Raw genomic sequence first — 46,327 nt, forward strand, 5'->3', positions numbered from 1 at the left:
GCCGGCCGGTATCCAGGGCGGTGAGGGTGTGGGGCATTTCGATGACGAGGGCTTTGGCCATGCCCAGCAGCCGGCCGCCGCGGTGCGGTGACTCAGCCCGGGCCAGGGCGATCTGCTCAGCCACACCCAGGCTCTGTTCTTTGGATCGTTTCTTGCCGAGATCCTCGGCCGCCAGGGTGCTGCTGGTGGCCAGCCCGGAAGCGGCCTGCGCCGGACCGTCCACAGTCGCGAATTCGGCTTGTTCCTGCCGCTGCCTGGCCTCAAACTCGACCGCGAGCCGGGCCTGCTGCCCGGTGGCCCAGTGTTTAAATTTCTCCACCTCCGCGGTCTGGTCGATCAGCCCGGGACCGTCGGCCGTGAGATCGGCCCGTAAAAGCGTCTTCACTGCCCCGACCCGGTTGTCGAGACCCAGCCCGGGTGCCCCCGCAGCTGGGGCAGCACCGTCGGAGTTCGAACCGGCCGCAAACAGCTCGTCCCTATAAAGGAGCTCGGGAAACGGATCCTCCGGGAAAACGCCGTCGGGATACTCCCCACCCGGAAAGGGGTCCTCCGGAACCACCGCGTCGAGGTAATCGTCATACACAAACCCGCCAGCCGCGAGTTCATCATCGAACGCAAAGACTTCACCCGTGGACCACCCGCCGGGAACCGCCTCAAAACGGAAAACCGCATCCGGGAAAACCGTGTCCGGAACATCGGCCTCCGGAACCGCGGCAGCAAGCGGAGCATCACCGTTCGGCGACGCTCCTGTCACTGCGGGATTCCCCAGAACCTCCATGACCACAGTCTGCCAACGGGGTACGACAAAATAAGGCGGATCACGGACCAGGCGCGGATAGAATCTAAAAATTTTTTGAGGCGGTCCCGGAACGAAAACCGGGTAGCAGTTCAGGGCGTTCCCAGCCCTGGGAACGCCCTGATCTGCTACCTAGTTGGGTCCGTCGGCCCCGGGCTTCGACGAGCACGGGCTTCGACAAGCCCAGGTCTCACAGGCTCAGCCAGCGGCGGCCTGGGCCACCTTGCGCTGTTCCGCCCGGTACTGCTCGGCGATGGCAGGGCGGAAGTCGGGCTCGGGCGTGCTGTCCAAAGCCAGCTCCCACTGCGGCCGCTCCCCCGTAAGTGCCCATGCGGCCTGGACGGCGGCTCCCCTGGCCACGTACTCGCCGGGACTGGGAACCAGAACTGGCAGGTCGAATACCTGGGCCGCGATCCGCTGGACAGCCGGGTTCTGCACGGCACCGCCGATCAGCAGCAGCCGCTCGGCCGGGTGGCCCAGGGCACGGAGGGCGTCGAGTCCCCCGGCCAGCCCGCAGAGCATCCCTTCCACGGCGGCGCGTGCGATGTTGTTCCGGGTGGTCGACGCGATGCTGAGTCCGGAGAAGCTGGCCGTGGCGTGCGGCAGGTTGGGCGTCCGCTCCCCCTCGAAGTACGGAACCAGCACCACGCCGCCCGCTCCCGGTTCCGCGTCCAGCGCCAGCCGGGACAGCTCGTCGAAGTCCACTCCCAGCAGCCCGGCAATGGAGGTGAGCACACGCGCGGCATTGAGGGTCACGGCAATGGGAAGGAACAGCCCGCTCGCGTCGGCGAAGCCCGCCACGGTGCCGCTCGGGTCGCCGATCGGTGCGTCGGAGACGGCAAAGACGGTCCCGCTGGTGCCCACGGACACGACGACGTCACCTGCCCGGGCACCCAGGCCAAGTGCCGCCGCGGCGTTATCGCCCGCACCGGCACCCAGCCGGACAGACTGCCCCGGCAGGACACCCTCCCCGGCAATCGACGGGTGAACGGAACCCGGTGAAGCACCGGGCTCCAGCACACGCGGCAGGATCACCGCACCGCCGGAGCCAGCTGCACCCGAGGCTTCGACGGCGTCGCGGCCGAAGGCGAGGCGGAACAGTTCCAGGTCGTATTCGCCGGTGGCCGGGTTCCAGTAGCCCGTGCCGCTCACATCGGAGCGGTCCGTGGTGAGCTGCCCCAGGTCAGGCCCCAGAGGGCTGGCCCCTACCGGGCCGTAGCCCCTGAGCCGCCAGGTCAGCCAGTCATGCGGAAGCACGACGGCGGCCACCCGGCTGGCGATGTCAGGCTCGTGATCGCGGACCCACCGGATCTTGGTAACGGTGAAGGAGGCCACCGGAACCAGCCCGGTCCGCTTGGCGTAGTCCGCAGCGCCCACCTCTTCGGTAAGTACCGCGGCGGCTTGAGCCGAGCGGGTGTCGTTCCAGAGCAGCGCGGGCCGCAGCACGTTGCCGTAAGCGTCCAGCAGCACCATGCCGTGCTGCTGGCCTCCCACGGAAACCGCGCTGACCCCGGCGAGCCCGCCGGCGTCGTCGAACGCTGCGGACAGCGCCCGCCACCAGTGGTCCGGGTGGACCTCGGTTCCTTCGGGATGGCCGGCACGGCCCTCCCGGACGAGCGCGCCGGTGTCCGCGTCCAGCACCACCACCTTGCAGCTTTGGGTCGAGGAATCGACCCCGGCAACGAGGTTCAGAGGAGCAGCCGCCATGGGATCAGCGCGCGCCGAGCAGGTGTTCGATGAACAGCTGCTGGAGCTTCACGAAGCCGAAGCCCTTGCCGCCGAAGTAAGCATCGGCGTCGAAATCCTCGTAGGAGGACCTGTCGGCGAGGAGCTGCTCGTAGCCTTCACCCGGGTTCAGGGTGGGAACGTTGATCTCGGAAACCCGCGACGCCTCCAGGGCAGCCTGCACCTCGGGGTCGGCGCGGAAGGCCTTGGCACGCTCCTTGAGCAACAGGTAAGTCTGCATGTTCGCGGCTGCCGAATCCCAGACGCCGTTGATGTCCTCGGTGCGGCTGGGCTTGTAGTCGAAGTGGCGCGGGCCGTCGTAGGCCGGTCCGCCCTGAGGACCGCCGTTCTCCAGCAGGTCGACGAGGGAGAAGGCGTTCTGCAGGTCGCCGTGGCCGAAGACGAGGTCCTGGTCGAACTTGATGCTGCGCTGGCCGTTGAGGTCGATGTGGAACAGCTTGCCCTGGTACAGCGCCTGGGCGATGCCGTGGGTGAAGTTCAGCCCCGCCATCTGCTCGTGGCCGGTTTCCGGGTTGATGCCGAACAGTTCCGGGCGTTCGAGGGTCTCGATGAAGGCCAGGGCGTGGCCCAGGGTGGGCAGCAGGATGTCGCCGCGGGGCTCGTTCGGCTTGGGCTCGATGGCGAAGCGGATGTTGTAGCCCTTGTCCGTCACGTAGTCGCCCAGCAGGTTGACGGCCTCGCGGTAGCGCTCGAGGGCGCCGCGGATGTCCTTGGCGGCGTCGTACTCGCTGCCCTCACGCCCGCCCCACATCACAAAGGTCTCCGCGCCGAGCTCGGCGGCCAGGTCGATGTTCTCCAGGACCTTGCGCAGGGCGAAGCGGCGCACGCCGCGGTCATTGCTCGTGAAGCCGCCGTCCTTGAAGACCGGGTGGCTGAACAGGTTGGTGGTGACCATGGGGACCACCATGCCGGTGGCCTTCAGCGCCCCGGTCAGCCGGTCAATCTCCCGCTGCCGGTCAGCGGCGGAGCAGCCGAACGGGAAAAGGTCGTTGTCGTGGAAGGTGATGCCGTAGGCGCCCAGGTCACTGAGCCGGTTGATGGCCTCCACCGTGTCCAGCGGCGGCCGGGTGGCGGACCCGAACTGGTCCTGCGCCTCCCAGCCGATGGTCCAAAGACCAAAGGAAAACTTGTCTTCACGCGTGGGCTGAATCGCCATTGAATGCTCCCGAATTGGTGTGGAGGACCTGCCCCTGAAGTAAGAAAGCGGGGAAGAGCCGGGGAAATGTTCCACAAACAAACATATTCGAATTCGGGAGACTGTCAACCCTTTGTCTTGAGACTTCACACTGGTCCCCAGTAGGGAAAAAAGCTATCGATAACGCCCCAATCGGTGTTATGTTCTCGGAAACACCAAAACGAAGGGCTGTTCATGGTTAGCGAAGCAGGGACCGAGCTGCACACCGAGCAGTACAACTGGGCGGGCAACCTCAGGTATGGCGCCGCTGAGTTCCGGGAGCCGGCAACAGTTTCCGAACTCCAGGAACTGGTCGCCGGCGCCACCAAGCTCCGCGCCCTCGGTTCCCGGCACTCCTTCAACCGCATCGCAGACACATCCGGCCTCCTGGTTTCACTGGAGCACCTGGCCCCTGCCATCGACGTCGATCCGGACTCCCTGACGGTGACGGTGAGCGGCGGCACCCGCTACGGAACCCTGGCAGCGGAACTGCAGCGGCAGGGCTACGCGCTGCACAACCTGGCATCGCTCCCCCACATCTCTGTGGCAGGCGCCGTCGCCACCGCCACCCACGGCTCCGGCGACCGCAACGGGAACCTGGCCACCGCCGTCGCCGGCCTTGAAATTGTCACGGCCGACGGCGGGATCCTTACCGCCCGCCGCGGCGACGCCGACTTTGACGGCATGGTGGTGAACCTGGGCGCCCTGGGCGTGGTCAGCAGCCTGACGCTGGACATCGAGCCCACGTTCACGGTGGCCCAGACGGTGTTCGAGAACCTGGACTGGGAGCAGGTCCTGGCGAACTTCGACGACGTGACCTCCGCGGCGTACAGCGTCAGCCTGTTTACCGACTGGAGCGGGGACCGCATCGCGCAGGAGTGGCTGAAGTCCCGGACGGCGGCGGATGCAGATGGGGAGCCGCAGGGGGCGGAGTTCTTTGGCGGCAGCCCGGCCACCGAGCCCAGGCACCCCATTGCCGGTGTCCCCGGAACCACCTGCACGCAGCAGCTCGGCGTCCCCGGCCCGTGGTCGGACAGGCTGGCCCATTTCCGGATGGAATTCACTCCCAGCAAGGGCGATGAGCTGCAGAGCGAGTACCTGGTCCCCCGTGAGCACGCGGTGGATGCCATTCGGGCGATGCGCCGGCTGTCCCACCTGGTGACGCCGCTGCTGCTGGTCTCGGAAATCCGCACCATGGCCGCGGACAGTCTCTGGCTGAGCCCGAATTACGGCACCGACGGCATTGGCCTGCACCTGACCTGGCGACAGGACCAGCCCGCCGTCGAGGCCGTGCTCCCGGTGATCGAGGCTGAGCTGGCACCGTTCGGCGCCCGTCCCCACTGGGGCAAACTGTTCGACGGCGATGCCACCCGCCTCGCGCCCCTGTACCCGCGCTTCGCCGACTTTAAGGCCCTCGCGGGCCGCCTCGATCCGGAGGGTAAGTTCCGCAACGGCTTCCTGGACCGGGCAGTTTTTCTGGACCGGGCAGTTTTCGACAGCTGATAGTGTTCCGATGATGTCTTCCCCTCGCCAACGGGCTGCCCCGACCGCGCCGCCCAGCGAGCTCGACCCCTCCCGCCGGAACAACCTGGCCCTGATCACGTCCCTGGTGCACCAGCACCGCGTCCTCAGCAGGGCGCAGCTGACACGGCGAACTGGACTGAACCGGTCAACGGTGGGCACCCTGATCGGCCAGTTGGCTGCGCTTGGCCTGGTGTATGAGACGGCACCAACAGGCGGGGCCCAGGTGGGCCGGCCGAGCCCGGAGGTGCGTCCCAGCCCGTCCATCGCAGCCCTGGCCGTCTACCCGGAGATCGATGCGGTCACTATCGGCCTGGTGAACCTCGGCGGCATCGTGCAGAAAAAAATCCGCTTCGCCACCGAACGGATTCCCAGCGCGCGGGAAGCCGTCAACATCGCCGCGGCCGTGATTGAGGGAATGCGCACCGAGCTGGACCACTCGTACCGGATCGCCGGCATCGGTGTTGCGGTTCCCGGCCTGGTAAACCCTGACGACGGGACGGTCCGGCATGCGCCGCACCTTGGCTGGCGGAACGAGCCGGTGGCACGGATGCTGGGCGAGGCCACAGGCTATGCCTGCCAGGCCGCCAACGATGCCTCCCTCGCCGCGGAAGCGGAGCTGATCTTCGGGGCCGGTGCCGGGCGGGACAACCTTGTGTACCTCAACGGCGGGGCCAGCGGCATCGGCGGAGGGATCATTTCCGACGGCAGGCTGCTGCGCGGCGCCGCCGGCTACGCCGGGGAACTGGGGCACACGCTGGTCCGCACCGATGGTGCGCAGTGCCACTGCGGCGCCACCGGCTGCCTCGAAACGGAAGTGTCGCAGGGGCGGCTCTTCGAACTCCTCGGGCTTCCCGGCGGCGACACGTCCCAGCTGGAACAGGCCCTCCGCGCATCCAGCAGTCCCGCCGTCGCAAAAGAGATGGCCCGGCAGCTTGGCTACCTGGCCATTACGCTGCGGAACACCGTCAACACCTTCAATCCGGAGGTAATCATCCTCGACGGTTTCCTGGGCGTGCTCTACGAACTGGATCCGGCCACACTCGACGAACTCCTGCGGTCGCAGGCCCTGGACGGTCCAGGCGGCCAGGTCAAAGTCCATCCTGCGGCGCTCGGGTCGAACCTGATGATGATCGGCGCGGCGGAACTCGGGTTCGCCCGGTTCCTGGCCGATCCCGTGGGGCTGGCCTCCGCCGGGCCGGGCTCCGCAGGTGCGGGCTTCGCGGGTGCGGGCTTCGCGGGTGCGGGTTCCGCCGCGGAATAGCCGCGGCGGAACCCGGCAGATTACTTGCCGAAGGCGACCTCGTATGTCCGCGTCTGGCTTCCGTCCTCGCTCCTGACGGTAACCGCTGCAGTTCCTGACTGTGTGTCAGCCTGCGTGACCGTGACCGTGGCGTACGGGTCGGCCGCGGTGGCCGTGACCTCCTGTCGACCGCCCTGGGTGCTGGCCCGGTATGTGGTGACTTCCGGGTCGAAGCCGGCCAGTGGCTGGCCGTTGACGGAAATGCCCGCGGCAGCGGCGTCGGAGGACTTGCCCGGAGCCAGTGCCAGGACCTGCACCTCGCTGACCGTCATATGGGTGTTCGGCCGGGCGGTAAGCACCACCCGAACTTCCCTGGTGTCCACGTTGGCAACCGGAACCGTCACCACCGGGGCGGGGCTGCCGCCGGGCACCTGGACTGCGGCGCCCGCGTTCTGCCACGTGCCGTCGGCCGCCTTCGCCTGAACCTGGAGGCTCTGGGCGTAGCTGTCGGTGGATCCGTCGCGGAAGAAGTGGACCTTGACTCCGGCCACGGTCTTCACGTCAGCCAAGGAAACTGACAGCGTGTCCGTGGTGTTCTTGGTGCCGGACTTCCAGTTGGACCATGCCTTGTCCGTCAGGTTTCCGTTGCCCAGACCGGCTGTGCTGTAGCCCGGTTCGGTAAAGCTGGCGCCGAAGACCGCCCCGGGATCATCGGCCACGTTGTCGGGCGTTCCCGCAGTGACCTGCACCCGGACGGTGGCCGGGAGTGTCCTGCCGTCGGCGGCGTCTGCCGTGCCCGCAACGGTGGCTACGCCGGTAGCGGTGAACGGTCCTGCCGTCTCCCAGACAACAGGCCGCTCCACCTTGCTGCCGCCCGTGGTCACCGCGGTCACGGTGGCGGGCAGCACGGGAGTTCCGCCGGCATACGTCTTGGCGCGGGCCGGAAGGGTCGAGACCAGCGTGTCGACCGTGACGTTGGCCGTGACCGGATGGGCAACACCCAGGACGTCGGTCGCTGTTCCGCGCACGGCAACGGTTCCGGGCTTGCTCCACCGGGCGTCCGGCGGCATCGTCCAGGTCACCGGCAGCCCGCCGCGGGAACCGTCACGGTAAACCGGCACTACGGTGTCGGGCAGCTCCGGGGCGGTCCCTGGCACGGTGAATGCCGCAACGTCCTGGAATCCCTGGACAGTCTCGTCGATGACCTTCCAGCGCTGGTTCTCACCGGAGTTCGCCGTCCACAGCGTCACCGGGGAGCCCTCCGCGGTGGCATGCCCGCCCACCTCCAGGAGCCTGCCGGTGGCAGCATTGACGAACGTGTACGTGCCGTCGCCGGTAGTGGACATGGTCCACTGTGAGGCTTCCGCCGGGTCTGCTGCCGCCGGCACCAGGCGGGGCGTTCCGTCGACGACGGCGAGCTGCCGGCCGCCGTCGGGCGTTTCAACCGCGTAGCGGGCACGGTTGCTGTTCTCGCCGCTGAGGCGGCGGAGGTTCCACTGCTGGTCGGCGCCGGCGCCGGAACGGATCACCGCGCCATCAGCGGCCTGGGTGAGGGATTTGCCGCTTTCGATGCCCTGGAGGCGGTAAGTGTGGCCTGACTGCACCAGGGCCGCGTCCTTGGCCACGCCATGCACACCCTTGATGAGGAACGTCGTGACCGATTCCGCCGGTACCGTGAGCAGCGCCGTGCGGTCCTTGCCGACGGCGACCGGCTCACCTTCCGCGAGCGCACCGGATGCGTCGCTGGTCACCGGCGTCACGGTGGCGTTGCCTTGAACGGCCCCAAAGCCGGAAAGGTCCAAGGCGACGGGACGCTCCTGCTTGCTGTCGTTCACGTGCACCACGGTGGCGCCGGAGTCCGTGACTGCGGCCGTGCTGTTGAGGTCGTTCACCTTGACCAGGCGGTCGCCGGGCTTGATGTAGTGCGTGAAGTTCCGCGCTGTGTTGTATTTGGTGTTCGTGTAGATCGGGCAGCTTTCGAGGGTGTCGCCGGCAGCGCAATCGAAGGGTAGCTGGATCTCGCCCCAGTTGGACCCGATGGCACTTTCGCCGCCGGGCTTCATGTTGTTGTAGTCCTCAACGGGCTGCCAGAACACCCAGGCCGAGGGTTCCAGTTCGCGGAGGTCGTTGACCATGTGCTGGGCCAGTCCCAGGCCGGGCTGCATGCTTGTGAAGTTCTGCCCGTCCAGCCAGGAACCGCCGGTTTCGCTCATCCACAGCGGCTTGTCCTCGCCCTTGGCGATATCCCGGACTGAGGTCCGCTGTCCGGTTCCGTAGGTGTGGACGTTGAGCTGGCTGACCTGTGACCTGGCCTCCGCCGAGTAGCTGTTCCAGTTGTTGGCGAACGTCGAGGGGTTGGTTTCGTCCATGGCGCTGATGACTGCGTCCGTGTCAGCTGCGGCCAATGCCTTGGCGAGGGACTGGACCACCTTCTGCTGCAGTTCGGGGCCCATGTGGGCACCTTCCTGCCGGCCGCCGACCGGCTGCCCGTCCGCATTCAGGCTGGTTCCCCAGTAGGGGGTGTTCGGCTCGTTCATGGGATCGAGGGTGTCGATGTTGATGCCGTGGGCTCTTTCCAGCTCCTTGACGGCACCCACCAGGTAGGCGGAGAAGTCGTCAACGCTCTCGCTCCGCAGCTGGTCCTGGGAGGAGTTGAAGCCGCCTGACACATATCCGCTGACGGTCTGGAACCAGGGCGGGGAGTTGCTGAAGGCTTCCCAGTGCGTGATGTCCTTCTTGATCCGGTCCACCCACCAGCGCTGGGTCCGGTCGGCGTCGAGATTCCAGTGGTCGGGGTTCTCCGGATCCCACCAGTCCTTGTCCTCCCGGGTAGTTCCCTCGGGGGCCTTCCACCAGCCTTCCACCGCGCCGCCGGCCCGGAGGTAGTCCTTCACGTCCGGGGCGTTTCCGCCGCCGATGTTGTACCGGGCAATGTTGAGGTTCAGCCCGTCGTCGCCGAAGACCATGTCGGCGAGCTTGTTCCGGATCTCGTCAGGATAGCCGCCGGTGGCGTTCGCGAACCAGACCAGGCTGGTGCCCCAGCCTTCGAAGGCGTCGCCCTGGTAGGAGGGGTCCGGCCGTACGGTCACGGCGCCGGCAGGCACGGGTTCCTGGGTTGCCGGCGCGGCGAGCGCGGGTCCGGCGCTCAGGCCGGCCGCGAAGACCGCCGCGGTGACGCCGGCGGCGGTCACGGCCCAGGGCCGTCTGGATCTGTTCGTCATTGAATTCCCTTCGGTGCGGTGCTGCTGCTTATCTTTGGGGACTGCTGCCTTAGTTAGATTTGTGAAGAACTGCCACGCCGCGGGCGGCCAGCTTGGCAGTGCCGGTCAGGACAGCACCCGGCACTGCCGAGATGTCCACCGCGTGGTCTGTTCTGTTGATCAGGAACCGGAAGCGGCCGTTCTCACCGGTACGGATGGTGAGTTCGACGGCGCCCTGCAGTTCCGCTGGCAGTTCAGACTCGACGCCGGCCAGGCCCGCGAATTCACGCAGGACGGGGACCAGGCCGTCAGGCCCAAGCCGCGTGGCCACATAGCCGGCCGATCCGGCGCCCACACTGCGCCGCGTCACGGCCGGCTCGCCGGCGCGGTCACCGGAGGTGAAACGGCGCAGGACCTTCGCCTCGTCAGAGGTGGTGGCCACAGCGTCTGCCCACAGCGTGCCTGTTGACCCGCCGTCGAGCGTTACTTCTTTCCCCGGCGCCAGCGGGCCGAACTCCTCCACCCGGATCCCCAGGAGATCACTGAGCGCGCCGGGATACCCGCCGAGCCACACGTGGTCGTTCTGGTCCACGACGCCCGAGAAGTAGGTGGTCACCAGGTGCCCGCCGGCTTCAACGAAACCGGTCAACCGCGAGCGCAGCTCCGCCGGCACCACGTGCAGGACGGGTGCAATGACCAGCTGGTAGCCCTTGAGGGCGGACGCCACCGGGAGGACATCAGCGCGGATGCCGTTGGCCAGGAAGGCCGAGTACCAGTCCAGCGCCTCCTGCCGGTACCGGAGGCGGTCTGTGGGATGCGAGTCCAGTTCGCTGGCCCACCAGGAGTCCCAGTCGAAGAGGATCGCGGCCCGGGCCGGTTCACGGCGGCTGCCGGCCAACGGCGAGAGCTGTTCCAGGGTCTGTCCCAGTGCGGTGACATCGCGGAAGAGCCTGCTGTTGCTGCCCGCGTGCGGCACCATCGCGGAATGGTATTTCTCCGCGCCGGCACGCGACTGCCGCCACTGGAAGAAGCAGACGGCGTCGGCACCGTGGGCCACGTGGGTAAGGGAATCCCTGGCCAGTGCCCCGGGCTTTTTGGGGATGTTGACGGGCTGCCAGTTGACGGCGCTGGTGGAGTGTTCCATCAGGAACCAGGGGTTTCCGCCGGCAATGTTGCCGGTCAGGTTGGCAGAGAAGGACAGCTCGTCATGGTCCTGCGGGCCAGGGACCACGTAGTGGTCATTGGAGACGAAGTCGACGTCGGCCGCCCAGGCCGCGTAATCCATCCCCTTCGTCTCCCCCATCACCATGAAGTTGGTGGTGACGGGGATGTCCGGGGTGATGCTGGCGAGGATCTCCCGCTCGGCGCGCAGGTAGTCCCGCAGCGAGTCCGATGAGAAGCGCTTGAAGTCCAGCTGTTGGGTGGGGTTCGGGTAGGACGCGGCCTGGCGCGGCGGGAGGATGTGGTTCCAGTCCGCGTAGTGCTGGGACCAGAAGTCGGTACCCCAGGCGGCGTTCAGCTCCTCAAGGGTGCCGTAGCGGTCCTGGAGCCAGCGGCGGAAGGCGGCTGCGGCGTCGTCGGAATAGTCATAGACGTTGTGGCAGCCGAGCTCGTTGGAAACGTGCCAGGCGCAGATGGCGGGGTGGTTCTTGTAGCGTTCCGCCATGGCCCGCACGAGCACCAAGGCATGTTCGCGGAAAACCGGGGACGTGGGCCGCCAGTGCTGCCGGCCGCCTGGCCAGAGGGTTTCGCCCTTCCGGGTGACCGGGAGGATTTCGGGGTGTTCGGCGGCCAGCCACGGCGGCGGCGAGGCGGTCGCCGTGGCAAGGTCCACGGCAATGCCGTTGGCGTGCAGCAGGTCGATGACGTCGTCGAGCCAAGCGAAGTCCCAGGTGTCCCGTGCAGGCTGGAGGCGTGCCCACGAGAAGATCGCCAGGGAGACGATGTTGACCCCGGCTTCCTTCATGAGCCGCACGTCCTCCGCCCAGACCTCGCGGGGCCACTGCTCGGGGTTGTAATCGGCACCGAAGGCCAGCCGCTTTGTGTCCGGGGACGGCCAGCGCAGCCAGCGGTGGGGCGTGGTGTGGGACATGGATCTCCTCTTTCGGAGGTGTGGTGGGGGGAAGTTACTGCTTGACCGTGAAGCCCTGTTCGGTGCCGTACTTGAGCGAGGCGTCCTGCCAGGCTGTCAGGCCGTCCTTGAGCTTGGTGCCGGAGACGTAGGCCTGTCCGGCGGTGTCGTTGAAGATGCTGTTGGCGTAGACCTGGAAAGGCAGGTATGACCAGCCGGCGGGGACGTTACTGGCGGATTCAGCGAAGATCTGGTTGGCCTTCTGGCCGCCGAAGTACTTGAAGCCGGCGTTCTGGAATTCCTCCGATGCAAGGTCCTTTGCGGTTGCGGGGAATGCGCCGTGGTCGATCCGGGTCTGGATTCCGTCCTCCACGCTGGTGTACTTCAGGAAGCCGTAAGCCAGCGCGGCCTGGCTGCTGGCGGCGGGAATGGCCAGTGAGCTGCCACCGTTTTCGGCGCTGCTGGTGGCGCCCTTCTCCCACTGCGGCAGGGGCGCGACCCGCCATTTGCCGGCACCCTCGGCAACGCCGGAAGCGAGATTCCCGGGCATCCACGCTCCGGTTGCCAGGGTGGCGATGGTTCCGTTGCCGAGGCCCTTGTACCACTCGTCGCTCCAGGAGCTGATGGGGGCCAGGAGGTCCTCATCGATGAGTTTTTGCCAGGTTTCGGCGAACTTGGCGGATCCCTCATCCGAGAAGTTAATGCCGACGTTGGTGCCGTCCACTTGGTAGGGCTTGCCGCCGGCCTGCCAGATCATGCTGGTGGTGAAGCCGGCGTCGCCCGTGTCATTCGCGATGTAGGCCTTGGGGTCAGCCTTCTTCAGCGCGCGGCCTGCTTCGAGGAACTCGTCCCAGGTGGTGGGTACTGCGATGCCGTGCTTGTCGAAGAGCTCCTTGTTGTAGAACAGTGCCATGGGACCGGAGTCCATGGGCAGGCCGTACACGCCGCCCTGTGCCTGGACCGAGGACCATGGACCGGCGGTGAAGGTGCCGTCAAGGTCTTTGGCGCCGAACTGAGCCAGATCGGCCAGTGACTTGCCCAGGGCAAACTGCGGGAGGGCGTAGTACTCAATCTGCGCGACGTCGGGCACGCCGGAACCGGCAGAAATGGCGTTCTGCAGGGCAGTGTACTGGTCGTTGCCGGTGCCGGCATTGACCAGGTTGACGTCCACGTTCGGGTACTTGGCCTCGAAGTCTTCGGTGACTTTCTTCAGGGACGGGTCCCACGCCCACACGGTCAGCTTGCCGCCCTTTTGCAGGGCCGTTTCGACGGCGTCGCTGTTGACCGTCTGCTGGGGCGCGGCGTTGCCGCCGCTTCCGCAGGCGGTGAGCCCGAAAGCGAGTGCGGCGGCGACGGCGGTGCTCTGCAACAGGCCGCGGCGGGTCAGGTTCTTGGTCATGTCTTCCTTCTAACTGCGTTGTTGTGGGACGGGCGTTATTCTTTGACGCTTCCGGCGGACAGGCCGGACTGCCAGTAGCGCTGGAGCAGCAGGAACGCCGCGATCAGCGGGAGGATGGTGAGCAGGGACCCGGTAATGACCAGGTTGAAGATGGCTTCCCCGCCCGCAGTGCCGGCCTGCGCGTTCCAGGCGTTCAGGCCCAGGGTGAGCGGATACCAGTCCGGGTTCTTCAGCATGATGAGCGGCAGGAAGTAGTTGTTCCAGGTGGCCACCATGGTGAAAAGCAGCACGGTGACGATGCCGGGAGTCAGCAGCGGGAGGCAGACCTGGAAGAAGGTGCGGGCCTCGTTCGCGCCGTCGATCCTGGCGGACTCCATGATCTCGGAGGGGATGGCCTCCGACGCGAAGGTCCACATGAGGTACAGGCCGAAGGGCGAGATGAGCGAGGGGATGATCACGGCCCAGGGTGTGTTGGTGAGACCCATCTGGCTGAACATCAGGAAGGTGGGAACGGCCAGTGCCGTTCCGGGGATGGCCACCGCACCGATCACGACGGCGAATACGGCCTTCCGTCCGGGAAAATCGAACTTCGCCAGCGCGTAGCCGCCGAGCACGGCAAGGAAGGTGGCACCGCCGGCGCCGAGCACGACGTACAGCACCGTGTTGGCGAACCAGCGGAGGAAGATCCCGCCGTCGTACGTCGCTGTCCGGACGATGTTGTCCCAAAGGGCGAAATCGCCGTCGAACCACAGACCGAACGAGTTGAGAAGCCCGTCCTGGGTCTTGGTGGCATTGACCAGCAGCCAGAACAGCGGGGCGAGGCTGTACAGCAGGACGAGCCCCATCAGGAGGGTCAGCGCCACGCTCCGGCGGGAGCGCCGGGAACGGGCTGTCCCACCGGAACGAAGTGGGGAACGGCTTGGGGAACGGAGGCGGGCGGAAGGCGACGCACTCTTGGCGGCGCCGGGGTTGCCCGGACGGGAGGCGGTCTGAACGTTCATGGTCAGCGCTCCTTTCGCATGCCGCGGACCTGGACGGCGTAGGCGATGGCCATGGTGATCAGGCCCATGATGATCGCCACCGTGGCGGAGTAGTTGTACTGCTGCCCGGAGAACGACAGGGAGAAGGCGTACAGGTTGGGCGTGAAGAACGTTGAGATGGTGTTGGGCGAGAGACTCTTGAGGATGCTGGGCTCGTTGAAGAGCTGGAAACTGCCGATCACAGAGAAGATGGTGGCCACCACGATGGCGCCGCGGATGGCCGGCAGCTTGATGGCGGTGATGACCCGCAACTGTCCGGCGCCGTCGATCTCGGCGGCCTCGTAGAGGGACTTGGGGATGACTGTCAGCGCCGAGTAGAAGATCAGCATGTTGTAGCCGATGAACTCCCACGTGACGATGTTGCCGATCGAGGCCAGCACCAGTTCCGAGGAGAGCGGGCTGGGCAGGTTCAGGCCGAAGGCCTGGTTGATGTTTCCCACCAGGCCGAAGCGGGTGCCGTACATGAAGCCCCACATGAGCGTGGCCACCACGGCCGGCACGGCGTAGGGCAGGAAGATCGAGATCCGGAAGAACGATTTACCGTAGAGCCGGCCACTGTCCAGGGCAAGGGCCACAACCAGGGCAATGAAGAGCATGACCGGCACCTGGACAGCCAGGAACAGTGAGACCCGGCCCAGCGCGGACCAGAACTGCGGGTCACCCAACGCCCGGGCGTAGTTGTCCAGGCCGACGAACGCCGTGCCGCCGATGAGCTGGTTGCGGAAGACGCTGAGGTAGATGGAGTAGGCGATCGGTGCCAGGAACACCAGGCCAAAAACGGCCATGAACGGGCCGATGAACCACCAGCCCGCCCAGGATCGGCGGTTGGCACGTCTGGTGCGGCCTGCCGGCGCGGCCGATGCTGCCGGCGCCGCCAGGTGCGGGGACGTCATTGTCATGGAAGGTCCTCTGTCGGGCTGCGGGTGGCGAAATACTGCTCTGTTTGCGTAAACATTGCTGTGCGCTTTTGTGTATGTTTGCGCAAACATGATTGGTAAGATGGTGACATGGAGCACTTATCCGGTCAACCCCCGGTTCACAATGCGTCGGCGGTGCGGCGCAAGCAGCAGGTTTCCATGGCCGACGTCGCCAAGCTTGCCGGCGTGTCCGCGCAGACGGTGTCCCGGGTTTCCAACGGAAGTCCGGACGTCATCGAAAGCACACGGCGGCAGGTCATTGCGGCGATGAACGAGCTCGGTTACCGGCCGAACAGTGCCGCCCGAGCGCTCAAGCGCGGCAGCTTCCGGACCATCGGAGTCATCACGTTCTCGCTCTCCTCACTGGGGAACATGCGCACCCTGGAGGCCATCGCCCTGCACGCTGCCCGGCAGGATTTCGCCATCACACTGATTCCGGTGACAGCCCCGACCCAGGCCGGGATCCAGGGGGCCTTCTCCCGGATGGGCGAACTCGCCGTCGACGCCGTGATAGCGATCATGGAGGTCCACCTCCTCGACGCCGCCACGGTGACGCTGCCACCGGGAGTGAAGGTCGTCGTCGTTGATTCCGACGCCGGCGACCGCTACAGCGTGGTGGACACCGACCAGGCCGACGGCGCGCAGAAGGCGGTCAGGCATCTTTTGGATCTCGGGCACCGGACCGTCTGGCACGTCGCCGGCCCCGAGGAATCGTTCGCCAGCGAACGCCGTGCCGCCGCCTGGCGCACGGCCCTCACCGCTGCCGGCAGGCCCGCCCCGCCGCTGCTCCGCGGCGACTGGTCAGCCGACTCCGGCTACGCCGCCGGCCTGCGGCTCGCCGACGAACCCGGCTGCACCGCCGTTTTCGCAGCCAACGACCACATGGCCCTCGGCCTGCTGCGGGCATTCCGGGAAAAAGGAAAATCGGTCCCCGGTGACATCAGCCTCGTCGGCTTCGACGACGTCCCCGAAGCGTCCTCCTACGCTCCCCCGCTGACCACGGTCCACCAGAACTTCGCGGATGTGGGTGAGCGCTGCGTCGACAACGTCCTGCAGCAGCTCCGAACCCACACCACGGAACCAGGCGTCACCCTGGTGCCCACTGAACTCGTGATCAGGCAGAGCACGGCGGCGCCAGGCGTGAACTGACGGGAGGCGGGCAGCTCGCCGCCGTCATCAAAGGTGCCCGACCGATTGTTGATACGATCAATGATTGTTTTTCACCACTACCGGAGCGGGCATCGCTATGCAGGACACTAAAGCCGGAACGCCGCGGCTGGCGGCCGCCAGAATCGGCGACGACGCCGGCCTGCTGCTGGCCAAGCTGCACACGGAAGGGGCCCTGCTGAACAACCGTGCCCTCGGGGACTTCGGGCTGCGGGAACGGTCGTTCTGGGTGTTGACGCTCGCCTGCAGCGAACTGGGCCCGACCCAGCGGGAGCTCGCCACCTTCCTGAGCCTGGATCCCAGCCAGGTGGTCAGCCTGGTGGACGACCTTGAGCACCGGGGACTCGTGGAGCGCTCGACCGGCAAGCAGGACAGGCGTGCCCGGATCATCGTCTCCACCGCCGAGGGCCGCAGGATCCACACGAAAGCCCGGGCAGCCCTGGAAGCCTGCGAGCACGAACAGCTCGCCGCACTCTCAGACGACGAAGCCGGCCAGTTGCGGTGGCTGCTGCGCAAGGCCCTGTGGGGCGGGGAGGACTGAGCCCCCGCCCCACAGCAATGCCCGCCGGTTAGTTTTCCAGGAGGGAAACGTCGCGGACGGCGCCCTTGTCCGCGGAAAGGGCCATGGCCGCGTAGGCGCGCAGCGCCGCTGACACCTGGCGGTCCCGGTCCTTGGGCTTGTAGCCGCCGTTGACCAACAGTTTTTCGCGGCGTTCGGCGAGAATCTCGTCGGAGACCTGCAGTTCCAGGGAACGCTGCGTGATGTCGATGCTGATGATGTCGCCGTCCTCCACCAGGGCGATGGTGCCGCCGGAGGCAGCCTCGGGGGAGATATGCCCGATCGACAGGCCGGAGGTGCCGCCGGAGAAGCGGCCGTCCGTGATGAGGGCGCACTTCTTGCCCAGGCCGCGGCCCTTGAGGAACGACGTCGGGTACAGCATTTCCTGCATGCCCGGACCACCCTTGGGGCCTTCGTAGCGGATGACCACTACGTCGCCTTCCTTGATGGTCTTGTTCAGGATCTTTTCCACGGCTTCATCCTGGGACTCGCACACAACGGCCGGACCCGAGAAAATCCAGATGGACTCGTCCACGCCGGCGGTCTTCACCACGGCGCCGTCGACGGCCACGTTGCCGCGGAGCACGGCCAGCCCGCCGTCCTTGGAGTAGGCGTGCTCCACGGAGCGGATGCAGCCGCCCTCGGCGTCGGTGTCCAGGGAGGTCCACTCGTTCGACTGGGAGAACGCCGTGGAGGAGCGGACCCCGCCGGGAGCCGCGTGCCACAGGGCCTTCGCTTCCTCAGTGGCCTTGCCGCCGCGGATGTCCCAGTCATCCAGCCAGCCGTCCAGGTCGGCCGAGTGCACGGAGTGGACGTCCTTGTGCAGGAGGCCGCCGCGGTTCAGCTCACCCAGCAGTGCGGGGATGCCGCCGGCGCGGTGCACGTCCTCCATGTAATAGGTCTTGTCCTTGGCGACGTTCGGGGCCACCTTGGCCAGGCAGGGCACCTGGCGGGACTTGGCGTCCATCTCCGCCAGGCCGTAGTCCACGCCCGCCTCCTGGGCTGCGGCCAGCAGGTGCAGGATGGTGTTGGTGGAGCCGCCCATGGAGATATCCAGGGCCATGGCGTTGTCGAAGGCCTTCGCGGTGGCGATGGAGCGCGGCAGCACGGAGTCGTCGTCGCCGTCGTAATAGCGCTTCACCAGTTCGACGACGGTGGCACCCGCCTTCTCGTACAGCGCCTTGCGCGCGGTGTGGGTGGCGAGCACGGAGCCGTTGCCCGGCAGGGAGAGTCCGATGGCCTCGGTGAGGCAGTTCATGGAGTTGGCGGTGAACATGCCGGAGCAGGATCCGCAGGTGGGGCAGGCGTTCTCTTCGATGAGGTTGATGTCTGCATCGGAGATGGACTCGTCCACGGCGTCGGCGATCGCGTTCACCAGGTCCAGGGAGCGGACGGAGCCGTCGGTCAGGGTTACGCGGCCGGCCTCCATGGGGCCGCCGGAAACGAAGACGACCGGGATGTTCAGGCGGAGCGCTGCCATCAGCATGCCGGGGGTGATCTTGTCGCAGTTGGAGATGCACACCAGGGCGTCGGCGCAGTGGGCGTTGACCATGTACTCGACGGAGTCGGCGATCAGGTCGCGGGACGGCAGCGAGTAGAGCATGCCGGAGTGGCCCATGGCGATGCCGTCATCCACGGCGATGGTGTTGAACTCGCGCGGAACCGCGCCGGCGGCGAGGATCGCGTCGGAGACGATCCGGCCCACGGGGGCGAGGTGGGTGTGGCCGGGAACGAATTCGGTGAAGGAGTTAGCCACGGCGATGATGGGCTTGCCGATGTCTGAGTTGGCGACGCCGGAGGCGCGCAGCAGCGCGCGGGCTCCTGCCATGTTGCGGCCGTGGGTGACTGTTTTTGAGCGTAGTGCAGGCATGTCTACCATCCTGCGTGGTCCGGAAGGGAGGTGGAAGACGGTCCTGATACTAGTAGTGGGAGTACCAGAGTAATAGTATCTAGGGGTGCAGGGTTCGGGGATGCAGGGTTCAGAGAGACGCAAGGAGCTCGGCCTCTTCCTGCGGGCCCGGCGGGACCAGGCTGTACGGGCCGAGTACGGCCTGCCCCCGATAGCCCGCAAGCGTGAACGCGGCCTGCGCCGGGAAGAGATCGCCTTCCTCTCCGGCGTAAGCGTCACCTGGTACACCTGGCTGGAGCAGGGCAGGGACATCAGCCCGTCCCGGCAGGTGCTGGAGTCCATCTGCCGCTCCCTGCACCTTTCGGACACCGGCCTGGCGTACGTCCTGTCGCTCGGGGGCTACGCAACAGCGGCGCCGGCCAGCCCTGCCGCCGCGACAGCGCCGGCCCATGTTCAGCGGCTGATGGACGCGCTGGATCCCAATCCGGCGTTTGCGCTCGTCCCCGACTGGGGAGTCGCCGGGTGGAACACGGCCTACGCCGCGCTCTACCCCAACATTGCCAAGGTTCCCGCACCGGACCGCAACCTCCTGTGGCTGGTCTTCACCGACCCCTATGTCCGGGAACTGCTTCCGGACTGGGAGGTCACCAGCAAGCGCTTCCTGGCAGAGTTCCGGGCCGAGACCGGCCAGCGGCTGGGTGATCCGGACATCAAGTACCAGGTGGAACGGCTCAGGGAAGCCAGCCCGGAGTTCCGGGCAGCCTGGGACCGGTACGACATCCTCGGCTTCGAATCCCGTGAGCGCCTGTTCCACCATCCGGCGGTGGGAGTCCTCCAGCTGGAGCACCACCAGCTCTCCCCCTCGGACCGGCCCGATCTCCACATTGTGGTCTACACCCCGGCTCCGGGAAGCGAGGCCAGCAACCAGATGCAGCGCCTCATGTCCATTCCGAGCAGCAAATAGCACACGGCGTAGCCAATAACACACTGGCTTGCCTTGCCGCACGGGCAACGACGGAGAATAATAGTTAGCAATGCTAATTAGCGGAGCTAACCACATCCCGAGGAGGCTTCAGATGCCACCAGTCCGAGCGGCAGCCGCAAAAGCCAGTGATTCAATCACTCCGGATACCCTGGCCATTGACCTCCGGACCGCGGTCATGAGGACCTCCCGCAGGCTGCGGGTCGAGGCCACGGGCGATGTCATCACACCGGGCCAGTACACCGTCCTGGCCCAGCTCAACAGCCACGGACCGCACACGCCGCGGGAACTCGCCGACCGGGAGCACGTCCAGGCGCCGTCGATGACCCGGATCGTGAACGCCCTCGCGGAGCTGGGCTTCGTGTCCCGCTCAGCCCACCCGGAGGACGGCCGGCAGATCCAGGTCAGCATCACTCCTGCCGGGGAGGCAGCCCTCGAAGAGGCACGCGACCAGCGGACCGCCTGGCTGGCCCAGCGCGTTGCCACGCTAAGCCCGGAGGACCGGCATACCCTGAGCCGCGCCGCGCACATCCTCCAGGAGATGATCGCCCGATGAGTGCCACCTTCCGGGCCCTGCGGAACCCCAACTACCGGCTGTGGGCCGGCGGCGCCCTGGTCTCCAACATCGGCACCTGGATGCAGCGGGTGGCCCAGGACTGGCTGGTCCTGACTGTCCTCACCGACCACTCGGGCACCGCCGTCGGCATCACCACAGCCCTGCAGTTCCTGCCCATGCTGCTGCTCGGACCGTATGCCGGCGTCCTCGCAGACCGGTACCCCAAACGCACCATCCTGCTGTGGACGCAGACGGCCATGGGCCTGTGCGGGCTGATCGTCGGGCTCCTGGTGGTGACCGGCTGGGCGCAGCTGTGGCAGGTCTATGCGGCCGCCCTGTTCCTGGGGCTGGCAAGCGCCATTGACGGGCCGGCGCGCCAGGCCTTCGTCTCCGAACTCGTGGGGCAGGACGACATCGCCAACGCGGTCTCACTGAACTCCGCGTCCTTCAACACCGCCCGGCTCACCGGGCCTGCTATTGCAGGCGTCCTGATCGCGTGGGCCGGAACCGGTCCCGTATTCCTGCTTAACGCGGCCAGTTTCATTGCCGTCATCATCTCCCTGACGCGCATCCGCAGTTCTGAGCTTGCCCCGGCCGTGCCCGCGGCCCGCGGAAAGCACCAGGTTGCCGAGGGACTGGGCTACGTGCGCCGGCGCCCTGACCTGGTGCTCATCCTGGTCCTGGTGGCCATCCTCGGCGCCTTTGGCATGAACTTCCCCATCATCAACGCGCTGATGTCCACTGCGGAGTTCGGAATGGGGCCGGGCGAATTCGGACTACTGGGCTCCATCATGGCCGTCGGAACACTGTCCGGCGCGCTGCTTGCCGCCCGCAGGGCGCGCCCGCGGCTGCGTTACCTGCTGGGCGGGGCGCTGGGACTGGGATTCTTTACACTGATCGCCAGCGTCTCGCCGTCGTTCTGGCTGTACGCCGCCGTCCTGGTTCCGGTCGGGCTGGCCTCCCTGACCTTCCTGAACAGCTGCAACACGAGCATCCAGCTCTCCGTGGAGCCACAGTTCCGGGGACGCGTGCTTGCCCTGTACCTGGCAACCCTGCAGGGCGGGACTGCGTTGGGGGCGCCGCTCATGGGCTGGCTCGGCACCACCTTCGGGGCCCGGTGGTCGGTGGCGGCAGGCGGGGCCGTGGTGCTGCTGGCCGGATTGCTCGCGGTGGCCGCCGTGCTCCGGAACAGCCCGTTGACCTGGCGGCAGCAGCTGTCCGCCTCGTTCCCGGGGAGGCGTGAGCCGCGCGGGCCGGCCGAGCCCGTCAGCCCTTCGCCGTGAGCGCCTGCTCCAGGATGAAGTCGCTTTCCACCGAGTCGCCCAGGGTGAATGACTTGGTCCCGACCCTCGTGAAGCCGGACTTTTCGTAGAAGCGGATGGCCTTGGCGTTCTGGCTGTTGACACCCAGCCAGACGCTGTCCGACCCCTGCTCCGCGGCCCAGTCCAGCGAGGCCCGCATGAGCGAGGAAGCCGCGCCCCGGCCGTGGTGGTCCGGGTGCACATAGCACTTGCTCAGTTCAACGGACCGTCTGGTCCCCAGGGCCCGGAGCACGTCCGGATCGGTTGGCTGCCGGTCGACGAGCAGGGTGTAGCCGTCCAGCCGGCCGCCTTCCTCGAGCACCAGGATGACAATCCCGCTGTCCGCGAGATACTCCGAGAATTTCTCCTGGCTGAGCGTCCGCTGGAGGTGGAGCGCGATGTCCTCGGGCGAGGAGCCCGGCGGGCAGGCGAGCGGGAACGTGACCGCCGCCAACTCCGCCAGGGCGGCAGCGTCACCGGCATCGGCCTTGCGGATCACGGCGACTCCCATGTGCGTGAGGGGCAGAAAATCAACGGAACGATTCTATGCCCGGCCCGGCATGGGCCGCTTTAGCTGGGCCGCTTCCGTTACCTGGTCAGCGGCCCTCGGTCACCTTGGGCTCAACCGCCCAGGCGAGGCGGTGCAGGAAGCTGGCGGTACGGCCCCTGAACGTGCTCCAGGCCGCCGACCGCGGCGCCTCGACGACGGTCGGCGCGCCGGGCAGGGCGCTGGTGGCCAGGCTGTCGGAGCGGGAAAGGAAGAGGGCCATCATGCCGGCGCTTTGCATATTTTCTCCAGGGCGATATCAAAAGTTGTTCTTGGGGAAGTCGAAGGGGCCGGGCGGAAGGCTGATGACGCCGTCTGTTCAGCGCATCTGTTGCGTCGCCGTGGGGGCCGTGCCGGGCTCTGCCGGACATTCGATCCCTTCCATTATTCCTGAGCGGTCAACCGGTTGACGAATCGCGTGGCCAAGAACACAAAGAAGCCCCGCCTGAACTCATGGAGTTCAGGCGGGGCTCCCTCGCTGTGGAGGAGTGAATCAGAGCTGGCTGTGCAGACGCTCCAGCTCCGTCTTGGTGACGGGCAGGACGGTGCCGTGGCGCGGGGCCCGCGGCAGCTCGTAGTTGGTGGAGAGCTTCCAGTCGGGGTTTTCCAGGCTGGTGCTTTCCAGCGGGATGTAGCCGCGGCCCCCGAATTCATCGACGAACAGGTAGTACTTCTCTTCCGTGTTCGACTTGAAGACGGTGGGCCCCTCCACACCGCCGGTTCCGGCGTTTTTGCCGATGCAGTTGGCCATCAGCGTCCAGTTGCGCGGGCTCGTGGCGGGTCCATCGACGGCCAGCAGGTCGTTCGACTTTTCCTGCATGATGTCCAGGCAGCCGGAGACCTGCCCCTCGTCCTTGGTGAACCGGTAGTAGGTGTCGCCCTCCTTGATGACCGTGGAGTCGATGACCGAGTTGCCGGGGTCGTTCCACACCTTGGCCTCACTGAAGGTCCGGAAGTCCCGGGTGGTGGCGTACATCATCTTGTTGTGTGTGCCGCCGGTGTGGTTGGGGTCGTTGTCGGCGTAGATCTTGGAGGCCCAGTAGACCACGTAGGCCCCGATCTTTTCGTCGTAGTGCGCTTCCGGCGCCCAGGTGTTGCCCGCGGTGTCCGGGGAGACCTTCACGTGCCGCTGTCCGGACCAGGTGACCAGGTCGGTCGACTCCCAGACCTCGATGTGCTGGCTGCCCTGGCGCTGGGACGAGTCCCAGCTGGTGCCGCTGCCGATGGAGAGGTCGGTGGCGATCATGTAGAACTTGTCGCCTTCCGGTGAGCGGATGATGAACGGATCGCGCAGGCCCTTGGTGCCGAGCCCGGACTTGAGGACGGGCTGGCCGCCGTTCAGTTCGTCCCACTTGAGGGCGTTGTTGCCGCGGCTGGCGGCCATGTAGATGTTTTCACCGGCGACGTCGTTGCCGGTGAAGTACGCGAAGGCGTAGCCCTCCTTGGCCTCCGCCTTGGGCAGCGGCAGCACCGTGACGCGGAACTTCTTTTTCGCCTTCGCCTTCCCGAGGCTGATGGCGGCCTGCAGGTTGAGCACGGCGGGCTTGCTGCCGTACGCGGGCCGGGTGACCTCGCCCGTGGGCGTGATCACGGCGTCGTCATTCGATTTCCATTCCACCGCGGTGCCGTACAGTCCGGCAGCGGGAAGGGTGATGTTCCCGCGGATCGCGTCGGCGTCCCACACATTCAGGGCGGCGGAGGCTTCACTGACCTTCTGCTCGTCGCTGATATCTTCCGGCACGGTGACGGTAAAGGATTTCGACGCCGATGCCCCGCCTGAGCTGGCCGTGGCCGTCAGCGTGACGGTTGCGTCTCCGGTTCCGTGGGCCGGCCGGGTCACCGTACCCTCCGCTGAGATGGTGGCCGGATCAGAGGAGGACCAGGCATAGGCCGAGCCGTTGGGCCCGCTGGCCGGCAGCGACAGGTTCGAGGTCACGGCGGAGGTGTCCCCGAGCGACAGGTCCTGCAGGTCGAGGGCAACCCGCTGTTCCGGGGAAACGTATCCGAGCTCGCGCACTTCGTCGGCCGTGAGGGCACGGTCGTAGATGCGGAAGTCGCGGACCTGGCCCTTGAGGTACTTGTCGCCGCTGTACACGGACCGCCCGAGGTAGTTCGCCGTCGTCGTTCCTCCCCCGATGCTTCCCGGCGTGATGGTGACCCCGGTCTTCCGGGCGACTTCGGTGCCGTCCTCGTAGAGGACGGCGGTTCCGCCGCTCAGGGTGTAGGTGATGGTTTTCCAGGCGCCGCGGGCCAGGTCCCGGTTGGCGCTGGTGGTCTGCTCGGTGGACCAGTTGCCGCTGGCGATGGAGGTCCGGTACGAGTTGCCCGTGCTGAAGAGGTACCCGTTGCCGGTGCCGTTGGTGGTGTTGCCCAGCCCCCAGATGAAGTAGGGGGTGCCCTGGTCGGCGGCGATCTTCACATCCGTGGAGACGGTGATGGAGTCCAGCCCGCGCATGACGTCATTGGGCAGCTTGACGTGGCCGTTGGTGCCGCCCAGCTGCAGCCCCTCGCTGCCCAGCGCGGTGGCGTCACCGCTGATGACGCCGTTGCGCCCGTTGCCGGAGCTGTCCTCTGCCACGGTCCCGGCGGCGCCGGTCAGGTTGTACTTGAGCACCAGGCCGTCGTCGACGGCGGCACGGGCGGGTATGGCGCTCAGTCCGCCGAGCGCAAGGGCGCCGACGGCGGCAAGTGCGGCCGCCGTCGTCATGGCCGGGCCCGTGCGGGCCCGCGGGTGGGTAGGGAACATTGCGACACTTTCGTTTGGGCGGCCCGGAGGCCGCGGTGGTTGGTGAGGTACGTCAGCTCAGCCGCGGGCCGGCCCGAAGGCCGCCCGCTGGGCCGCGCTGTAAATTCGGCCTGCGTCCGCGGCAGTCAGCGCCCCTTCGGAAACCCACGTGTCCGTCACCTGGGTGACGCGACGGAGCAGGTCCGGCTTGTTGGCAAATGGGGCTGCCTGCCAGATGTCGTCAAGGAGCGTTGTCCGGTTGGTCCGCGCCGGGTTGGCTACCCCGGAATCCACGCCAGCGAACACCACGGAAGGTTCCTCGCGGCGGAAGTATGAGTGGAAGGCGTCCTCGGTGCCCTCGAGGAACGGCGCGAGTTCGACGCCGGCGAGGGTGAAGTGCAGGGGTTTGCCGGCGATCGGACGGAGGGCCGGTGCAAGGTCACCGTTGAGCCGGGCCGTTCCGTAAAGGCCGAACGGGAGGAGGTCGGTGCGGGCGTCGCGTGCCACCAGGTGCACCGGCCCGTACATGAGCGTCTGCACGGAAGGATCGTCCGGGGCCTTTTCTGCGCGGAGGGTGAACGGCATGTCCACCTCCACCGTGTCGCCGTTCTTCCAGGTCCTGGCGAGGCTGAGGTAGCTGCCCGGCCTCGCCGTCCCTTTAGTCGGCGCACCGTTGACCCGGACGGTGAAGCCGGCAGTGGCCCACGCGGGAACCCGCAGCCGGATCTCGAACTCCCCGGCGCCTTCGATCTTCAGTGTCGTTTTCTGCTCGAACGGGAAGGACGTCGTCTGCTTGACCGTGATGTTCTTGGCGGCCCAGCGCAGGGTGGACGGCATGTAGAGGTTGATGTAGAGGGCACTGCCGTCCGCTGCGGTGAAGTACACGGAATCCTGGTATTTGGTTGCCGATTCCAGGCCGGTGCCTTCGCAGCACGTGGTCCCCTGTTTCGGCGTGAAGTCGCGCACGGCGCCGGGCTGCAGGCCGATGAAGTAGGTGGCCAGCGGCAGCTCCGCACTCTCCCGGTCCTGCTTGGAGCCGAGGACCTGGTTGAACAGCGCCCGCTCGTAGTAGTCCATGTACGCGGGATTCTGGTCCTTGAAGAACAGCTCGCGCGAGAGCTTGAGCATGTTGTAGGCGCAGCAGGATTCGGCGTCGGTGGCGTTGAGGGTGGCTGCAATCCGGCCCCGGTCCTTCCAGAACTCCCCCTGGCTGGTGCCGCCGATGCTGAACATGCGCGTGGGCACCACCATGCTCCAGAAGTTGCGGGCCGCCGTGAGGTACCGCTCCTCGCCGGTGGTGTTGTGCATGAGCACCAGGCCGGTGAAGATCGGGATGTGCTGGTTGGCGTGCAGTCCGGCGAGGATGTCCTTGTCCTGGGCGCACGCATCGATGAGGGAGTCAAGGTCGAAGTACTTGGCGAGCTCAAGGTGCTCCGGCTTTCCCGTGTGGCGGTGGGTCTCCAGGATGGCCTCGACGATGCCGCCGTACTCGCCGCTGGAGAAGATTCCCCACATGCGCTGCCGCACGGCAGGGGTGAGTTTGCTCAGCCGCGAGTGCATCCAGTCGCAGAGCCCTGAGGCCAGCTCCAGTGCCTTAGGTTCGGAGGTTGCCGTGTAGGCGTCGAGCAGGCCCTTCAGGATTTTGTGGGCTGTGTAATAGGGAGCCCAGACGCGGAAGTAGTCGGGGGTGGTCCTGCTTTCCAGCTCGATGAACTGGGTCTCCGGGTATGCCGCCAGGAAGCCCGGATGGCTGGGCAGTCCCCAGGTGCGGCGGACCGTGGCGTGCCGGCCCTTGCCGGAGGCGTCCGACAGCACGGAGCCGCCGGTCTCGCCGCAGGCAAGCGAGACGACGTCGCCGTTTCCGGCGGACGTGTCCGACGCGCGGGCTGCCGCCACTTCTGCGACCTGCGCGGGGGTCAGCGCGGACTGCCAGATGTTGACGTCCTGGTAGGCGCCGGCAAAGGTGGGGTCATTGTACTGCGACCGGCCAAGCCACACATTGGCGAGTGCTCCCAGCAGGGCCGGGGTCAGGGTCATGGCGGTGTTCTGTCCGGCCTGTTTTCCGTTGACGTACAGCGTTCCGGCGTGGCCGTCGAGGGTGACGGCAATGTGGCTCCATTCGTTGACCGGCAGCGGGGCGGCGCTCATGATGGTCTGCTCACCCCCGGCGAAATTCCGGGTGATGGCGAACCGCGGCAGGCCGGCGCCGTCGCGCTGGGCGAGGAACGCGTAGGTTTTGGTGTCGTTGCCGAAGTCGAAGATCCGCGCCCAGTTCGCCGCCGCCGCCGGACGCACCCATGCGGCGAAGGTCATGGCCGTCAGCCCGTCCACCGAGCCGGCGGGCAGCTGGCCGTAGAGATAGGAACCGCGGGCAAGGTCGACGGCGGTCCCCGACAGGCTGCCGCCCGTGGACTGGATGGCGGGTTCCCGGGAGAGCGCCTCCCGGCATTCGTGCAGGGACCCCACCAGGTTCCGCAGCTTGGTTCCGAAAACCTCCTCCCCCGTGCCGGCGTAGGCCTGGGCCAGCATGGACATGTGGTGCCCGGTGAAGTGCCCGCGCAGGTTGCCGTTGGCTTCGCCGTCGAGGCCTTCCCAGCCGCCGGCGGGCAGCGGCACCACCCCGGCCAGCGGCTGCAGGCCGGCGTTGGCACGGAAAACGTTGAGGTAGCGCCGCTCGTCGTACCCGCGGGCGAAGTTCAGGATCAGCTCACGCTTGCGGGCGAACACCCCCGGCCCGAGGCTGACGTCGGACAGTTTGAAGGGGCTGAGTGCGCCCGCGCCGGCGAGCGCTGCACCGGCAACCGGCGGCTCTGCGCTCGCAGCCTGTGCCGTCAGGGACGGCAGCCAGGGCAGGACGGCCGTGGCCGCTCCGAGCCGGAGGATGTTGCGTCTGGACACGGAATTCATCATTGGATCTCCTCGGGAATGGTCCGGTGGGAAATGGCCTGGTGGGGAAATGGTCCGGGTAAGGGAAAGGCCCGGCTGTTCAGTGCAGCCGGGCCTTCCCGGTCAAAGCCGCGGGCTTTGGTGGTCCCTACTTGCGGGAAGTGGCGTCCGCCAGCCGGATGAAGGTCACCGACTTCGGTTCGAACTCATAGGTGAACTCCGCTCCCGCACCGCTGAAGGTGCCCGACGACGGCGCCAGGTTCTGCCCGTCAGCCGTCTGGGTGAGGGTGGTCACCGCAGCCGTGGTGCTGATGTTGGCCGCGCCCGCCACCCTGATGTCCACCGGTGTCTTTTCGGCGGACGTGTTGACCACCTTCACGATGGTGTCGCCGGACGTGGCGTCCTTCGTGACCACGGAGTAGACGGGGTCGGTCTGCGTGTCGTCCACGGTGCCCCACAGGACGTTGTCCAGGTAGAGCTTCGCCGTGCGGCCGCTGACCTCGATCCGGATGTCGTACTGGCGCCCGGTCTCGATCACCGTGTTCTTTTCGATGACGTTCGTCTTGCCGCCGTTGACGGCCTTCTCGACGACGGACTTCGAGTTGTTCCAGCCGCCCAGGTTCCACCAGAAGTAGTTACCGGTGTCCTTGACTCCGAAGGAGACGAGGAAGCCTTCAGAGCCGGTCAGCTTGGTGGCCTTGGTGCTGAGGGTGTAGTTGCTCCAGTCTGCGCTGCCGGCGGTCACCATCGTGTTCTGCGCGGTGGTGCTGGACTGGACGTAGCCGCCGTCCTGGATGGACCAGGATCCGGTGCCGTTGCCGGTCCAGGCTGCCGCCGTTCCGGAGAAGTCGTCGCTGAACAGGGTGGCGCCGTCCGCTCCGGTGACCTTGACGTCGTCGTACCGGGCTGAGGTGGCCCAGGTGGACAGGCCGATCTTGCCGGAAATCGGCACCACGGTGGAGGCCGGGTTGTCCTGCGTGCTCGGCACAACCTGGTTCCCCACGTTGTTCATAAACAGTTTCTGGACCTCGTAGTTGGGGGTGGTCCGCACGGACGTGCCGTTGAAGAACATCATGTCCGGGCTCCACTGCGTGTTGGCCTCGTTGGCGATCAGCGGAGCGTAGGACGCCATCTTGACCACGTCGGCGTTCCGCTCGAGGCCCGTCATGTAGGAGGCTTCGGCCAGCGCGTTCTCCGGTTTGTTCCCCTTGGAGGCGTATTCGCCGAGGAAGACCTTGTAGCTGTTGCGGTCGTAGGAGTCGTAGCGGTGGTTGTTGTTCAGGAACCAGGACGGCTCGTTGTAGTAGTGCTCATCCACGAGGTCCACGCCGGTTGCCGCGTTGAACTGGGCAAGGTCATCGAACTCCGGGCCTTGGCTGAAGGGGCCGGTGTTGCCGATGATCTTGATTTCTGGGTGGGCTTTGCGCACGGCGTTGTAGAACTGGGTGAAGTACTCCTTGAACTCCGGCTTGTACTCCTCGTTGCCCAGCGAGATGCGGTCCAGGTTGTACGGTGCCGGGTGGCCGTAGGCGATGCGCTTGGCGCCCCACTCGGTGCTGGCGTCGCCGTTCGCGAATTCGATCAGGTCCAGGGTGTCCTGGATGTACCGGTCGAGGGTCGCCTGGTCCGGAGCGCGGTTGGTGTCGCCGCAGCCGGTCACGCCAACCGGAACCACCGGCACCGGGACGGCGCCCAGGTCCTCGGCCCACTGGAAGTACTCCATGTAGCCGAGCCCGTAGGTCTGGTTGTAGCCCCAGAAGTTCCGGTTGGCGGGGCGCTGCTCCACTGGGCCGATGGTGTCCTTCCACTGGTAGGTGCGGGCACGCGTGTAGTTGGGGGCGGAGTAGGTGTCGTAGCTTCCGGTGTTGACGATGCAGCCGCCGGGGAAGCGCAGGAAGCCCGGGTGCAGGTCGTTGATCTTTTCGGCGATGTCCTTGCGCAGGCCGTTCTCCCTGCCGTTCCAGGTGTCCTGGGGGAACAGCGACACCATGTCCAGGCGGACCGTGCCGGTGCCCTGGACCACTGTCGCGAGCCGGCCGGCTCCGGTTGAGGACTTGGGTGAAAGGGTCACCTCGTACTTGGCCCAGCGGTCGCCCTTGACCTTGATGGTGGCGATGTCCAGGCGGGAGCCCTCGGGAGTCTCCAGGGTCACGGCGAGGGTAGACCCGGAGGGGTTGGAGGTGCGCGCCCACACGGAGTAGTTGTACTTCTTTTTCGCCTCCAGCTTCTGCCCGGCATTCCAGCCGCTGTTGCGGACCCCCACTCCGGCGCCGCCGCCGGCGCCGGCGGCGGTGGCGTCGATCTGCAGGTAGTTCCGGTTGTTCTCGTTCAGCCGGTTGCCGTCATTGACGACGGCGACTGTTCCGTCACTGCCCCGCCTCAGGGTTTCCCAGGCGGTCATCGGGGAATAGGCGCGGTTGTCGGCGGAATTGAACTCAAACGACCTGTTTTGGACGAGCTCTGCGTAGATGCCCCCGTCGGCGCCCTGGTTAATGTCCTCGTAGAAGGCGCCGTACATGGTGGAATCGATCGCAGGCCCCGATTCCGCCGCGTTGATGCTGATGGTCCGGTTCTGGCCGGACTCCGCGTTCGCGCCCAGGGCTGGCGCCACTGAAAGCAGCGCGGCCGCCAGGGACCCCGTCAGCATCAGGGTGCAGGTCCTCTTGGCGGGTCTTGAAAGTTTTGGTGGCATGGAAGGGATGGCCTTTCTCCATTGAACGGTTCGCCGGCGACCGGTGTGAAGGGACTGCGATTCACCAGCTGCTTGTGAACGCTAACAACGGGCCGGCCGGAGTCGAGTATTCGGCATCTTTCCGCACTTGTAAAGGGCGTTCTCAAAATTCGACAGTCCGCGATGCGTTGCCGCGAAATTGTGACCCGAGCTACTTGACGGTCCAGATTGTTAGCGTTCACAATGATCCACAGAGCGCATCAGCTCACTTGCAGCAACGGCGGTGTTTGTAGTCTCCCGCCTGCATGTAACTACGCTTCCGGGAGGATGTTGTGTTTAAGAAATCCCTGCTTGCGGTGGCCGCCGCATCGATGCTGACCCTCACTGCCTGCGGCGGATCCGCCGGCGCCGGCAGCGCCGGCGGCAACTCCGGCGGAGACAAGATCACCATGGGCTTCGCCCAGGTCGGCGCCGAGAGCGGCTGGCGCACCGCCAACACCAAGTCTGTCCAGGACTCCGCCAAGAAGGCCGGCATCGACCTGAAGTTCTCCGATGCCCAGCAGAAGCAGGAAAACCAGATCAAGGCGATCCGCTCCTACATCCAGCAGAAGGTGGACGTCATTGCCTTCTCCCCCGTGGTGGAGTCCGGCTGGGACACCGTGCTGAAGGAAGCCAAGAACGCGAAGATTCCGGTCATCCTGACGGACCGCGCGGTGGATTCCTCCGACAAGACGCTCTACAAGACGTTCCTCGGCTCCGACTTTGTCGAGGAGGGCAAGAAGGCCGGGGAATGGCTCGTTGAGCAGTCCAAAGCGAGCGAACCGGTGAACATCGTGGAGATCCAGGGCACAACCGGTTCCGCGCCTGCCAACGACCGCAAGGAAGGGTTCGCGGAGGCCATCAAGGCTGATCCTGATCTGAAGATCATCGCGTCCCAGAGCGGCGACTTCACCCGCAGCGGCGGCAAGCAGGTCATGGAGGCATTCCTCAAGAACAACCCTGACATCGACGTCGTGTTCGCCCACAACGACGACGAGGGCCTGGGCGCGATCGAGGCAATCGAAGCCGCGGGCAAGGTTCCGGGCAAGGACATCAAGATCATCACGATCGACGCCGTGAAGGACGGCATGACCGCCCTGAGCAACGGCAAGATCAACTACATCGTCGAGTGCAGCCCGATGCTTGGTGACCAGCTGATGGATCTGGCCAAGAAGGTCGTGGCCGGCGAAAGCGTGCCCGAGCGCGTCGTCACCGAGGAGACCACCTTCACGCAGGAGCAGGCCAAGCAGGTTCTGGCCACCCGCCCGTACTAACTGGTACTGAACGGGCCCCGAACGTCCGTGCGGCGGCGGATGACCGCCGCCGCACGGGACACCATTCACAGGAAAGACACGAGGATGAACGAAATCGTTCCGGTCGTCGAGATGACCGGCATAGCTATTGGATTCCCGGGGGTCAAGGCGCTCGACGGCGTCGACTTCCGCCTGTTCCAAGGTGAGGTCCACGCCCTGATGGGTGAGAACGGTGCCGGCAAGTCAACGCTGATCAAGGCCCTGACCGGCGTGTACACCATCGACGCCGGCGCCATCACGGTGCTCGGCGAACCGAAGCGGTTCTCCTCGCCCGGGGAGTCCCAGGCGGCCGGCATCAGCACGGTCTACCAGGAGGTCAACCTCTGCCCCAACCTCACTGTCGAGGAGAACGTCCTGCTGGGCCGGGAACCACGCCGCCGCGGCGCCATTGACTGGAAGGGCGTGCGGGCACGGACGCGGGAGGTGCTGGCCGAACTGCAGCTGGACCACATCGACCCCGGCTCGCTGCTGTCCACGCATAGCATTGCCGTCCAGCAGCTCATCGCGATCGCCCGCTCTGTGGAGATCAACGCCAAGGTCCTGATCCTGGACGAACCGACGTCGAGCCTTGACGCCGATGAAGTCAGGCAGCTCTTCCGTGTGATCAGGGACCTCCGGGACCGCGGCGTCGCCATCCTCTTCGTCTCCCACTTCCTCGAACAGGTCTACGAAATCTCAGACCGCATGACGGTCCTGCGCAACGGCAAGCTCGTGGGCGAATACCTGACCCGGGACCTCTCCCGGATGAGCCTCATCTCCAAAATGATCGGCAAGGACATGGAAGCCCTGGCCGAACTCGACCAGGGCACCGCGCGGACCAGCTCCGGCGCCGGCACCGGCGGTACCCCGTTCATCGAAGCCAGGGCCCTTGGCCGGAAGGGCTCGGTGTCCAAAGTGGACCTGGCCATCCACCCCGGCGAGGTCGTGGGCCTGGCGGGCCTCCTCGGCGCGGGCCGGACCGAAATCGCCCGGCTCTTCTTCGGTGCCGACAGGGCCGACGAAGGCTCCATCAAAATCAAGGGTGCCGGCCAGAAGATCCGGTCCCCGCGCACCGCCATCGACAAGCGCATCGGCTTCTGCTCCGAGGACCGCAAGGCCGAAGGCCTCATCGGCGACCTCACCGTCCGCGACAACCTGGTTTTGGCCATGCAGGCCAGCAAGGGCTGGGCGCGCCGCATCCCCCGCCGGGTCCAGGACGAACTCGTGGCCGAGTACATCAAAACCCTCGATATCCGCCCGGCCAACCCCGAGGCACTCATCAAGAACCTCAGCGGCGGCAACCAGCAAAAGGTGCTCCTGGCCCGCTGGCTGGTCACCCACCCCGAACTCCTGATCCTCGACGAGCCCACCCGCGGCATCGACATCGGAGCCAAGACCCAGATCCAGAAGCTCGTCAGCCAGCTCGCCGCGGACGGCATGTCCCTTCTCTTTATTTCCTCCGAGCTCGAGGAAGTCCTGCGCGTGAGCGACCGCATCGCCGTCATCAAGGACAGGGCGATGGTCGCCGAAATCAACAACGACGGCGTCTCCGTGGAAGACGTCATGGCGGTCATCGCCGGAGGTGCCCAATGAAATCCCCCATGAAATCCTCAGTGAAATCCCTTCTGAAACACCGGCTTGCCTGGCCGGTCATTGCCCTGGCCGCGCTGCTGCTCCTGAACCAGATCTTCCGGCCCGACTTCCTGAGCCTCCGCATGCAGGACGGCCACCTCTACGGCAGCCTGATCGACATCATGCGCAACGGCGCACCCACCATCCTCATCGCGCTGGGCATGACCCTGGTCATCGCCACCCGCGGCATCGACCTGTCCGTCGGCGCGGTGGTGGCGATTGCCGGCGCTGCCTCCTGCACCTACATCGCCGCGTCCCCGGAGCCCGGTTCCCCGGTGACGGCCGCCATGGCCGTCCTGATCGCCGTCGTCGCCGCCCTTGTCCTGGGCGTCTGGAACGGCTTCCTGGTGTCCACCATCGGCGTCCAGCCGATCATCGCCACGCTGGTGCTCATGACGGCCGGCCGCGGCATCGCCCAGCTCATCACCGGCGGCCAGATCATCTCCGTGTCCAACGACCACTACAAGTCCATCGGCGCCGGCTACCTGTTCACCCTGCCGGTCTCCATCCTGATCACCGCGGCCGTTTTTGCCGTGGCCGCCGTCCTTACCCGCCGCACTGCACTGGGAACCCTGATCGAAGCGGTGGGCATCAACCCGGTGGCCAGCCGCCTGGCCGGGCTCCGTTCGCGGAACATCATCTGGATTGTCTACGTCTTCAGCGCCGTGTGCGCCGCGGTTGCCGGGCTGATGATCAGCTCCAACGTCACGGCCGCCGACGCCAACAACGCCGGGCTCTACATCGAAATGGACGCGATCCTGGCGGTGGTCATCGGCGGCACCTCGCTGGCAGGCGGGCGGTACACCCTGGTGGGAACCGTCGTCGGGGCCTTCATCATCCAGACGCTGACCACCACTGTTTACACCCTCGGCATCCCGCCGGAAGTAACGCTGGTGTTCAAGGCGCTGGTGGTCATCACCGTATGCCTCCTCCAGGCTCCCCGGGCACGGAAACTGTTCAGCAGCCTCAAGGCACCCAACTCCGCCACTCCGGAAGCCACAAAGGAAAAGGTCGCGATCTGATGTCTCCCCTGTCCACGCTTTCGCCCCTGACCGTCAAGAAGCCGTCGCCGGCGCGCCAACGGCTCCGCGGCGGCGCCCGCTACGCGCCCACGCTGGCCACGGTGGGCCTGTTCCTCGCCATGTTCGCCGTGGGGGCCGGCATGTACCCGAGCTTCCTCTCCGGCCAGGTCTTCCTGAACCTCTTCATCGACAACACGTTCCTGATCGTGCTCGCCGTCGGCATGACCTTCGTGATCCTTACCGGCGGCATCGACCTCTCCGTGGGGGCCGTCGTCGCCCTGTCCATGATGGTGAGTGCCACGCTCCTGCAGCAGGGCTGGAACGCGGGCGCCGTCATCGTCCTGGTCCTCGTGATCGGCGGCGGGCTGGGGCTCCTGATGGGGCTGATCATCCAGTACTTCGACATCCAGCCGTTCATCGTGACGCTGGCCGGCATGTTCCTGGCGCGCGGACTCTGCTACGTGATCAGCCTCGACTCGATCCCGGTCACCGAAGGCTTCTTCACGGGAATGGCACAGGCGCAGATTCCGCTGCCGGGTGACCTCTTCGTCTCTCCCGGTGTGCTCCTGGCCCTCGGGATTGTGGCTGCGGCCTTCTTCGTCCTGCACCACACGCGCTTCGGCCGGACCGTCTACGCCATCGGCGGCAACGAGCACTCCGCCATGCTGATGGGCCTGCCGGTGAAGAGCACCAAGATCCTCGTCTACGCACTGAGCGGCCTCTGCTCCGCCATCGCCGGCATCCTGTTCTCCTTCTACAGCCTCTCCGGCTACAGCCTCGCGGCGCAGGGCATGGAACTGGACGCCATCGCCGCGGTGGTCATCGGCGGCACGCTGCTGACCGGCGGCACCGGCTACGTCCTGGGATCCGTCGTCGGGGTGCTGGTGCTGGGGATCGTCCAGACCTTCATCGCCTACGACGGCACGCTCAGCTCGTGGTGGACCAAGATCGTCATCGGCGGCCTGCTCCTCGTCTTCATCCTGCTGCAGCGGCTCTTCGCCCGGAAAGCCGGCTGACCGCCCCGCCCCGCTCCCTGCCGTTCCGCACGTCAGTTCCCGCACGTCAATTCCCGCACGTCAATTCCCGCACGTCGAAAGGACTTTTCAGCATGAATGATTCCCTCAACCGCCAGTTCTCCCGACGGTCGTTCCTCGGCACCGGAACCGCCGCAGCCGCAGCTTTCGCCGTCGCCGGAGCGGGCGGCGGGGCGCTGGCGGCGGCACCCGCCGCTGCCGCCGCCGTCGATCCTTCCCCGCTGATCAACCCGGTGGTGCCGCAGCGGGCGGATCCCTGGCTGATGAAGCACACGGACGGCAAGTACTACTTCACCGGCTCCGTGCCCGAGTACAACCGCATCATCGTCCGCTCCTCCCCCACGATCGCCGGGCTGGGCAGCGCGGCGGAAGCCGTCGTCTGGACCCGGCCGGCATCCGGCACCATGGGCGGGCACATCTGGGCACCCGAGCTGCACTACTTCGACGGCCAGTGGCACATCTACTTCGCGGCGGGCGACAGCAGCGACGTCTTCCGGGTCCGGATCTACGTCATTTCAACTGCCGACGCCGATCCGGCCACCGCCGTCTGGGGGCAGCCGGTGCGCGTGTACACCCATGCCGACACCTTCTCCCTGGACGCCACCACCTTCGAGCACCAGGGCACGCGCTATCTGCTGTGGGCCCAGAGCGACACCGGTGTGAACTCCAGCCTGTACATCGCCTCCATGTCCTCGCCGTCCACGCTTTCCAGCACTCCAGTCCGCATTGCCGTCCCGACGCTCGACTGGGAGACCCGGGGCTTCAAGGTGAACGAGGGCGCCGCGGTAATCAAGCGCAACGGCCGGATCTTCGTAACCTTCTCCGCGAGCGCCACCGACGCCAACTACTGCATGGGCCTGCTGACCGCAGACGCCTCTGCCGACCTGCTCAACGCTGCGTCCTGGCAGAAAACGCCAACGCCCGTCTTCACCACCAACGAGGGATCCAAGCAGTACGGGCCCGGCCACAATTCCTTCACCGTGGACGAGGCCGGCAATGACGTGCTGGTCTACCACGCCCGGTCCTACCGGGCCATCGTGGGCGACCCGCTGTACGACCCCAACCGCCACGCCCGGGTCCAGCGGCTGTACTGGAACGCGGACGGCACCCCGAACTTCGGTGTGCCGGTGGGCGACGGCGAACTTCCGGTCCGCCTGGAACCTGCCTCCGCGCCGGGCACCTTCCTGGCGCACGACGGCGTGACGGTCACCGCTGCCTCCTCCCCCGCGCTGGGGGCGTCCCAGTTCCGCATCGCGTCCGGCTATGCCAAGAAGAACTCGGTGGTGATCGAGCCGGTCCTGACCAAGGGGCGCTACCTCCGGTTGCGGGGAGCAGCGGTGACCATCGCCACCACGGAGGGGTCGTCGTCGGCCTTCCTCAAGCGGAGCGGCCTGTCGGATACCGCCGGCGCCTCCTTCGAGTCGGTCGACGTTCCGGGGTCCTACCTCGTGCTTCGGCAGGGCGCCCTGGCCGTGGCGAAGGTACGCAAGGAGGAACGGCCGGCCGCCACATTCTTCCTGCGGTCCTAGCGGCTTAGCCCTCCCACCCCAATGGGTAGGCAGGACTGTCAGAAAACGGCGTTACCCCATCCTCTTCGGTTCGGAATCATGGATATCAGCAGAAAAACAGCCAAACGTTTTGAACCGAAAGGATAGACCAATGACCCGTGAAGAAGCCTACGCAAAGTGCCCGCAGGACTCGTATGTCGAGTTTTACGGCGGCCGGTGGCTGGTGGTTCCTTTCGCGCCGGTGGAGCAGCCGCAGTTCTTCGTTTGCTCGCCGGAGAGCCTGCGGAGCTTTTAGCACGGGTTTAGCGCCAGCCGCACCGCCGGGGCTGGCAATAGGCAAAATGGCGGCGGGGAATATCCCCGCCGCCATTTTTCATGCGCAAATAAATTACCAGCCCATTTGCCGAATGCAGTTATTCATTTCGCAAATTAATGTTTTATCGGGCCAGCCGCCGCCACCCTGCCCGCCCGGGCCGTGGGGCGGTTCCGGCTAGCTGCCGCCGCGGAGCGCCGCCGGGGAGCAGACGAAGAAGGCGGGCTGCTCCACCTGGGCGAACGGCACGACGAGCCAGCGGCCGCCGTAGAACTCTACGTACGAGTCCGGGGTGCACCGTGCGAAGGCTTCCTCCCGTGTCATTGTCTTTCCTCCATCAAGTCTGGGATTGCTTTCCTGTAATAAAAGTACGTCAGTGAATTCACCTGCGGGAGGCCTTTTGGGCAACTTCCATGAGAAATTCGGCCACCGCTTTTGCCATTGGAGTTAACATGTTGGAAACATGGAGTTAACATGCCGGAAACATTGGTTCGCGGCCGGACGCCCCGGCTGCGCCAGGAAGGACGCCCCGAGCTGCGCCAGGAAGACGGCCCTACGAGGATGCGCGGGGAGTCAGGACGAACAGGCTCGCGAGCACCATCACCATGCCGAGCCAGCCCAGCACGGGCAGCCGTTCACCCACGACGACGACGGCAAGAATGGCGGCGACAACCGTCTCCATCAGGGACAGGCCAGTAGCTGTACTCGCACGCACGCGCGCCAGCCCCCACCCAAAGAGAACATAGCCAGCGAACATGGGGACAAGCGCCATGTAGGCGCCCACGGTGAAGTTGCCCCACGACTCAAGGAGCGGCCCGCCGGTCAGCACGAGCACAGGCATCAGGAGCACTCCGCCCAGCCCGAACACCGCGCCCATGGCGGCCCGGGATGGCACTCCCCCGCTGATCAGGCGGTGGGCGGCCCATGAGTACAGCGCGTAGGTGGCGCCCGCCACGAGCCCCAGGGCGACTCCCGCCGGGACGGCCCAGGCCTGCGAGACGGCACCCGGCCGCCCGGCACTGTCACCGGCAAAACACAGGAGTCCGGCGCCGGCCACCCCGATCAGCGCGCCAAGCATCCAGCCGCGGGTCAGCTCCTTGCGCTCTGCCAGCCGCTCGATGACCGCAGATGCGAGCGGGGCGGAGCCGATCGAAATCACGGTTCCGAGTGCCACACCGGACAGGTGCATGGAGCTGTAGAAGGCGAGCGGGTAGACCGCGACGGCAGCTGCCCCGAGTGAGACAAGCTGCCACCGGCCCCGGAGGCCGGCCCAGTGGCCTGCGATCGGCCGCGCGGCGTACAGCGCCTGCAGCAGCCCGCCCATGCCCATGGCCACCGCGCCGATCGCCAGCGGACTCACCGAGGGCGCGAAAGTGGCAACCGTCCCGGTGGTACCCCAGAGCGTCGATGCGGCCACAACGAAGACAGCCCCCAGCAGCGCCCCGTTCATCCGGCCGGGGACCGCCTTCACAGCTGCCCCAGCATGTGGGCGGCGATCATCCGGGCTTCATGCAGGCAGCGGTCTCCGCCTTCGAGGCCCGCCCTGGCCATCGACCCCTCGAGCAGGAACGCCAGATGCCTGGCAGTCCCCGCAGCCAGCTCATCCTGCTGTGGGAGCAGCTCCGCCACATGCCGGTGCAGGAGCGCCTCGACCTCTTCCTTGTGCTGCCGCACGGCCTGCCTGCCGGGAGCGCCCGCCGGCAATTCGGCGGCGGCGTTGAGCAGGCCGCACCCCCGGAATCCGCGCTCGTAGGCAAAGTTCGCGTGGTCAATGTAGGCGTCGAACACGGCGAGGACGCGGCCCTTCGGAGTGTCAGCCGCCGCGGCCCGCCCGCGGTACAGGGCGAGCCATTCCTCGTGCCGAGCGGCGAGGTAGGCGGCCACGAGATCGGCTTTGGAAGCGAAGTTGTTGTAGAGGCTCTTCTTGGCCACACCGGCGGCGGCGGTGATTGAGTCGATGCCCGTGGCCGCGACGCCGTCGGCGTAGAAAAGCCGGGCCGCAGCCTCGAGCAGCCTGGCACGCGCGGGCCGCCTGGTTGCCGGCGGGCGAACAGGAGCAGCAGCCATGGGGACCCTCCGGGAGTGCAGTGCGGTTCAGGTAAGTAGGTAGACCAGACTACCTACCTGAGGTGACTGTGAACAAAACCCGCCGTCCTGCCCGGCACGTGGCCCCCTATTGACGACCACGCGGCGCCCCGTGAAACGTTGGGCGGGAAGCGACGGCAGCGCCCGGAACCCATACCTGACTGGGCGGGCTGGAAAAGGAGAGTTCAGTGAGCGAGAAGTTGCGGTGGGGCATCCTGGGCAGTGCCCGCATTGTCCGGAAGACAATTCCGGCGTTTCAGGGAACGAAAAACGGCGAGGTCGTTGGCATCGCTTCCCGCACCGAGGAAAGGGCCCGGGAGTATGCCGACAAGCATGGCATCCCGCAGGCGTTTGGCTCCTATGAAGCGTTGCTGGCTTCCCCGGACATCGACGCCGTCTACATTCCGCTGCCGAACACACTGCACCTCGAGTGGATCCTGAAATCCCTGGACGCGGGCAAACATGTCCTGTGCGAAAAGCCTCTTGCGATGAGCGCCGTCGAGGTTGAGGAGATTGCCCGCAAGGCCGAACAGACTGGGCTCAAAGTCCTCGAAGGCTTCATGTACCGCTTCCACCCGCGTTTCGAGAAGCTGCAGGAGCTGCTCGCTGCCGGCGCCGTGGGCAAGGTGACGTTTGTCCACGTTGCCCACTCCTTCGATGCAGGCAGCGGCGACAACATCCGCTGGTATTCCGGGCTCGGTGGCGGCGCCCTTTTTGATACGGGGTGTTACTGCGTCAACGTGAGCCGCATGGTCACAGCGGAGGAGCCGGGCGACGTCGCCGCATTCGGCAACTACCGCGACGCCAACGACGGAGGCCTGGTGGACACCAGCATTGCGGGGGTGCTGCGCTTTCCCGGCCATGCAACCGCGCTTTTTGACACCGGGGTGAACCTGGAGCGCCGCAACTACCTGGAGGTCACGGGCACCGAGGGCCGGCTCTACCTCGACAATCCTTTTGGACTCCTGGAGGAGGATTCGGTCCTGGAGGAGCATCACTTCGGGCAGGACACGGTTTACCACAAGGTCGAGGGCGTCAACCACTTCGTACGGATGGGCGAACACTTCGCCGACAGCGTCCTGAACGGGACGCCGCTCCGCTACGACCTCGCCGATGCGGCAAACAACGCACGGGTGCTGGAAGCCCTTGACTCGGCTGCGCGGAAGCAGGAAGGGGCCGATTAGTCATCCCCGGGGTACTCCCAGGCCCAGCCGCCGATGCCATTCGGGATCCAGGCGACCTCGCCGGCCGGCGTCGTTACATCAAGGATGACGACGCCGTTCAGCTTTCGGTCCTTGCCGAAATAGTCAGGCAAAAGCTTTGTCTTATCGGCAAGGCAGCTGTGCTCGATGGAGGACCCGACGGTGTCCATCTGCTCGCCGTTGGAGGCATAGCCCTTCCAGTAGTGCGGGCGGAAACTGATCTGGCCAGGCTGGCCATTGATTTCCAAGGGGCCGGAGAACGTCGGGGTGGTGACGATCTCCAGGGCTACGGCCATGGCAGTTCCCTGTGGGGACGGTGCGTCAGGCGCGTCGCATTCGACGGGCTCAATCGACGTCACCTTGAAGGTCATCGTAGGAGGGGCATCATATCCGTCGGTAACGAGTACCGCCGTTTCACCGATCTCCTGGACCACCTGTCCGCGTTCGTTTTCATTGCCGGCTGCGGCTGCTTTGGGGGCAGGCATTGCTCTCGGCGTCGATGCGGCTGCGACTCCGGCTGGCGGTGCTGCCTGGGGCTGCGGGCTGGCGCATGCAGTGAACATCAGCGCCAAGAGAGCAGTTCCGGTGACGACCCGAAAGGTTTTCATTTTCTCTCCATACATTTAATGGACAGATGCGATGTGGTTATGGTAGCCGCAGGCCTGCCGCCTTGGAATAGGTGCGGCGCATGCTTGGCCAGGTTCAGCGAACTGCCCCCGGGTGGTCCCCGGGGGCAGTTCGAGTCCGGCGCCCTTGCTGGTTCTAGCGGAAGATGTTGTAGGGGTTCCAGCCGCTGCCAACAATAGTCCGTGCACCCCACGTCCCTCTGCTGAACGGGTAGTGCGCGAGCCGGCCGTCGTTGAGCCTGGCCATGAGGCCGGAGCTTCCCGCGGCAAATCCGGACACGGCCGTGATGCCGTTGATGCCGTTCCAGCCAGTGCCGACGGTACGCCTGGCTTCTGCGGCGAAGCGGCCGGTCCCGGTGGAACGGTACAGCACCAGCTTGCCATCGGTGCGTTTGGCCAGCACGTCCTGCCGCCCGTCCTGGTCGAAATCAGTCATAGTGAGGTACAGGCCGCCCCAACCGGTCCCGCTCCTGATGCGGGATGACAGCAATGATCCAGCGCTGTTGCCGTAGTACCACAGGGTTCCTGCGCTGTCATAGGCAAGAATTCCCGGATACCTGCCAGTTGTGCGCCATCGCCCGACCGTGACGTGGTAGCTGCCCCAGCCGTGTCCGATGGCCCGGGCGGGCAAGAATCCGCCACCGGGCCTTCCGGGGTAGAAGCTCAGCCGGCCGTCGTTCCATTGCGCGATGAGATCGAAAACGCCGTCGCTGTTCCAGTCCGTCACGAAGCCTTTGTTCAGCCCGAGCCAACCAACGCCGATCTTTTGCCGGGGCTGGAACCCGCCCCGGGCGTTTGCCGCATAGTTCCACAGCACGCCGTCGGATCCGGCAGCGACAACGTCGGCTGCGCTGCGGATGGATGGCCTGGAGGTGGACGGGTTGGTGGTGGGCGGCCGCGAAGCCGTGAACGTCCAGGTTTTGTTGGTCACCAGGGCGTTGCCGGCAGCGTCCTTCACTCCATTGGCGCCGCCCTTGATGGTCGCCGTGTACGTCGTCCCCGCGGCCAAACTGGCAGTGGGGTTCAAAGTGGCTACCCTGCTCGTGCTGTTATACGCCACAGTGGCCGGCACGGCCGTGGTCCCGGCGGTCAGCGTGAACGTGGCGGGGGTGACTGTCGAGGCATTCATCGCCTCGGAGAACGTTGCCGTCACATTCGCCGTCGCCGCGGTGCCGGTAGCGCCGGCTGCCGGAGCCGTACCCGCCACCGTGGGAGGCGTTGTATCGTCTCCGGCTCCGCTGCCGGGTTCGTAAAAGTGCCAATACCGGCTGGTGGCGTTCACGTCGGCGAGCACCAGCACACCGCTGCTGGCCGTGCCCTGCGCCGCGCTGTTGAGGTTCTGCTTGGTCGACGTTACATTGTGCACGTACTGGTCGGCGTCGACTATGCGGGCAGTCTTGCTGGTGGTGAAGCTGATGTCGTTCAGCGGCGTGGATTTCTCATAAATCGCACCCCCCGAGGTGCTGCAGACGCCGGCGTTCGTCGTGCCGCTCGGCTTGGGATAGGTGGCGAAGGTACGCAGCCTCTGCGTGCTTTCGTCAATCATGACGATCACGCGGTTCGGGCACTCCGACACCGTCGCGATGGTGTGCGCCGACCACGCCGAGCCGTCGAACGTCAACAGCTGGATCAGCGGCTGGGACGCCGAGGTGAATGAGGTCTTGGTGGCGGCGAAGACGCGGCCACTATTGGTGGAGTCCAGCCACTTCAGGTTCATGTGGTCGTCCCCGCTGCGCTGCCCGGACACCGCCGCCACAGGAGTGCTCCAGGCGCTGTCCGCCGCTCCATCATTGTGGACGCTCCAGTACATGCCGTCAGTAGCGTCGCCGACCTGCCGGCTCCACATCACGCCGATCTTGCCCGGTCCGAACGCGATCAGGGCCGAATCGTCGTCCACGGACACATTGGCCAATGCTGCAGGAAGCGGGAACGGAGTCCCCCAGGTGGTGCCGTCCGTGGCGGTGACATTCACATAGATCCGGTTGTCCTGCGGCCATGTGGCCCACACGCGTCCGGTGGAGTCCTTGTCGATGGACAGGGTCTCAGTGGCATGGTTGTTGATGCTTTGGCTGCTCTCCAGCACGTACGTCTTGGTGCTGGAGTTGTAGCTGTAACGCCGCATGGTCGTCGGGGAGTTCGGCTGGGCCGGCAGACCGTCGTTGACGAACCGGTAGCTTGCCACGAAGAGCGTCGTTCCGTCCCACAGTACGTCGTGGTGGGTGTTGGGCCGCGTCTCCGTCCGCACACCGGTATCGACCCATGAGCTCGCGTCGGCATTGAACCGGAAAATATGGAAATCCGCGGTGGCGGTGTCCCACAGGTTTCCCCACCAGATGCCGTCGTTGAACCACAGTTCATTCGATTGCCGCTTCGTGCCCGTCGGAGTACCGGTCCCGGCGTGCGAAGGGCCTTCAACCCCCACGTCACCCGGAGCAGCGGCCGCGTTGGGCGGCACCGGCGCCACCAGGGCGCCCAGCGCAAGCAGCGTCGCTGCCAGCAGGGCTACGCCCAGCCATGAAGAATTGCGGTCCCTGCCGCGCCCGTCGGGGCGAAAAAACGTATAGTCCGTGCTGATCCGCCTAGGATTGTTCACTAGCCTCACCACTCCCCAAAGTTGTGTGCCTATGCCCGTCCCTGAGCAACCGCCCCCGCTGACTACAGGAAATCAAAGCGCATACTGTTGCGGACCCGGCACCTTGCCTTCTCTCCCACCACGTAACAGGTTCGCTCGGGCAACTTATGAAAAGCTTTGGGATTCCTTGGGGCTAACCAGTTTTAGGGGGGCTGGTGTCCGCATGCCGCTTGCGTTCTAAATGGTCAGGCGACGACCGTGATCCAGTCCCCGTCGATCACGACCGTTAGAGGCGTCAGGGGTCGGCGTGCCGGCCCTGTGATGACACTGCCGTCCGATCCCTTGAAAGTCGAGCCATGACAGGGACATTCGAAGGTCGTCCCGGCCGGCGCCACCGTGCAGCCCGCGTGTGTGCACGTGGCGTCGTAGGCCAGGACACTGCGGTCGTCAGGTCTGGAGACAACCACAGTCCTGCCATTGGCTTTCCCTGCGGCGGTATCTCCGACGTTAATCTCGCTGAGCTTACCGATTCGGAAGGGACGGCCGCTTGGCGGTGAAATGGGAGCCTCCGGGGTGGCAATGCTGCCCGGAGGGGAGACGGAGCAGGCGGACACGGCCAGCGTGCCGCCCGCGGCCGTAACAGCCGTACCCAGCAGCAGGGACCGTCGAGGCAGGGGCTTCTCCGCATTCATGGAACTATCGTGTCAGGTGAGAGCATCGGATCAATGGCAATGATCATCCTGCTCGTGCGCGGCACCGACGTCGCCACTGGGGAACACAGCACCGGAGAGATCCTCGCGGAATTCACCATCGGCCCCACCCGCGGCTACAGCGAAAAAACGCAACACCCCCGGTCCGAAGACCGGGGGTGTTGTCGATTTGTGCGCGAAGGGGGACTTGAACCCCCACCCCCTTTCGAGGACTAGCACCTCAAGCTAGCGCGTCTGCCATTCCGCCACCCGCGCAGGTAGGCCTCCGGGTCCGGGCCAACGCCTCAGCGTGGCACTTTTTCCCGAAGCAGCGAGAAAGACCTTAGCACGAAGCTTCCGCCATTCGTGAGTTTGTCCTGTAGGGCCGCGCATGAAGGGTCAGACAGCGGCCCGGTTTGGCCCACGCCCCTGCCCTAGCATGGCGCGCCCTCCGGCTTCCCATGACGTGCTCCGATGCCAATCAGGGATGAAGCTAATCTGTGTCTTGCTTCACAGCATTGTCAGCGATAACATTGTCCGTAATTGTTAGCGCTAACAGAAATGTTGGGGCAAGCCGGACGTAGAACTCCGGTGGTAACAGCCTCCGGTGCCGGTCCAATGGAGACGCGGAACGGCCTCGGTACGCCGGACACAAGTGGCCGGCCCCGGCGGAAAGTACATACGCTTTCCGCTCAAGCACCGATTCGTGGTCCTACCAGGCCACGGAAGGAGAATAACGTGAGAATCAAGAAACTCCTGGGCGCCGTCGCCGTCGTCCTGGCTGTCACGGTGGGGGCCACCGGCTGCGGCAGCCGTCCCGGCGCCGCCTCCAGCTCCAGCAGCGCCGACGCTGCCGGCGCTCTGGTGGGGATCTCCATGCCGACGCAGACGTCGGAACGGTGGATCGCCGACGGCAAGAACGTCTCGGAGTCCCTGGCCAAGCTCGGCTACAAAACGGACCTGCAGTACGCCAACGACGACATCCCCACGCAGGTTTCCCAGATCGAGAACATGCTGACCAAGGGTGCGAAGTCCCTGATCATCGCGGCGATCGACGGCACCACGCTGACGGACGTCCTGGCCAAGGCCAAGGAGCAAAACGTCAAGGTCATCGCCTATGACCGGCTGATCAACGGCACGCCCAATGTGGATTACTACACCACTTTCGACAACTACGAGGTGGGTGTCCAGCAGGCCACGTCACTGCTGACCGGTCTGGGCCTGGTGGATGCGTCCGGCAAAAAGGTCGAGGGCAAGGGCCCGTTCAACGTGGAGCTCTTCGCGGGCAGCCCGGACGACAACAACGCGAACTTCTTCTGGACCGGCGCCATGGACACCCTCAAGCCGTACCTGGATGCTGGCACCCTCAAGGTGCCCAGCGGCCAGACCAAGTTTGAACAGGCCGCCATCCTGCGCTGGCAGGCAGCCACCGCCCAGAAGCGGATGGAGGACATCCTCACGGCCGCCTACGGTTCGGGCAAAAAGCTCGACGGCGTGCTGTCACCTTACGACGGCCTCTCCATCGGCATCATCTCCGCTCTGACCAGCACCGGCGGCTACTCCAAGGGCGCCCTGCCGGTGGTGACCGGCCAGGACGCGGAAAAGGGCTCGGTGAAGTCCATCGTGGCCGGCGAGCAGTACTCCACGATCTTCAAGGACACCCGCAAGCTCGGCGAGCAGGCCGTGAAGATGGTGGACGCGGTCCTCAAGGGCCAGGAGCCCGAGACCAACGACACCGAAACCTACAACAACAAGGTCAAGGTGGTTCCCGCCTTCCTGCTCAAGTCCGTCATCGTCACCAAGGACAACTACAAGCAGGAACTGATCGACTCCGGTTACTACACCGACGCCGACATCAAGTAGGCGCAGCACCAAAAGGCGTGGCGCCCGCAGCCGCGGGCGCCCCCCACCCCCCACAGATAAGACCAGCGGGAATTAAACAAATAACCGAACCAAAATTAAG

General features: G+C 66.1%; 34 protein-coding genes, 1 tRNA gene and 1 pseudogene. 15 read left to right on the forward strand and 21 right to left on the reverse strand.

Annotated elements, in window-relative coordinates; all coding sequences use genetic code 11:
• The 3 genes and pseudogenes from ACFUTU_RS00005 to xylA form a co-directional block, all read right to left on the reverse strand.
• Positions 1–778: pseudogene (locus tag ACFUTU_RS00005) on the reverse strand (hypothetical protein); the annotation flags it as partial.
• Positions 779–994: 216 nt separating this feature from the next.
• Entirely contained in the window at positions 995–2,503 is a 1,509-nt protein-coding gene (gene xylB / locus ACFUTU_RS00010) for a xylulokinase (protein WP_377959719.1), read from the reverse strand.
• A 4-nt stretch (positions 2,504–2,507) separates the two neighbouring features.
• Positions 2,508–3,698, reverse strand: coding sequence for a xylose isomerase (gene xylA, locus ACFUTU_RS00015; RefSeq protein WP_377959720.1), 1,191 nt, complete (start codon positions 3,696–3,698; stop codon positions 2,508–2,510).
• 213 nt (positions 3,699–3,911) lie between these two features.
• Here xylA and ACFUTU_RS00020 point away from each other — a divergent pair, with 213 nt between their 5' ends.
• A complete protein-coding gene (locus tag ACFUTU_RS00020) occupies positions 3,912–5,219 on the forward strand; it encodes an FAD-binding protein (protein WP_377959721.1) in 1,308 nt (435 codons plus the stop codon).
• Between the two features lie 10 nt (positions 5,220–5,229).
• Entirely contained in the window at positions 5,230–6,501 is a 1,272-nt protein-coding gene (locus ACFUTU_RS00025; protein ID WP_377959722.1) for an ROK family protein, read from the forward strand.
• 20 nt (positions 6,502–6,521) lie between these two features.
• On the opposite strand, the gene ACFUTU_RS00030 is transcribed toward ACFUTU_RS00025, so the two are convergent.
• From ACFUTU_RS00030 to ACFUTU_RS00050, 5 genes are all read right to left on the reverse strand, one after another.
• A complete protein-coding gene (locus tag ACFUTU_RS00030; RefSeq protein WP_377959723.1) occupies positions 6,522–9,701 on the reverse strand; it encodes a glycoside hydrolase in 3,180 nt (1,059 codons plus the stop codon).
• Between the two features lie 49 nt (positions 9,702–9,750).
• Entirely contained in the window at positions 9,751–11,772 is a 2,022-nt protein-coding gene (locus ACFUTU_RS00035) for a beta-galactosidase (RefSeq protein WP_377959724.1), read from the reverse strand.
• 34 nt (positions 11,773–11,806) lie between these two features.
• Positions 11,807–13,150 carry an ABC transporter substrate-binding protein gene (locus ACFUTU_RS00040; protein ID WP_377959725.1) on the reverse strand — a complete coding sequence of 448 codons (1,344 nt, stop codon included), beginning with the start codon at positions 13,148–13,150 and terminating at the stop codon, positions 11,807–11,809.
• A gap of 35 nt (positions 13,151–13,185) precedes the next feature.
• Positions 13,186–13,995: a carbohydrate ABC transporter permease gene (locus ACFUTU_RS00045; RefSeq protein ID WP_377959916.1), complete on the reverse strand. Its 810-nt coding sequence runs from the start codon at positions 13,993–13,995 to the stop codon at positions 13,186–13,188.
• Positions 13,996–14,153: 158 nt separating this feature from the next.
• Positions 14,154–15,089, reverse strand: coding sequence for a carbohydrate ABC transporter permease (locus tag ACFUTU_RS00050; protein WP_377959726.1), 936 nt, complete (start codon positions 15,087–15,089; stop codon positions 14,154–14,156).
• A 108-nt stretch (positions 15,090–15,197) separates the two neighbouring features.
• Between ACFUTU_RS00050 and ACFUTU_RS00055 the strand changes: the two genes are divergently transcribed.
• Positions 15,198–16,256: a LacI family DNA-binding transcriptional regulator gene (locus ACFUTU_RS00055; RefSeq protein ID WP_377959727.1), complete on the forward strand. Its 1,059-nt coding sequence runs from the start codon at positions 15,198–15,200 to the stop codon at positions 16,254–16,256.
• A 97-nt stretch (positions 16,257–16,353) separates the two neighbouring features.
• Positions 16,354–16,815, forward strand: a complete 462-nt coding sequence (locus ACFUTU_RS00060) for a MarR family winged helix-turn-helix transcriptional regulator (RefSeq protein WP_377959917.1) — start codon at positions 16,354–16,356, stop codon at positions 16,813–16,815.
• Between the two features lie 28 nt (positions 16,816–16,843).
• On the opposite strand, the gene ilvD is transcribed toward ACFUTU_RS00060, so the two are convergent.
• Entirely contained in the window at positions 16,844–18,703 is a 1,860-nt protein-coding gene (ilvD, locus tag ACFUTU_RS00065) for a dihydroxy-acid dehydratase (RefSeq protein WP_377959728.1), read from the reverse strand.
• A 100-nt stretch (positions 18,704–18,803) separates the two neighbouring features.
• Here ilvD and ACFUTU_RS00070 point away from each other — a divergent pair, with 100 nt between their 5' ends.
• From ACFUTU_RS00070 to ACFUTU_RS00080, 3 genes are all read left to right on the forward strand, one after another.
• A complete protein-coding gene (locus ACFUTU_RS00070; RefSeq protein ID WP_377959729.1) occupies positions 18,804–19,646 on the forward strand; it encodes a helix-turn-helix transcriptional regulator in 843 nt (280 codons plus the stop codon).
• A 112-nt stretch (positions 19,647–19,758) separates the two neighbouring features.
• Complete coding sequence (locus tag ACFUTU_RS00075; protein WP_377959730.1) at positions 19,759–20,220, forward strand: MarR family winged helix-turn-helix transcriptional regulator; 462 nt, start codon at positions 19,759–19,761, stop codon at positions 20,218–20,220.
• The gene (locus ACFUTU_RS00080) at positions 20,217–21,503 is read left to right on the forward strand and encodes an MFS transporter (RefSeq protein WP_377959731.1); all 1,287 of its coding nucleotides are present in this window, start codon (positions 20,217–20,219) and stop codon (positions 21,501–21,503) included. The genes ACFUTU_RS00075 and ACFUTU_RS00080 overlap by 4 nt, the downstream gene beginning before the upstream one ends.
• On the opposite strand, the gene ACFUTU_RS00085 is transcribed toward ACFUTU_RS00080, so the two are convergent.
• From ACFUTU_RS00085 to ACFUTU_RS00105, 5 genes are all read right to left on the reverse strand, one after another.
• Positions 21,487–22,020: a GNAT family N-acetyltransferase gene (locus tag ACFUTU_RS00085; protein WP_377959732.1), complete on the reverse strand. Its 534-nt coding sequence runs from the start codon at positions 22,018–22,020 to the stop codon at positions 21,487–21,489. The two genes, ACFUTU_RS00080 and ACFUTU_RS00085, sit on opposite strands and share 17 nt — an antisense overlap.
• Before the next feature lie 97 nt (positions 22,021–22,117).
• Positions 22,118–22,294 (reverse strand): hypothetical protein, encoded by a 177-nt coding sequence (locus ACFUTU_RS00090; RefSeq protein ID WP_377959733.1) that lies wholly within the window; start codon positions 22,292–22,294, stop codon positions 22,118–22,120.
• A 267-nt stretch (positions 22,295–22,561) separates the two neighbouring features.
• Positions 22,562–24,814 carry an immunoglobulin-like domain-containing protein gene (locus ACFUTU_RS00095; protein WP_377959734.1) on the reverse strand — a complete coding sequence of 751 codons (2,253 nt, stop codon included), beginning with the start codon at positions 24,812–24,814 and terminating at the stop codon, positions 22,562–22,564.
• 57 nt (positions 24,815–24,871) lie between these two features.
• Positions 24,872–27,703 carry a beta-L-arabinofuranosidase domain-containing protein gene (locus ACFUTU_RS00100; RefSeq protein WP_377959735.1) on the reverse strand — a complete coding sequence of 944 codons (2,832 nt, stop codon included), beginning with the start codon at positions 27,701–27,703 and terminating at the stop codon, positions 24,872–24,874.
• Positions 27,704–27,827: 124 nt separating this feature from the next.
• The gene (locus tag ACFUTU_RS00105) at positions 27,828–30,326 is read right to left on the reverse strand and encodes an alpha-L-arabinofuranosidase C-terminal domain-containing protein (protein WP_377959736.1); all 2,499 of its coding nucleotides are present in this window, start codon (positions 30,324–30,326) and stop codon (positions 27,828–27,830) included.
• 356 nt (positions 30,327–30,682) lie between these two features.
• Between ACFUTU_RS00105 and ACFUTU_RS00110 the strand changes: the two genes are divergently transcribed.
• The 6 genes from ACFUTU_RS00110 to ACFUTU_RS00135 all read left to right on the forward strand — a co-directional run bounded on the left by ACFUTU_RS00110 (position 30,683) and on the right by ACFUTU_RS00135 (position 37,172).
• Positions 30,683–31,663: an ABC transporter substrate-binding protein gene (locus ACFUTU_RS00110; RefSeq protein WP_377959737.1), complete on the forward strand. Its 981-nt coding sequence runs from the start codon at positions 30,683–30,685 to the stop codon at positions 31,661–31,663.
• Between the two features lie 84 nt (positions 31,664–31,747).
• Positions 31,748–33,274 carry a sugar ABC transporter ATP-binding protein gene (locus ACFUTU_RS00115; protein WP_377959738.1) on the forward strand — a complete coding sequence of 509 codons (1,527 nt, stop codon included), beginning with the start codon at positions 31,748–31,750 and terminating at the stop codon, positions 33,272–33,274.
• 20 nt (positions 33,275–33,294) lie between these two features.
• Positions 33,295–34,335, forward strand: coding sequence for an ABC transporter permease (locus ACFUTU_RS00120; protein WP_377959739.1), 1,041 nt, complete (start codon positions 33,295–33,297; stop codon positions 34,333–34,335).
• Complete coding sequence (gene yjfF, locus ACFUTU_RS00125) at positions 34,335–35,351, forward strand: galactofuranose ABC transporter, permease protein YjfF (protein ID WP_377959740.1); 1,017 nt, start codon at positions 34,335–34,337, stop codon at positions 35,349–35,351. The genes ACFUTU_RS00120 and yjfF overlap by 1 nt, the downstream gene beginning before the upstream one ends.
• 92 nt (positions 35,352–35,443) lie before the next feature.
• Positions 35,444–36,898: a family 43 glycosylhydrolase gene (locus tag ACFUTU_RS00130; RefSeq protein WP_377959741.1), complete on the forward strand. Its 1,455-nt coding sequence runs from the start codon at positions 35,444–35,446 to the stop codon at positions 36,896–36,898.
• Between the two features lie 130 nt (positions 36,899–37,028).
• Positions 37,029–37,172 carry a hypothetical protein gene (locus ACFUTU_RS00135; RefSeq protein ID WP_377959742.1) on the forward strand — a complete coding sequence of 48 codons (144 nt, stop codon included), beginning with the start codon at positions 37,029–37,031 and terminating at the stop codon, positions 37,170–37,172.
• A gap of 195 nt (positions 37,173–37,367) precedes the next feature.
• On the opposite strand, the gene ACFUTU_RS00140 is transcribed toward ACFUTU_RS00135, so the two are convergent.
• The 3 genes from ACFUTU_RS00140 to ACFUTU_RS00150 form a co-directional block, all read right to left on the reverse strand.
• Positions 37,368–37,514, reverse strand: coding sequence for a hypothetical protein (locus tag ACFUTU_RS00140; RefSeq protein WP_377959743.1), 147 nt, complete (start codon positions 37,512–37,514; stop codon positions 37,368–37,370).
• 229 nt (positions 37,515–37,743) lie between these two features.
• On the reverse strand, positions 37,744–38,640 hold the full coding sequence (locus ACFUTU_RS00145) for a DMT family transporter (RefSeq protein ID WP_377959744.1): 897 nt from the start codon (positions 38,638–38,640) through the stop codon (positions 37,744–37,746).
• A 17-nt stretch (positions 38,641–38,657) separates the two neighbouring features.
• Positions 38,658–39,257, reverse strand: coding sequence for a TetR/AcrR family transcriptional regulator (locus ACFUTU_RS00150; RefSeq protein ID WP_377959745.1), 600 nt, complete (start codon positions 39,255–39,257; stop codon positions 38,658–38,660).
• A 206-nt stretch (positions 39,258–39,463) separates the two neighbouring features.
• Here ACFUTU_RS00150 and ACFUTU_RS00155 point away from each other — a divergent pair, with 206 nt between their 5' ends.
• The gene (locus ACFUTU_RS00155; protein ID WP_377959746.1) at positions 39,464–40,459 is read left to right on the forward strand and encodes a Gfo/Idh/MocA family protein; all 996 of its coding nucleotides are present in this window, start codon (positions 39,464–39,466) and stop codon (positions 40,457–40,459) included.
• Here the strand turns inward: ACFUTU_RS00155 and ACFUTU_RS00160 are convergent.
• The 4 genes from ACFUTU_RS00160 to ACFUTU_RS00175 all read right to left on the reverse strand — a co-directional run bounded on the left by ACFUTU_RS00160 (position 40,456) and on the right by ACFUTU_RS00175 (position 44,640).
• Complete coding sequence (locus ACFUTU_RS00160) at positions 40,456–41,085, reverse strand: hypothetical protein (RefSeq protein ID WP_377959747.1); 630 nt, start codon at positions 41,083–41,085, stop codon at positions 40,456–40,458. The genes ACFUTU_RS00155 and ACFUTU_RS00160 overlap by 4 nt on opposite strands.
• Before the next feature lie 154 nt (positions 41,086–41,239).
• Positions 41,240–43,696: an Ig-like domain-containing protein gene (locus ACFUTU_RS00165; protein WP_377959748.1), complete on the reverse strand. Its 2,457-nt coding sequence runs from the start codon at positions 43,694–43,696 to the stop codon at positions 41,240–41,242.
• Positions 43,697–43,920: 224 nt separating this feature from the next.
• Positions 43,921–44,367: a Rieske (2Fe-2S) protein gene (locus ACFUTU_RS00170; protein ID WP_377959749.1), complete on the reverse strand. Its 447-nt coding sequence runs from the start codon at positions 44,365–44,367 to the stop codon at positions 43,921–43,923.
• Positions 44,368–44,557: 190 nt separating this feature from the next.
• A tRNA-Leu gene (locus ACFUTU_RS00175) sits at positions 44,558–44,640 on the reverse strand.
• Between the two features lie 462 nt (positions 44,641–45,102).
• Between ACFUTU_RS00175 and chvE the strand changes: the two genes are divergently transcribed.
• Entirely contained in the window at positions 45,103–46,227 is a 1,125-nt protein-coding gene (chvE, locus tag ACFUTU_RS00180; RefSeq protein WP_377959750.1) for a multiple monosaccharide ABC transporter substrate-binding protein, read from the forward strand.
• The last annotated feature ends 100 nt before the right edge of the window (positions 46,228–46,327 follow it).

The organism is Arthrobacter sp. NPDC057388 (genome assembly GCF_042668165.1).
Lineage (GTDB): Bacteria > Actinomycetota > Actinomycetes > Actinomycetales > Micrococcaceae > Arthrobacter.

Bases quoted from the DNA above. Each gene is read 5' to 3' on its own strand.
- ACFUTU_RS00075 (WP_377959730.1), top strand. From the start codon at position 19,759: ATGCCACCAGTCCGAGCGGCAGCCGCAAAAGCCAGTGATTCAATCACT.
- ACFUTU_RS00140 (WP_377959743.1), bottom strand. From the start codon at position 37,514: ATGACACGGGAGGAAGCCTTCGCACGGTGCACCCCGGACTCGTACGTA.
- ACFUTU_RS00045 (WP_377959916.1), bottom strand. From the start codon at position 13,995: ATGGGGCTCGTCCTGCTGTACAGCCTCGCCCCGCTGTTCTGGCTGCTG.
- yjfF (WP_377959740.1), top strand. From the start codon at position 34,335: ATGTCTCCCCTGTCCACGCTTTCGCCCCTGACCGTCAAGAAGCCGTCG.
- ACFUTU_RS00035 (WP_377959724.1), bottom strand. From the start codon at position 11,772: ATGTCCCACACCACGCCCCACCGCTGGCTGCGCTGGCCGTCCCCGGAC.
- ACFUTU_RS00090 (WP_377959733.1), bottom strand. From the start codon at position 22,294: ATGATGGCCCTCTTCCTTTCCCGCTCCGACAGCCTGGCCACCAGCGCC.
- ACFUTU_RS00145 (WP_377959744.1), bottom strand. From the start codon at position 38,640: ATGAACGGGGCGCTGCTGGGGGCTGTCTTCGTTGTGGCCGCATCGACG.
- ACFUTU_RS00025 (WP_377959722.1), top strand. From the start codon at position 5,230: ATGATGTCTTCCCCTCGCCAACGGGCTGCCCCGACCGCGCCGCCCAGC.
- ACFUTU_RS00100 (WP_377959735.1), bottom strand. From the start codon at position 27,703: ATGATGAATTCCGTGTCCAGACGCAACATCCTCCGGCTCGGAGCGGCC.
- ACFUTU_RS00040 (WP_377959725.1), bottom strand. From the start codon at position 13,150: ATGACCAAGAACCTGACCCGCCGCGGCCTGTTGCAGAGCACCGCCGTC.
- ACFUTU_RS00105 (WP_377959736.1), bottom strand. From the start codon at position 30,326: ATGCTGACGGGGTCCCTGGCGGCCGCGCTGCTTTCAGTGGCGCCAGCC.
- ACFUTU_RS00150 (WP_377959745.1), bottom strand. From the start codon at position 39,257: ATGGCTGCTGCTCCTGTTCGCCCGCCGGCAACCAGGCGGCCCGCGCGT.
- ACFUTU_RS00135 (WP_377959742.1), top strand. From the start codon at position 37,029: ATGACCCGTGAAGAAGCCTACGCAAAGTGCCCGCAGGACTCGTATGTC.
- xylA (WP_377959720.1), bottom strand. From the start codon at position 3,698: ATGGCGATTCAGCCCACGCGTGAAGACAAGTTTTCCTTTGGTCTTTGG.
- ACFUTU_RS00160 (WP_377959747.1), bottom strand. From the start codon at position 41,085: ATGAAAACCTTTCGGGTCGTCACCGGAACTGCTCTCTTGGCGCTGATG.
- ACFUTU_RS00055 (WP_377959727.1), top strand. From the start codon at position 15,198: ATGGAGCACTTATCCGGTCAACCCCCGGTTCACAATGCGTCGGCGGTG.
- ACFUTU_RS00030 (WP_377959723.1), bottom strand. From the start codon at position 9,701: ATGACGAACAGATCCAGACGGCCCTGGGCCGTGACCGCCGCCGGCGTC.
- ACFUTU_RS00050 (WP_377959726.1), bottom strand. From the start codon at position 15,089: ATGACAATGACGTCCCCGCACCTGGCGGCGCCGGCAGCATCGGCCGCG.
- ACFUTU_RS00095 (WP_377959734.1), bottom strand. From the start codon at position 24,814: ATGTTCCCTACCCACCCGCGGGCCCGCACGGGCCCGGCCATGACGACG.
- ACFUTU_RS00060 (WP_377959917.1), top strand. From the start codon at position 16,354: ATGCAGGACACTAAAGCCGGAACGCCGCGGCTGGCGGCCGCCAGAATC.
- ilvD (WP_377959728.1), bottom strand. From the start codon at position 18,703: ATGCCTGCACTACGCTCAAAAACAGTCACCCACGGCCGCAACATGGCA.
- ACFUTU_RS00070 (WP_377959729.1), top strand. From the start codon at position 18,804: ATGCAGGGTTCAGAGAGACGCAAGGAGCTCGGCCTCTTCCTGCGGGCC.
- xylB (WP_377959719.1), bottom strand. From the start codon at position 2,503: ATGGCGGCTGCTCCTCTGAACCTCGTTGCCGGGGTCGATTCCTCGACC.
- ACFUTU_RS00115 (WP_377959738.1), top strand. From the start codon at position 31,748: ATGAACGAAATCGTTCCGGTCGTCGAGATGACCGGCATAGCTATTGGA.
- ACFUTU_RS00130 (WP_377959741.1), top strand. From the start codon at position 35,444: ATGAATGATTCCCTCAACCGCCAGTTCTCCCGACGGTCGTTCCTCGGC.
- ACFUTU_RS00080 (WP_377959731.1), top strand. From the start codon at position 20,217: ATGAGTGCCACCTTCCGGGCCCTGCGGAACCCCAACTACCGGCTGTGG.
- ACFUTU_RS00020 (WP_377959721.1), top strand. From the start codon at position 3,912: ATGGTTAGCGAAGCAGGGACCGAGCTGCACACCGAGCAGTACAACTGG.
- ACFUTU_RS00170 (WP_377959749.1), bottom strand. From the start codon at position 44,367: ATGAATGCGGAGAAGCCCCTGCCTCGACGGTCCCTGCTGCTGGGTACG.